45 protein-coding genes (2 of these 45 running past the window's edge) are annotated in these 57671 nt (G+C 41.8%); 18 read left to right on the forward strand and 27 right to left on the reverse strand.

Annotation, left to right across the window (positions count from 1 at the left end):
• The 3 genes from D0S24_RS08715 to D0S24_RS08725 all read left to right on the forward strand — a co-directional run.
• A protein-coding gene (locus D0S24_RS08715; RefSeq protein ID WP_117019865.1) for a ThuA domain-containing protein crosses the window boundary here: on the forward strand, window positions 1–848 show its 3' portion. 1 nt of this gene lie to the left of the window's left edge; only the last 848 of its 849 coding nucleotides appear in the window; only part of the start codon is in view: it crosses the left edge, with 2 bases visible at window positions 1–2; its stop codon occupies window positions 846–848.
• Between the two features lie 46 nt (window positions 849–894).
• Complete coding sequence (locus D0S24_RS08720; RefSeq protein WP_117019499.1) at window positions 895–1350, forward strand: SRPBCC family protein; 456 nt, start codon at window positions 895–897, stop codon at window positions 1348–1350.
• Between the two features lie 93 nt (window positions 1351–1443).
• Window positions 1444–2067, forward strand: a complete 624-nt coding sequence (locus tag D0S24_RS08725; protein WP_117019500.1) for a hypothetical protein — start codon at window positions 1444–1446, stop codon at window positions 2065–2067.
• Between the two features lie 20 nt (window positions 2068–2087).
• Here D0S24_RS08725 and D0S24_RS08730 read toward each other — a convergent pair whose 3' ends face one another.
• From D0S24_RS08730 to D0S24_RS08770, 9 genes are all read right to left on the reverse strand, one after another.
• Window positions 2088–3314 (reverse strand): hypothetical protein, encoded by a 1227-nt coding sequence (locus D0S24_RS08730; protein ID WP_147321444.1) that lies wholly within the window; start codon window positions 3312–3314, stop codon window positions 2088–2090.
• A gap of 224 nt (window positions 3315–3538) precedes the next feature.
• On the reverse strand, window positions 3539–4723 hold the full coding sequence (locus D0S24_RS08735) for a M20 family metallopeptidase (RefSeq protein ID WP_117019502.1): 1185 nt from the start codon (window positions 4721–4723) through the stop codon (window positions 3539–3541).
• Between the two features lie 95 nt (window positions 4724–4818).
• Window positions 4819–5817: an FAD:protein FMN transferase gene (locus D0S24_RS08740; RefSeq protein ID WP_117019503.1), complete on the reverse strand. Its 999-nt coding sequence runs from the start codon at window positions 5815–5817 to the stop codon at window positions 4819–4821.
• A 35-nt stretch (window positions 5818–5852) separates the two neighbouring features.
• On the reverse strand, window positions 5853–7289 hold the full coding sequence (locus D0S24_RS08745; protein ID WP_117019504.1) for a c-type cytochrome domain-containing protein: 1437 nt from the start codon (window positions 7287–7289) through the stop codon (window positions 5853–5855).
• 3 nt (window positions 7290–7292) lie between these two features.
• The gene (locus D0S24_RS08750) at window positions 7293–8753 is read right to left on the reverse strand and encodes a DUF1501 domain-containing protein (protein WP_117019505.1); all 1461 of its coding nucleotides are present in this window, start codon (window positions 8751–8753) and stop codon (window positions 7293–7295) included.
• Between the two features lie 5 nt (window positions 8754–8758).
• Window positions 8759–11101: a PSD1 and planctomycete cytochrome C domain-containing protein gene (locus tag D0S24_RS08755; protein WP_117019506.1), complete on the reverse strand. Its 2343-nt coding sequence runs from the start codon at window positions 11099–11101 to the stop codon at window positions 8759–8761.
• 527 nt (window positions 11102–11628) lie between these two features.
• On the reverse strand, window positions 11629–13023 hold the full coding sequence (locus tag D0S24_RS08760) for a DUF2231 domain-containing protein (RefSeq protein ID WP_117019507.1): 1395 nt from the start codon (window positions 13021–13023) through the stop codon (window positions 11629–11631).
• 44 nt (window positions 13024–13067) lie between these two features.
• The gene (locus D0S24_RS08765) at window positions 13068–14579 is read right to left on the reverse strand and encodes a DUF1501 domain-containing protein (RefSeq protein ID WP_117019508.1); all 1512 of its coding nucleotides are present in this window, start codon (window positions 14577–14579) and stop codon (window positions 13068–13070) included.
• A 35-nt stretch (window positions 14580–14614) separates the two neighbouring features.
• Window positions 14615–17839 carry a DUF1553 domain-containing protein gene (locus tag D0S24_RS08770; protein ID WP_117019509.1) on the reverse strand — a complete coding sequence of 1075 codons (3225 nt, stop codon included), beginning with the start codon at window positions 17837–17839 and terminating at the stop codon, window positions 14615–14617.
• A gap of 215 nt (window positions 17840–18054) precedes the next feature.
• Between D0S24_RS08770 and D0S24_RS08775 the strand changes: the two genes are divergently transcribed.
• Window positions 18055–18924 carry an AraC family transcriptional regulator gene (locus tag D0S24_RS08775; protein ID WP_117019510.1) on the forward strand — a complete coding sequence of 290 codons (870 nt, stop codon included), beginning with the start codon at window positions 18055–18057 and terminating at the stop codon, window positions 18922–18924.
• Between the two features lie 112 nt (window positions 18925–19036).
• Here the strand turns inward: D0S24_RS08775 and D0S24_RS08780 are convergent, their stop codons facing one another.
• Window positions 19037–19585, reverse strand: coding sequence for a YceI family protein (locus tag D0S24_RS08780; protein ID WP_117019511.1), 549 nt, complete (start codon window positions 19583–19585; stop codon window positions 19037–19039).
• A 187-nt stretch (window positions 19586–19772) separates the two neighbouring features.
• A complete protein-coding gene (locus tag D0S24_RS08785) occupies window positions 19773–20804 on the reverse strand; it encodes an SUMF1/EgtB/PvdO family nonheme iron enzyme (RefSeq protein ID WP_117019866.1) in 1032 nt (343 codons plus the stop codon).
• A 161-nt stretch (window positions 20805–20965) separates the two neighbouring features.
• Between D0S24_RS08785 and D0S24_RS08790 the strand changes: the two genes are divergently transcribed.
• Window positions 20966–23680: a pitrilysin family protein gene (locus D0S24_RS08790; protein WP_181938060.1), complete on the forward strand. Its 2715-nt coding sequence runs from the start codon at window positions 20966–20968 to the stop codon at window positions 23678–23680.
• A gap of 409 nt (window positions 23681–24089) precedes the next feature.
• Here D0S24_RS08790 and D0S24_RS08795 read toward each other — a convergent pair whose 3' ends face one another.
• The 3 genes from D0S24_RS08795 to D0S24_RS08805 all read right to left on the reverse strand — a co-directional run bounded on the left by D0S24_RS08795 (window position 24090) and on the right by D0S24_RS08805 (window position 28201).
• Window positions 24090–25001 carry a hypothetical protein gene (locus D0S24_RS08795; protein ID WP_117019513.1) on the reverse strand — a complete coding sequence of 304 codons (912 nt, stop codon included), beginning with the start codon at window positions 24999–25001 and terminating at the stop codon, window positions 24090–24092.
• Between the two features lie 242 nt (window positions 25002–25243).
• Window positions 25244–26122: a hypothetical protein gene (locus tag D0S24_RS08800; protein ID WP_117019514.1), complete on the reverse strand. Its 879-nt coding sequence runs from the start codon at window positions 26120–26122 to the stop codon at window positions 25244–25246.
• A gap of 162 nt (window positions 26123–26284) precedes the next feature.
• On the reverse strand, window positions 26285–28201 hold the full coding sequence (locus tag D0S24_RS08805; RefSeq protein WP_117019515.1) for an ABC-F family ATP-binding cassette domain-containing protein: 1917 nt from the start codon (window positions 28199–28201) through the stop codon (window positions 26285–26287).
• A gap of 65 nt (window positions 28202–28266) precedes the next feature.
• Here D0S24_RS08805 and D0S24_RS08810 point away from each other — a divergent pair, with 65 nt between their 5' ends.
• Window positions 28267–28659 carry a DUF983 domain-containing protein gene (locus D0S24_RS08810; RefSeq protein ID WP_117019516.1) on the forward strand — a complete coding sequence of 131 codons (393 nt, stop codon included), beginning with the start codon at window positions 28267–28269 and terminating at the stop codon, window positions 28657–28659.
• Between the two features lie 99 nt (window positions 28660–28758).
• Here the strand turns inward: D0S24_RS08810 and D0S24_RS08815 are convergent, their stop codons facing one another.
• From D0S24_RS08815 to D0S24_RS08860, 10 genes are all read right to left on the reverse strand, one after another.
• Window positions 28759–29799, reverse strand: a complete 1041-nt coding sequence (locus D0S24_RS08815) for an FAD-binding oxidoreductase (protein WP_117019517.1) — start codon at window positions 29797–29799, stop codon at window positions 28759–28761.
• A 187-nt stretch (window positions 29800–29986) separates the two neighbouring features.
• A complete protein-coding gene (gldN, locus tag D0S24_RS08820; protein ID WP_117019518.1) occupies window positions 29987–30889 on the reverse strand; it encodes a gliding motility protein GldN in 903 nt (300 codons plus the stop codon).
• A 105-nt stretch (window positions 30890–30994) separates the two neighbouring features.
• Window positions 30995–32563 (reverse strand): gliding motility protein GldM, encoded by a 1569-nt coding sequence (gldM, locus tag D0S24_RS08825; protein WP_117019519.1) that lies wholly within the window; start codon window positions 32561–32563, stop codon window positions 30995–30997.
• A gap of 58 nt (window positions 32564–32621) precedes the next feature.
• Window positions 32622–33272 (reverse strand): gliding motility protein GldL, encoded by a 651-nt coding sequence (gene gldL / locus D0S24_RS08830; protein ID WP_117019520.1) that lies wholly within the window; start codon window positions 33270–33272, stop codon window positions 32622–32624.
• A gap of 98 nt (window positions 33273–33370) precedes the next feature.
• Window positions 33371–34729, reverse strand: a complete 1359-nt coding sequence (gene gldK, locus D0S24_RS08835; protein WP_117019521.1) for a gliding motility lipoprotein GldK — start codon at window positions 34727–34729, stop codon at window positions 33371–33373.
• 116 nt (window positions 34730–34845) lie between these two features.
• Complete coding sequence (locus tag D0S24_RS08840) at window positions 34846–36003, reverse strand: formimidoylglutamase (protein WP_117019522.1); 1158 nt, start codon at window positions 36001–36003, stop codon at window positions 34846–34848.
• 1 nt (window position 36004) lies between these two features.
• Window positions 36005–38494 (reverse strand): type I DNA topoisomerase, encoded by a 2490-nt coding sequence (gene topA, locus D0S24_RS08845; RefSeq protein ID WP_117019523.1) that lies wholly within the window; start codon window positions 38492–38494, stop codon window positions 36005–36007.
• A gap of 477 nt (window positions 38495–38971) precedes the next feature.
• The gene (locus D0S24_RS08850) at window positions 38972–39244 is read right to left on the reverse strand and encodes a DUF86 domain-containing protein (RefSeq protein ID WP_117019524.1); all 273 of its coding nucleotides are present in this window, start codon (window positions 39242–39244) and stop codon (window positions 38972–38974) included.
• The gene (locus D0S24_RS08855; RefSeq protein ID WP_117019525.1) at window positions 39234–39539 is read right to left on the reverse strand and encodes a nucleotidyltransferase family protein; all 306 of its coding nucleotides are present in this window, start codon (window positions 39537–39539) and stop codon (window positions 39234–39236) included. Before D0S24_RS08855 ends, D0S24_RS08850 begins: the two co-directional genes overlap by 11 nt.
• Before the next feature lie 650 nt (window positions 39540–40189).
• A complete protein-coding gene (locus D0S24_RS08860; protein WP_117019526.1) occupies window positions 40190–41437 on the reverse strand; it encodes an LVIVD repeat-containing protein in 1248 nt (415 codons plus the stop codon).
• Between the two features lie 155 nt (window positions 41438–41592).
• Here D0S24_RS08860 and miaB point away from each other — a divergent pair, with 155 nt between their 5' ends.
• From miaB to groL, 7 genes are all read left to right on the forward strand, one after another.
• Window positions 41593–43038, forward strand: coding sequence for a tRNA (N6-isopentenyl adenosine(37)-C2)-methylthiotransferase MiaB (miaB, locus tag D0S24_RS08865; RefSeq protein WP_117019527.1), 1446 nt, complete (start codon window positions 41593–41595; stop codon window positions 43036–43038).
• A gap of 3 nt (window positions 43039–43041) precedes the next feature.
• Complete coding sequence (locus D0S24_RS08870; RefSeq protein WP_117019528.1) at window positions 43042–44313, forward strand: sigma-54-dependent Fis family transcriptional regulator; 1272 nt, start codon at window positions 43042–43044, stop codon at window positions 44311–44313.
• A gap of 90 nt (window positions 44314–44403) precedes the next feature.
• Window positions 44404–44922, forward strand: coding sequence for an LptE family protein (locus D0S24_RS08875; protein ID WP_117019529.1), 519 nt, complete (start codon window positions 44404–44406; stop codon window positions 44920–44922).
• Between the two features lie 3 nt (window positions 44923–44925).
• The gene (locus D0S24_RS08880; protein WP_117019530.1) at window positions 44926–45855 is read left to right on the forward strand and encodes a hypothetical protein; all 930 of its coding nucleotides are present in this window, start codon (window positions 44926–44928) and stop codon (window positions 45853–45855) included.
• Window positions 45856–45858: 3 nt separating this feature from the next.
• Window positions 45859–46227, forward strand: coding sequence for a preprotein translocase subunit SecG (gene secG, locus D0S24_RS08885; protein ID WP_117019531.1), 369 nt, complete (start codon window positions 45859–45861; stop codon window positions 46225–46227).
• Between the two features lie 142 nt (window positions 46228–46369).
• Window positions 46370–46648 carry a co-chaperone GroES gene (gene groES, locus D0S24_RS08890; protein ID WP_031445433.1) on the forward strand — a complete coding sequence of 93 codons (279 nt, stop codon included), beginning with the start codon at window positions 46370–46372 and terminating at the stop codon, window positions 46646–46648.
• Between the two features lie 103 nt (window positions 46649–46751).
• A complete protein-coding gene (groL, locus tag D0S24_RS08895) occupies window positions 46752–48383 on the forward strand; it encodes a chaperonin GroEL (protein ID WP_117019532.1) in 1632 nt (543 codons plus the stop codon).
• Between the two features lie 83 nt (window positions 48384–48466).
• Here the strand turns inward: groL and D0S24_RS08900 are convergent, their stop codons facing one another.
• The 3 genes from D0S24_RS08900 to D0S24_RS08910 all read right to left on the reverse strand — a co-directional run bounded on the left by D0S24_RS08900 (window position 48467) and on the right by D0S24_RS08910 (window position 51869).
• A complete protein-coding gene (locus D0S24_RS08900; protein WP_181938061.1) occupies window positions 48467–48826 on the reverse strand; it encodes a heavy-metal-associated domain-containing protein in 360 nt (119 codons plus the stop codon).
• Between the two features lie 45 nt (window positions 48827–48871).
• Window positions 48872–51073, reverse strand: a complete 2202-nt coding sequence (locus D0S24_RS08905; protein ID WP_251795768.1) for a TonB-dependent receptor — start codon at window positions 51071–51073, stop codon at window positions 48872–48874.
• A gap of 328 nt (window positions 51074–51401) precedes the next feature.
• On the reverse strand, window positions 51402–51869 hold the full coding sequence (locus D0S24_RS08910) for an HYC_CC_PP family protein (RefSeq protein WP_251795754.1): 468 nt from the start codon (window positions 51867–51869) through the stop codon (window positions 51402–51404).
• A gap of 111 nt (window positions 51870–51980) precedes the next feature.
• Between D0S24_RS08910 and D0S24_RS08915 the strand changes: the two genes are divergently transcribed.
• The 5 genes from D0S24_RS08915 to D0S24_RS08940 all read left to right on the forward strand — a co-directional run.
• A complete protein-coding gene (locus D0S24_RS08915) occupies window positions 51981–52433 on the forward strand; it encodes a GAF domain-containing protein (RefSeq protein WP_117019869.1) in 453 nt (150 codons plus the stop codon).
• A gap of 94 nt (window positions 52434–52527) precedes the next feature.
• Window positions 52528–54060: a bifunctional phosphoribosylaminoimidazolecarboxamide formyltransferase/IMP cyclohydrolase gene (gene purH / locus D0S24_RS08920; RefSeq protein ID WP_117019533.1), complete on the forward strand. Its 1533-nt coding sequence runs from the start codon at window positions 52528–52530 to the stop codon at window positions 54058–54060.
• A gap of 56 nt (window positions 54061–54116) precedes the next feature.
• On the forward strand, window positions 54117–55145 hold the full coding sequence (locus D0S24_RS08925; protein ID WP_069858480.1) for a rod shape-determining protein: 1029 nt from the start codon (window positions 54117–54119) through the stop codon (window positions 55143–55145).
• Window positions 55146–55263: 118 nt separating this feature from the next.
• On the forward strand, window positions 55264–56085 hold the full coding sequence (gene mreC / locus D0S24_RS08930; protein WP_117019534.1) for a rod shape-determining protein MreC: 822 nt from the start codon (window positions 55264–55266) through the stop codon (window positions 56083–56085).
• A 492-nt stretch (window positions 56086–56577) separates the two neighbouring features.
• Window positions 56578–57671, forward strand: the 5' portion of a protein-coding gene (locus tag D0S24_RS08940; protein ID WP_117019536.1) for a penicillin-binding protein 2. 775 nt of this gene lie beyond the right edge of the window; 1094 of the gene's 1869 nt are visible here — the first part of the coding sequence; the start codon lies at window positions 56578–56580; its stop codon lies off the right edge, out of view.

Genomic DNA, 57671 nt, shown 5'->3' on the forward strand with positions numbered 1-57671 from the left:
TGAGAGTCAGGGAAATTTTAATTTGGGGTATCTTTTTTTGTATTAGCTTATCCTGTAGGGCCAACGGGACCTGTACCTTTAAAGTGCTTGCGTTCTACACCGCCAAAAATGACGCTGCCCACATCAGTTTTGTTGGAGAGGCCAATACATGGTTTTCCAAAATGGGGCGCAAATTTAATTTTTGTTACGAAGCCACCGATAATTGGAGCCTTTTAAACCAGGAATACCTTTCAGCCTATCAGGTCGTAATATTTCTAGATACCCGCCCGGAAAATCCCTTGCAAAGGTCGGCCTTTGAAAAGTATATGAAGAATGGTGGCGGTTGGTTGGGATTCCATTTTTCAGCTTTTGCGTTGTCCCCTTCCTCCTATCCGAACAACTGGGATTGGTACCAAAATTCGTTTTTGGCCTGTGGGGTATATTCTGGCAATACCTGGAGACCTACGGCCGCAACTCTTAAAGTGGAAAACAGGGACCATCCCATTACCCGAAAATTTCCTAAAAAAATAAAATCGACCCCAAATGAATGGTACAAATGGGAAAAAGACCTTCGGACCAATCCGGACATTGAAATACTTTTATCGGTCCATCCTAAAAGTTTTCCTTTGGGAACAGGACCGAAACCCCATGAAATATGGCATTGCGGATACTATCCCGTAGTATGGACCAATAAAAAGTATAGAATGGTGTACTTTAACATGGGACACAACGATATTGATTACGAAAACGGAACCCACAAAGAGCTTTCCTTTACCTTTGGCAAAGAGGATCAGAACAGACTAATAGTGAATGCCCTATTGTGGGCGGGAAAAAATGAAGGCAAGAGACAACCACATCAACTAAAATGATTGTTTTTTCCAACAGGTGAAAAAGTATATTTGTAAAAAAACCATTATGGGATTTTATCAATTTAAAAAAACACAGGAAATCAATGCCGGTCTGGACGAGGTTTGGGAGTTTATTTCCGACCCTTCCAATCTAAAAAGAATAACCCCGGATTATATGGGCTTTGATATCACTTCAAAAGATATACCTTCCAAGATGTATGCCGGAATGATTATCAGCTATAAAGTTTCGCCCTTGTTCGGAATTAAGACAACATGGGTTACCGAAATTACGCACCTAAAGGAAAATTGCTACTTTGTTGACGAACAAAGAATTGGACCCTATAAGATCTGGCATCACCAACATATGGTCCAGGCTATCGAAAAGGGGACCTTAATGACAGATATAGTAAGCTACCAACCGCCTTTGGGCCTTTTGGGAAATGGGGCCAATTCCCTATTTATCAAAGGAAAGCTCAATGAAATATTCCATTATAGGACCAAGGCTTTGAACGAAATATTTTAAAGGGTGTATATCAATTCTATGGTGAATAAATCGTAGTTAAGATGGGTTCAAATTTTGATTTTCATAAGTATCACTTTTTTAAGAAGTAAATAAATGAATGGAAAGTCTACAATAACAATCCAAGATGGCAAAGTAGGAATGATCGGTTACGGTATGTTATCCTCTTTGGAGAGTATTGAGGAAATTTTGGGGAGAAAATACCAGGATACTATTTATTGCATACATCTTAAAGGCCTGCAGCGCGCTTGGAATTTTGTTGCCCCCAATAACGACCCGAATTTTCCTGCAGAATATATAAAATATGAATCCCTTTGTCTTAAAAATAACGGCGCCATACCTTACGAAAATTCTATTTTTCTGAATATTATTGAAAATAAGGATATACGATTAAACTGTATATTGTATTTTGTAACCCATGAGGAATTGGTATTGTTCGATGAATTTGAATTTGGGTATAAAAGAATGGATGTAACCGATCGCGTGGAAGAATACCATTTTGAAAACGGTAAAGTCTATGCTTACAAGGCACTTCCGGCATATGAATATGACGTCATTTATGACGAGGACAAGAGCATTATAGAAAAAAGTTATTTAGATTTAGTTTTGGCATTCTATGATAACATGGGAAATGAACACAGACTGGAATTTGAACAATCCACAATCCCCCATGATCCCAGGTTGGTAGCACCTGTAATACATAATAAGGCAGGGGAGTAATCCAATACGGTTTGGCTACATCAATCTTTCCTCAAATCTCCCGTATTTCTTTTTAAAAAATCAACAAACAAAAAGTGTCCTGACATAATCAAAAGAAGCATAAATAAATACTCATTAAAAAAATTATCCTTGGAAGGAAAGCTAGGGACATACAACTTAAAGGCCAATAGATAATTTACCACGCATAGTATCATAAAGGACAAGCTATATCGCCAGTTCCTAAGGCAACCCAAATAAAGACCGGGCTTCATTAAAAGTGCCAATTCCTTTCCCAACAATTGCCCGGCCAAAGGCCATAAAAAAATGAGTGGCAAGGCAAATAATCTGGTTTCCCTGGCCAAGGTAGCTACCATTACAATGGGTGTATTAATAGCCACTGCCAGTAGAAACGCCCGGACGTATTTTTTTTCCAATGCAGAAAATATCCAGGACTTTTTGCCCATATAAAGAAAATATAGGCTAGGACCCAAGACCAGGAAAAATGACACTACGGATTCTACGGCACTGGCATAAGTGCCAAAATTCTGAAAATAACAGCTCAGCCTATTCGTGGCCACCTCCGACGTTTCGTTCCAAATACCGCTGGCCCAAATAAATATCCCCAAATAAATAACGTACAAGGGAAGTGGCAGAAAGAGTAGGAATAATTTTTTCTTGACCAATGATGTTGTCTTATTGATGGTTTTGAAACTGAGGCCCGAAAAAATAATGACCAACCCGGGCAGTAGAAAAACAGTGCTTTCCCTAGCTATAGTGGCCATTAAAAATAAGGGGACATAGTTCCTCCACTTTTCTTGGATCAAAGCAAGAATACCGAGCATAATCAAACAATATTGTAAAGGCTCATCATAACTAAATACAGGGGGGAAAAAAGCGAATAGAATGGAAAATGTCAGAAAATAAGCCACTTGGTTAAATAGGGCCTGACCCCTTGTTGCCCGAAGCCTTAATGAAATTTTATAGATCAATAATCCACTTATAAACAGCAACAACAGATTTACCAGTACAAAGGACTCCCCTAGCGTAATTCCAAAAATGCCTGAGGACCCCTCAATTAACAAAGATGTTAATGGGCGTCTCGCAAAGGGTGCAAATTCCTGATGGTATCTAATTTGGGAGGCCAAAAAAACATGGGACAGTTTAGTGTTGTTTTCATTCAACATACTATCCGATATAGGCAGCATATGAATGCCGTATATCAACATAACAAACAGAAAACTAACAATATACTGTAAATAGCCTTTCATAACATCCTTACCAATGATAGGCCTAAAAGTAAACAAAACATTAGTTGGTTGTTATGTAGCAAAATATTTATTCCCTTCAGAAAAAGCAGTAGTTTCCTAGGGCGGTTAAATTTTACTTTGTATACCCTATTTTAGTAGCCCCAAGTCTTGTTCTTTTTATCATAGAACAGTGCTAAGGGTAGGAAAATTGGTGTACAAGGATTCTACCTAAAGCAGTATATCGTCTAAGCCAGAGACTCGAAAGCCAACCATGCCATTAATCCCCCTCCTATTTCCAAAGCCGATTCGTCTATGTTAAAAGTGGGGGTATGTAAGCCCGATGTAATTCCCTTTTCCATATTGCCAACACCCAACAAATAAAAACAAGCCGGGTTTTGTTGTGAATAATAGGCAAAATCCTCCGCGGCCATCCAAAGATCCAAGTCAACCACATTATCAGATCCAAGATATGCTATTGCCCCTTTTTTCATTGCATTCGTCAATTCAGGGTTATTCTTTAAATGCGGATATCCTCTTGGTATATTTATTGTGCATTCCGCACCCATACCTTCTACAATGGATGTTACCATCTTGCTAAGCTTTTCTATAGCCTCTGTCCTCCATGCCTCATTATAGGTCCTAAAAGTACCCTCAATAACCACCCTGTCCGGGATAACATTATTAGCCCCATCCCCTATAATGCGTCCAAAGGACAATACACTTGGTGTCTTGGGCGATGCCATTCTACTCACCACTTGCTGGGCCGCCACAATTACATGCGATGCAATAAGAATAGGGTCTATACATTCTTCCGGCACTGCGGCATGCCCCCCTTTTCCTATGATGGAGATATAAATCTCATCCATACTGGCCATAAACAGACCAGATCTAAAACCCACCTTGCCTACAGCAAGTTTTGGCATTACATGTTGTCCCAAATGAGGTATTGACCCCAAATCCTTATATGAATTCTCTTTCATTACCAAAGTGGCCCCACCCGGCATAATTTCCTCCCCAGGTTGAAACAACAACTTTACCGTTCCCGAAAACTCTTTCCTGAGCTCCCATAGAATTTTGGCGGTCAACAAGAGAGAGGTCATATGAACATCATGGCCACAGGCGTGCATGACCCCTTTATTTTGGGAGGCATATTCCACCACATTTTCCTCTTGAATGGGAAGGGCATCCATATCCGCCCTTAAAAGGATGGTCTTGCCAGAGTCTTCTCCTTTTATAGTAGCTATTAAACCCGTTTTGGCAACAACTTCTATTTCCGTAATCCCAATATCCATAAGTTGTTGTCTTACATAGGCACAGGTATGGTGTTCTTTAAAGGAAAGCTCTGGGTGTTGGTGCAAATGTCTTCTAACCCTAATAAATTGAGGAGAATGTGCTTGTGCCAATTGTTTTATCTTGTTCTTGGTATTCATATAGTTTCTGTTAAACCACAATATTACAAATTATATCCTTGTACCCTTTCAGGGACAAAAGACGGAAGGGTTCCATTTTCAGGGGAAGGCGCTTTTTAATCTGCCATAATAAAGTTTAAAAAACCTGGACTGTTCCATTGCTGGTATGCCCCTGGAGTGTCCTCTACCATAAATACATCCAAGTCTGTAGTTTCCCGGACCACTTTCCCACCTTCCCCAATTCCCAAAACACTTAGGGCCGAGGCATAGGCATCTGCCATGGTCCCATTGGGAGCTATAACCGTAACTTGGATGTTATTGCTCAAGGCCATGCCATTTTTTGGGTCGATTATATGTGAATATCGCTTCCCATCTATAATGGAATACTGATATAAATCCCCCGATGTGGCTACGGCCTGATTTTTAAGCCTTACTTTTTGAAATACCTCTTCCCCATTTTCATTGAAATAACTAAACCCTAAAATCCAAAACTCCTTATTGGGCGGAGCCCCGCTAACAGTAACGTCCCCACCCATATCTACCAATGCCGACTTTATACCGTTTCTTTTCAATACCTCTATGGCTTCATCCGCAGCAAACCCCTTTCCTATACCCCCAACATCCAATTGCATTCCCTCTTGCCTTAACCTTACCGTATTTACATTTGGGAATTCCAAATGGCTATGACCGGTCCTCTGCTGTGCGGATCTTATTTCGGCCATTGAAGGAACTTGCCTATTTTTCCTGGATTTTTTCCATAGTTCAATGAGCGGCCCCAGGGTAATATCAAAAGCACCGGAGGTCCTTTTGGCATAGTCTCCTGAAATATTCATGAGGCGAAATAAATCCGCACTCACGACCACATTCCTATTTGGCTTTTTACTGAGCTGATTAATTTCGCTTTGCGGAAGATAATTACTTAATATACTGTTCAGCACATCTATCCTCTTGAATACCAATTGCGCTATGGAATCTGCCCTAGCCTTATCATTTTCATAAAAGACAAGACCTATTTGGGTGCCCATTTGTTGATGGGAGTATTCATATCTGGTTTGGGCGAAGGATGTAGCACAAAATGCATAAAACAAAACAATAATTGGAATACGGTACATCATACAGATTCTGTGCAATTTTTAATCTAATGACGAATTTACTGTATACTGTCCACAATAGTGTCCTTCTCTATAAAATCTGTTTTAAGTTCCGGATCAATACCATGGTCTATATACAGATTAGGAACAGCTTCCATTAGCTGGGAAAGTCCGGAATCGGACAGTTGTGTCTCCCAAACATAAAGACTGTTCAGATTCTTTAGATCCTTCAAAACGGCCACACTTTCATCGCCAATACCGGTTTCATAGGCCTTGAGGACCCTAAGATGTACAAGTCCCGATAATTTAGCAAATTCGGCATCCTTAATGGGGGTGCGGTCCACTTCCAACCATTCCAAATTTTTGCACATTGCCACAAATTCCATTTCCTTTTCTCCGATGGGGATTCCGCTCAAATCCAACTCCACAATATTATTGGCAATCCGTTTTAAATCCGTAATATTCTTCGGATCATATTCCGGCGGCAGGTAAACGGATATGCCCAGCGCCTGAGAATTGCTGGCAACCCTTTTTATGGTAACATAATCCGAAGCTAAATTTTGCAAAGTGCTGTCCGCTACTTTGGGAAGTTTTGACCATGAATTCTTTGTTCCGGAATCCATCATTTTTTTGACCATCCCTGCCAAGGGTTCGTTACTGTCCAAATGGCTTAACTTTAAGGTGTCCGAGGCACCCATGGCAATCCAGCGTTCCAGTATCTGTATTTCATTTTCTGACAAAGGTTTCTTGCCATCCGGAGGCATATGTTCCTCGTCTTCCACAGGCAAATGCAGGCGTCTTATCAGTTCACTTTTCCCCGGATCGCCCAAAACCAAGGCCGGTCCACTTTCACCTCCTTGGACAAGTTCGCTTATATCGGTCATCAACAGCTCCCCTTTTTTCTTGTTCGGATTATGGCAGCCTATGCAATTATTGTCCAATATGCGGTATACTATATGTTCATAAATCAGGGGGTCTTCGGGAATCTTTTCCAATTTCTTACTTTTTGGCAAAGCCAAAAAATCCTCCCCATGGGTAATCATCCCGCCATAATGACCAGTGAACCCTACCAAAATAATCAATACCACCTGGATTCCTTTCACCAGATAGGTCTGTTGCAAATGATTGGTGCTCACCCAATACCAGAGAACTGCCAAAATAGCCACGCCGGCCCCCATCCATTGGTGCCATAAAAGAAGACTGCCTTTTGGTACGGCCTCGTTTCCCAAAAAGAAACCTGTTATGGCAGTAACCAAGGCAGAGATGGTAGCAACGGTAAGCAAGAGCTTGGGCACCATTCTATTGAAAAGTCCAAGCGCGGCAGACATCAACAAAAGCACTATGGGAAAGTGCAAAATTAACGGATGCCAACGCCCCAACCAGGCCACTAGACCGGGAAGATCAATAAAGGATTCGAATATTAAACAAAAAATAAGAAATACAGTAAGACCGAAAATAACATAATCGACCCAGGGAGAACTATTTTTTTGAGCCATATACTATGTTAAGATATCGTTTACAACATTGCCCGCCACATCCGTGAGTCTAAAGCGACGGCCCTGATATTTATAAATTAGTTGTTCGTGGTCCAATCCCAGGTTATTCATAATGGTAGCGTGGAAATCATTGATATGAACCGGGTTTTTTACAATATTATAGCCAAACTCATCCGTTTCTCCATAGGTAATGCCCGGCTTTATGCCGCCACCGGCCATCCATATACTAAAAGCCCTCGGGTGATGGTCCCTACCGTAATTTTTTAGATCAAAGTTTCCTTGGCAATAATTGGTCCTTCCAAACTCCCCGCCCCATATAACCAAGGTATCCTCCAACATACCACGTTGTTTCAGATCCAGGATCAGGGCTGCAGAGGCCTGATCCACGTCCTTGGCCTGGCCTGCCATTTCATTGGGCAGATTGCCGTGCTGATCCCACCCCTGATGGTACAACTGAATAAAACGGACCCCATTCTCTGCAAGTCTACGGGCCTGCAGACAATTGGCGGCATAGGTGCCGGGAACCTGGGAATCTTCCCCATATAATTTTATTATGGATTCCGGCTCTTTTTTAATATCCATTACATCGGGTACGGACATCTGCATCCTATAGGCCATTTCATACTGTGCGATCCTTGATTCTATCTCATCGTCCCCGGTCTCAACATGATGTATTTTGTTCAAGGAGGATACATGGTCCAATAAATGCCTTTTATCGGAACGGGAAATTCCATCCGGGTCGTTCAAATATAAAACGGGATCTTTTCCGGACCGCAATAGTACCCCTTGGTGCTTGGAATCCAAGAATCCGCTGGACCAAAGCTTGGAATACAGCCCTTGGCTATTGCCCTTTCCCCTGGAGGTAAGCACCACAAAGGAGGGTAAGTTCTGATTCTCACTTCCCAGACCATAACTCATCCAGGATCCCATACTTGGGCGACCGGATTGCTGGCTCCCTGTTTGAAAAAAGGTAATTGCCGGATCGTGGTTTATGGCCTCGGTGTGCATACTTCTAACGATACAGATCTCATCGGAAATTTTGGCTATATGCGGAAAAAACTCGCTTACCCATGCTCCACTTTTACCATGTTGGGAAAATTTGGCCGCAGAAGGCATCAAGGGAAATTTATCCTGCCCAGCGGTCATTCCCGTAAGCCGTTGCCCGTTCCGTATCGATTCCGGCAGATCTTCGCCCATCCGCTTGGTAAGGGTAGGTTTATAATCAAAGGATTCCAACTGTGACGGGGCCCCGGATTGAAACAAATAGATTACCCGTTTCGCTTTAGGGGCAAAATGGGGAATTCCCAATGGTTGGCCCGCCAAGGGTTTGGGACCACCTTTAAAAAGGTCCGGGATCAACAAAGATCCCAAAGCCAATGAACCGATCCCCACACTTAATTGTGAAAAAAAGTGTCTTCGATTTACCTTGAGGGGGTTTTCAGAATTTGTTTTATCTTCTTCCATAATCGTTATTCTTTGGTAATTGTTTCATCAAGATTGTAGATTACCTGTGCCGTAAGCATCAGTGCGGCCGTTTTTGCCGGATCCGTATCCAACCTTTTATATTCTCCCTGGGCCACCAATTTTTGGGCATTCTCCTTTTCTTTCAAGAACTTTTCCAGCGCATCGGAATAATATTCATCCAGGACCTTTTTTTCCTCCTCCTTGGGATTCCTTACCAAGATACGCCGAAATACTGTGGTGACCCACATTTCCGCATCCTTGGTATCCGTAATGGTATTTTCAGCCAACACCCGGGCCGCCTCCAACATTTGAACATCGTTCTGTAGTGCCAAGGCCTGTAAAGGGGTATTGGTCTTTTGCCGCCTTACTTCACAGATATCCCTATTGGGCGCATCAAAAATGGACATGCTGGGCGGTGGCAGGGTCCTTTTCCATAGGGTATAAAGGGAACGCCTGTACAATTTATCCCCTTCATCGGCCACATAGGTGGTAAGTACCCCCCTATTGCCCCCAGCGTTGGTCTCCTCCCATAGCCCGGGGGGTTGATAGGGCTTTACGCTGGGGCCCCCAATCTCCCTGTTCAATAGGCCGCTGGTGGCCAGAACGTAGTCCCTTATGATTTCCCCGCTCATCCTGAACCTTGGGGCCCTGGATAGCCACTTGTTGTCGGGGTCCGCCTTTTTGGACTCTTCCGTAGCTATGGAGCTTTGCTGATAGGTAGCGGATAACATAATTTTTTTCAGCAGATATTTTATGTCCCAACCGTGTTCCATAAAATCTTTGGACAGCCAATCCAACAATTGGGGATGGCTGGGCAAGCTGCCCTGAACCCCGAAATCTTCAGAGGTTTCCACAAGTCCGTTCCCGAACACCATTGCCCAGACCCTGTTCACGAAGACCCTGGAGGTCAACGGATTGTTTTCATCGGTCACCCATTGGGCCAGTCCCAATCTGTTCTTTGGGAGCTTATCCGAGAAAGGAAGTATAATTTCTGGGGCATTAGGGGTTACCTCCTCCCCAGGGCTGGCATACTCCCCTCGGTTGAAAATGTAGGTTGTCCTTGGCATGGAATCGTTCATGACCATTACCTTAACATCTTCCCCTTCGGACTTGTTGATAAAGGACAAAACCCCATTGGACTCCTCATCGGTAATGGTCATAAAGGGGGCGTCCGCAAAATATTTCTGATTGGCAGCCTGTACGGCATCCATACGCAGCCCCATTTCGTTCACGTTGTTGAAAAAGGAATAGATCTCATAATAATCCCTTTGGGACAGCTGGTCGTATTTGTGGTCATGGCATTTGGCGCATTCCAGGGTAAGGCCCAATATACCCTTACCCAAAGTATTGGTACGGTCCACCACATAATAGGACTGGTATTCCTCCTGGATAACGCCGCCCTCCTGGGTTATGGGATGGTTTCTGTTGAACCCAGTGGCCAGTACCTGTTCCTTGGTGGCATTGGGCATCAGATCGCCCGCCAATTGCACGCTCAGAAACTCATCATAGGGCATATTATTATTGAAGGCATGGATCACCCAGTCGCGCCAGGGCCACATGCTCCTATAACTATCGTCCTGATAGCCATGGGAGTCCGCGTATCTGGCCACGTCCAGCCAGACCTGCGTCATACGCTCCCCATATGCGGGAGAGGCCAAAAACTCATCTATGGCCCGCTCCAATACATCCCCTGAAGAACCGGAAAGATAACTTTCCACCTGGCCCGCATTGGGAGGAAGGCCCGTTAGGTCCAGACTCATTCTCCTGATCAGGGTATGCTCTTCTGCCCTTGAGGAAGGCACTAGCCCGTTCTCCTCCAACTTTTCCAAAATAAAGGCATCGATCTCATTTTGTGCCCAATCGGTACGTTCGGTTTTTGGAATATCCGCTTTCTTTGGGGGAATAAAAGCCCAATGCTTTTCAAACTTGGCCCCCTGCTCGATCCATTTTTTCAGCAATTTCTTTTCGTAGGAATTAAGTGCCAATTGCGAATCTGGTGGGGGCATCAGCTGTTTCGAATCATCGGTTACCACATGTTGGTACATTAGGCTGTTACCGGGTTTGCCCGCCACAATGGGGTATTTCCCGGGATTCTCCGGCAGTTCGGAAAATGCGTTGGATTCCAGATCCAATCGCAGGCCGGCCTTACGTTTATTGGCATCCGGCCCATGACAGGTATAACAATTATCCGAGAGTATTGGCTTTATATGAAAATTATAATCTACTACCTCAGGCAATTTCTGGTCGGCATAACTGTCCTTGGAGGATTTGAAAAATCCCGACTTAATTGCGAACAGTAGGACCACCAGACCCAATAAAATTAATATTATACTAAGCTTTTGTCTCATTTGGGAACTTTATTTTCATTTGTTTAAATTGAAAATGGAAGGATTACACATCCCATTATTTCTAGCTAAGATGACATCTCTCCTTAATTTACATATACTACATTATTTATACTAAAATAACAACATATTTTCATTAAATCCGTAAAATATCCAGAATTAACTTTACTATTTTCCATAATATTCAAGAATGTTCCAATTAATATTCCTGATTTAACATTATTTTCTATTTCCTATTGTTTAGAGAAGGGTCATCCGGCCCAATAATATACCCACTTTTTAGACCCTTAGGGAATTTTAACGATATAAGGGCCAATCCATCATTAAAATTTCTTTACCGGTACAGCATATAAATTAATCTATACACTAAAACTATATTAAGGTAAAGCAATTGTTCGCAATCAAACCTCTTATTTTTATGCCTCTAGCCTATGGCTTATGGCAAAAACATTTTTAGAAGCTAAAGCGGAGTTTTAAGTCCAACCGAGACCAATAATCCATTGGCCAATTTTAACCCCATTATACCGCAATTACATTCCCAGTATTACTTCAGGACGATTTTCTATGTCCCTAAAACTTGCAACTTCATCTACTGTAATGGTCGTACCCCAAACATATACCCGTTTCAAACCCTTCATTTTTAGAAAGTTTTCAAAACTGGACGCCGTAATTTTAGTTTGATATAAATTGAGTCCGGTTATACTCTGGATTCCCGTTAACTCGGCAATACCTACATCAGTAATCGGATTTTTTTCAATTTCCAATTTTTGAAGGTTTACAAACTGGCCGATGGTTTTTAAATGCTCGTCCTGCACCATATTATCCCTTAACGACAACCACAATATATTCAACTTTAATGGAAGTAACTTCTCCAACTTTCCTTCAAGTTCACCGCTATCCTTGGAAGTAATCGACTCCGGAGGCAACACTACTTCGTACAATCCAGATCCGAATATCAATTCCCGGATCTTGAAACCTGCATCCTCAATATCCCTCAAAATTTCTGCACTAACCGGTTTCACCTTAGGCAGGGGAATTCCACTTTTACCGGTAACATCTTCCAGACCCAACATATTGGAGGCAATACTGGTTATATCCTCCGGGGTTTCCAAATCGGCCAGTTTCACCTTGAAATCTGCGTTGGCCTTTTCTATCCAAAACGACAAAATCTGTTTCTCCCCATCGGTAAGGGGAGTCTTGCCTTCGGGCGGCATAAAATCCTCATGGTGGGGATCCAACATGACCCGTCTGACCATCTCGGACTTGGCGACATTTCCCGCAATAAAGGCCTCCCCGTTTTTACCTCCTTTTTTAAAGGCAACGGAATCTTGAAAGGAGAGTCCGCCCTTTTTCTTACTGGAGTTATGGCAACTAGTGCACTTGGCCTCCAAGATAGGGTTAACCAAATAAGCGTAGACCTCGGCTTCCTCCAGTTTGACAATAGGGGGCAGCACTACCTTTTCCGATCTTCCAAATGGGGCATATTTGAACAAATAGTCGCTTCCATGGGTTAAATTACCCCCATAATGGCCTGTAATACCTACCAACAGGACCACCAAGGACAAGCCGGCCATATTGGATTTTAAACCCTTCAATTTTGGTATATTCAACTTGCCCGAATGTATTGCCGAGGCAATAAATGCCACTATGGTGGTTGCTGCTCCAAACCAAAAATGTGTATCCAGCATGGTCTGTTCATAGTCGCCTCCCAAAGAAAGCATATATCCCAGGACACTGGCCACCAATGCACTTATTGCCCCACCGAACAAGGCCAAACCTATGACCATGGTCAAGGCGGGATTCCTATGCCAGCGCCCATAGATTTCCAAAAGAAAGGCAAAAATCAAAAAACCAATGGGCAAGTGCACGACCAGTGGGTGAAATCGACCCAGAAACAAAATAAAATCGGGTACGTTACTTTCCATTACCAAGCTTTTGAACTACTTTCAACATCTTTATTCTTTTTACTTTATACCAGGATATCCTTCACCACATCGCCATGTACATCGGTAAGGCGAAACCTACGGCCTTGATGTTTAAAGGTCAATCTTTCATGGTCAATTCCAAAAAGGTGCAACAGAGTCGCTTGAAAATCGTGGGTATGTACCGGATCCTTGATAATGTTATACCCAAAATCATCGGTTTCCCCATAGGTAAATCCCGGTTTCATCCCTGCCCCTGCCATGAACATGGTAAAGGCCTTAGGGTGGTGGTCACGTCCGTAGTTCGTTTCCGTGAGCTGGCCTTGGGAATAGACCGTACGTCCAAACTCTCCGCCCCATACCACCAATGTATCTTCCAGCATGCCCCTTTGTTTTAAGTCCTTTATCAATGCCGCAGTACCCTGATCCGTATTCTTGCTTTGATATTTTACCCCACCGGGACAATTGCCATGTTGATCCCATCCTTGGTGATATAATTGAACAAATTTCACATCCTTTTCCAATAATTTACGGGCCATCAAACAATTTGCGGCATAAGTACCGGCATTTCGACTATCGGGTCCGTACATATCAAAAATATAGTCCGGCTCGTCCGACGTATCCGTAACCTCAGGTACGGAGGTCTGCATTCTATAGGCCATTTCGTATTGGGCTATCCTCGCATTAATCTCGGGATCCCCAAAAGCGTCATAAGCCATTCCATTCAATTTTTTCAAATAATCCAACATTTGTCTGCGGTCCTTTCCATCATAGTTCTCAGGATCTCCAAGATACAGCACGGGATCCTTTCCCGAACGGAACTGTACGCCCTGATGTTCGGTCGGCAAAAAGCCATTGCCCCACAAACGGGAGTACAAAGGCTGCCCTGAACCATTTTTGGAGACCAATGAAATAAATGTTGGTAAATTATCATTGTCCGATCCCAACCCATAGCTGATCCAAGAACCAATAGAGGGTCTCCCCGGCTGTTGGCTCCCGGTCTGAAAAAAGGTTATGGCCGGATCATGGTTAATGGCATCGGTATGCATGCCCTTAATAAAGCACAGATCATCCACTACCTCTGACAAATAGGGCATAGCCTCACTCACCCAGGCCCTGGATTCCCCATACTGTTTAAAGTTTAAAGTGGATGCAGCAATGGGAAAAGCGGTTTGATCGGCGCTCATCCCCGTTAGGCGCTGCCCGGCCCTAATGGAGTCGGGCAAATCCTGTCCAAACATATCCTTTAGTTTGGGTTTATAATCGAACAGGTCCAATTGTGAAGGGCCACCACTTTGAAAAAGGTATACAATCCTCTTTGCCTTGGGCAAATGATGGGGCAATCCCAAATTATTCTTAGTAAGGGAATGTAAAGAATTCCCGGAATCGGCCACGGAATTAACGGCACTCCAGAGTTTTTCCGACTGCAACAAGGAACCAAGGGCCATAGCCCCCAAACCTAGAGAGGTCTTCTTAAAGAACTCCCTTCTATCCCATTGCTTTTCGATGCCCTGAAGATCCCGATTGTTGGATCTTAATATATCGTGATGATCGCACATATCCCTCCTATTTAATTCTGCCTTTTCTTGATTTATTATCTTTTGGTGATACAGGCATCCGCATTCATAATGGTATTGGCCACCACCGCATTGGCGGCTACCAAAGCCTTGTCATCCCTGCTATCCAATGCAAACTCACCTGTATTGAGCCAACCTTTTGTTTTTTCGGGCTTGGCCGTAAATTTTTTATATTCCTTCTCCTGGAGTTCAACCAACAATTGTAGCTCGCCCTGCTTAATTTTCCTTCCGGTAAGCTGTCTGAAAACATTGGAAATACCCAATTTCAAATCTCCCGAATCGACCATATATTTGCCCAAAACCCTGGATGCCTCAATATAAGTAGGATCATTGAGCAACACCAAAGCCTGCAGCGGGGTATTGGTTTCCTGCCGTTGTATGGTACATACGTCCCTGGCGGGGGCATCAAAAGTGGCCAGGGTAGGATGTGGCACGGAACGTTTCCAGATAGTATACATACTTCTTCTATACAGTTTATCGCCGGTATCCTGAGTATAGGTGGCATTGTTTACCCTCCATAAGCCTTCCGGTTGGTACGGACTAACGCTTTCCCCTCCTATGGTTTTTTTCAACAATCCCGAACCGGCCAGGGCATTATCTCGCAACATCTCTCCGGAAAGTCTTTTCGAGGGGCCTCTTGCCAAAAGTCTGTTGTCGATATCCCTTTCCATCAATGCTTCACTTACCATTGAAGACTGTTGATAGGTATGGGACATCACTATCAATTTCTGAAATGCTTTGACATCCCATCCCGAGTCCCTAAATTTCAGGGCCAACCAATCCAATAATTTGGGGTGACTTGGCATTTCGCCCTGATTTCCAAAATCTTCCGAAGTCTTTACCAGACCATATCCAAAGTAGTGCTGCCAAAACCTGTTCACCGCTACTCTTGCCGTAAGGGGATGATCTTCATGAAACAACCATTTGGCAAATCCCAGCCTGTTTTTTGGATAATCTTCCGGCATGGGCAAAATGGCTTCGGGGGTATTGGGAAACACTTCCTCGCCCCTCGCATTATATACGCCCCGATCCAAAATGTAGGACGGCACCGGTTCCGGGGTCTCCTCCATAACCATTACCTCCTTTACCTTTTCAACACTATCCACATAAACCTTGCGCAATTGGGCCAATTTACGTTGCTGTAATCTGGTGGTTTGGGAAACCGATTTCAGATAGTGTTCCCGCAATATTTTTTTATCCTGGGACCCCAGGCCGGCGACCTCTTTTTTTATCAATTCGTTTAGCTGAAGATCGTTGGCAAGTTGCATTACTTCAAGGCCGGACAATTCCCTTTCATACACCCTTATCTCATCTACCACTGCCCCTTTTATTCCTTTGCCCCTTAACCTTGCCCCCAATTGAAGCCCCGGTTCGTTATTGTTTCTAAAAAGAATGTCCTTGTACAGGTTGTCGGTTTTTACGATTGTCTCCATCTCCCTGCCATTAACGAACAACCTGAACCCTTCCGCCTTACTGCTACCATCATAAGTAATGGCAAAATGTACCCATTGGTCCCGTGGAAATGTATTTTTGGCTATTTCTACAATGGCATTGTTGGGTGCCGTATGGGCCATCATCAGCTCCAACTTGTTGTCCACGATCTTAAGGTGGTACCCACGCCAATTGTACAGAATGGCCCCGTCGCCCTTATGGAAAATATTCCCATTCTCTATATTTAAGGGTATATTGGCCCATAAACCTATACTGAAGGCGTCATTTCTTCCAAAAACACCGGCCTTTCTCAAATCCAGCCAGGTATCCCCGTCCAACAATACCCCTTTGCCCTGTTTTCCTTCGGAAAGGTTTATTTTTTGTCCTTCCGTACCTTCCCGCTTCATGGTGCCCCTGTGCTTTGGATCGATGACATTTTGCAAACTTTGATCATTTAGATCGAAATAGGCCGTTAATCCTTTGGAAGGAACCTGCACTCCAATAGATGTATATTGCCCATCCGACAACCATTTATCAAAATTGTCGGCCACTTCCTCTTGTTCCAGTTTTTTGATCTCCCCTTCTACGTCATTAATCAAATCCTCCATATAGGTCAACACCTTTTCCTCCTCTTCCGTGGTCATCATTAAGGTGGGAACCGGAGTGGCATCGTTCCAGGAAATCTGTCCCGATTCGTTCACATTGTTAAAAAAACTGGTGAGCTCATAAAAGTTCTTATGGGATATGGGGTCATATTTATGGTCGTGACATCTGGCACAGGCCACCGTTAAACCCATAAACGCCTGCCCGGCCGTACTGGCCCGATCTACGGCATATTCTACCAAAAACTCCTCATTTACTATACCCCCCTCCATATTTTGTGGATGGACACGGTTGAAGGCGGTGGCCAAAATAGTTTCCCGAGTAGGGTTTTCCAAAAGATCTCCTGCCATTTGCCAGGTAACAAACTGATCATAGGTTATATTTTCATTAAAGGCATCTATTACCCAATCCCGCCAAGGGGACATATCGCGATATCTATCTACACTATATCCGTGCGTGTCCGCAAAACGGGCCAAATCCATCCAGTCCAAGGCCATTTGCTCCCCATAATGAGGTGAGGACAATAATTTGTCCACTACTTTTTCATAAGCTTCGGGCGAAGGGTCCTCTATAAAAGAATCCATATCCTCCAAGGTTGGTGGCAATCCGGTCAGATCCAGGTATAATCTTCTCAACAATAATTCCTTGTCCGCTTTTGGGGAGAACTGCAATTTATCCTGTTCCAAACGCGACAACACGAAATTATCGATGGGGTTCTGTACAAGGCCTGCTTTGTCCTGGACTTTTGGGACCTCGTAGGCCATAGGCTTAATAAAAGCCCAATGATCTTTATATTCGGCACCTTGCTCTATCCATTTTATCAACACCGCCTTCTCATGATCGGACAGGGAAAGATGGGAATCGGGTTCCGGCATTACAAAGTTGGGATCGTTTGAAATTATTCTATGGAACACCTCACTTTTACGCAAGTTTCCGGGCTTTAAAGCAAACTTTCCCGGCGATTCCTTAAGCTCTTTAAAAGCTTCTTCCGGGGTATGCAATTGGAGGTCGGCCTTTATTTTTGCCTTATCGGGACCATGACATATAAAGCATTTATCCGAGAGGATGGGCTTTACATGCAGATTGAAATCTACTTTCTCGGGTAATTTATCGTATTCAAGGGATACCAGCTCGGGTATTTCCGGACCTCCACAAGAAAATAATGATAAAATCCAGCAATAAACTAAAAGATTCTTAATAATTGCCATTCCCAAACTATCTATTTACTACGTTTCCAAAGATAAAATTTAAGGATTCATAATATTCATCCAAATCAGTTTAAGTATTGCACATTTCCGACATTAACACGCTTATAATTTCTGTCCTTAAATAAATTATTTACTAATTTAGCAATGAATCATTTATTTTTTTAAATGAAAATTTATTGAATACCCCTGTACCAAATCCGACAAATCTTTGAGCCATGTCCAAAATTCTTCAATCCCTAAAATTGGCCTTATTAAATGTAGGCTATGCAAAACTTGGCCCGCTATGGGATTATGACGATGTTATCAGCCCCTTTGTCAGACTCTATTATATCACCAAAGGAAACGCCATGATCTATCACAGCAATGAAGCCATCGAATTGAAACCAGGTCATATATATCTAATTCCCAGTTATACTTTTGGCAGATATAAATGCGATGTATACCATGAGCAATACTACATCTGTTGTTTGGAAGAACTGAAAAATGGCTATTCCATTTTCAATTATGGCAATTTTATTTACGAGTTGGAAGCAAACCCTATGGATCTATACTATTTTAAACGCTTGTTGGAAATAAACCCAAATAGACAATTGGAAAACTATAACCCAAAAGTTTACGATAACAGACCCACCCTTATGGATTTTGAAAGGAAGAACGAAGAATCAAGTCCAACCGCTTATATGGAAACCCATGCCATTCTAGGGATACTGCTGTCCAGATTTATACAGAATACCAAATCCAAGTCCTTAAATAGCAACGAAAAGAAGGAATTTGGTATGGTTCTCAACTATATCCATGAAAATCTCCACGAGAATTTAAGCATAAAGCGGTTGGCCGATTTCTGCCATTTAAATACCGATTATTTTTCGAGGGTCTTCAATGAAAATTTTGGCATGCGCCCCAATAAATACATTCAATCCAAACGTATTGAAAGAGCCCAATTGCTATTGCTCTCCACCAATAATTCCCTGAAGCAAATTGCGGAAAAAGTGGGGCTGGAAAATGTTTCCTATTTTACAAGAATATTTAAAAGCCATACCGGGAAAACTCCCGGGGCTTTCAGGGAGGGACAATCAAAAAAATAACGGCAATGCAAGTTATCCAACTTTACAGCAGAATTGCCATTTATATTGAATCCCAATAATAAGAAATTTATACCGCCTAAAACAGGTATTACAAAGCAATCAAACAAAAGGCCTAACCCTTGGTAAACACCAAATCGAAAGTGATGGTAACATTGTCCCCCACTATTATTTGCCCGAACATTGCGGTTGGGGGCTCCATATTATAATCCTGCAACCTTATTTCCTTACTTCCCTTAAAAATGTAATTCCCACCAACTTCCTGGAATACCGAATTGATATCCACCGCTTTTTCAACGCCTGCAATGGTAAGCATCCCATGAATCCGTACCGTATTTTCCGAATCGGAGGTTTTCTCGATTTCCTTAAACTTAAAAATCACCTCGGGATGTTCTTCCATCTTTAAGGCCTCGTGCATTTTTTTATCCATGGCCGCCCCACGTTCGCTTTTAATTTGGGCCACTTCTACCTGAAATAACAAATTATCCACTACTCCTGCCTTCATGTTCATGGATCCCTTGATTGCATTGGCCGTTACTGTCCAATCGTGAATGGTAGACGAACCATTTATGTTGAGGGCACTCTCTTGGGATAGGGTATATGATTCTTGGGCATGACCGGCAAAAACCAGAAATGATAATAGTACGAACAGTATATTTTTCATAGGTAGATATTTATTTTTTTTTAGCGGTCATACCTGCCCGACTACATCGTTCAGGTGGGTGTAATTCGCATATCTTCATTTGGGTTTGCCCGCCAGAATGGATCTTTCAGGCTGGCGACCAAATTTTGGTCATGCTCATTTCATGAGTTATATTTAATTTGTTTTCAAAAGTTTTCCAGCATTATTCCTACTCGTCCAACACAGTTTGCCAAAACTGCTTTTGTTCCTCTTTTGAAGGCTGAACTTTTGGACTCACCAATCTAAACCCAATAAAGTTGGAGTCCGTGTTCCACCAAAAGCTTTTTGGAATTTGGGGATCCCTCTTTTGCAATTTTAAACTGGATGCTATCCTAGCGGAAGACCTGAGGGTCTTGGCATCATCGTCCCAAGACCCCCCTTTGATTACCCTGGGATGGATTACCGTAGGCTTTACCCAAGGGTTTTTGGAGTCGGTAATGGCCAAGGCATTTTCCTTGTACTCGTCCAAGGTCCATTCGGATACATTTCCGTGCATATCGTACAATCCCCAAGGGTTGGGCAGTTTGCTCCCTACCTTGGCATAATGATTATCGGAATTTTTATAGTACACGGCATATTCATCAATTTTGGAGACATCGTCCCCAAAGGAATAGGCCGTATTGGTCCCTGCCTTGGCCGCATACTCCCATTCCGCTTCCGTGGGCAACCTATAAAACCTGCCCGTAACGGTACTTAGCCACTTACAGAACACCAAGGCGGAATAGGCGGACATGCTTATGGCCGGATACCCAACCTTTCCCATACCGTAAGAGGGATCCTCATAAGGAGGACTGGGCCTTGTAATGGCATCTATACCACTTAACTTATCCGCGTCCAAATTCTGGAACAAATCCTTGTTCTGCTTAAAGAACAGCTCAAAAACCTCCCAACCCAATTCGTATTTTCCCATATAAAAGGCATCCACTTCAACAGCCTTCATTGGACCCTCATCGGCCTTTCTGTTCACCTGATCCTCTGGGCTGCCCATCATAAACTTTCCCTCAGGTATAAATACCATATCAAAAGTAATATCCGTAGCGGGAATTTTCTCCGTGAAGGTCTCGGAAGCGGACACTTCCTTTTCCGGATCAGCTGTAGCGGACTGTCCAGATTTACAGGATTGAAAGGAAATCAACAAGAAAGAAAAGAAAAGAAAATTAAAGAGAGGCTGTTTAAATAATACAGTGGCAATTCTATGCATTTGAAAAATCATTTTTAGGGTTGACGGGCTAAAAATATTACAATTTTTCCAAAGTGCCATCCCTATGGCACAATATCCCTCCAGAATTCAAAATTTCTATGGTTATAACCCATAAAACACCCTTTAAATTTTGTATTATTGAATATCTAAAATTAACTCCCATGAGAATAAAAATCATATCGTTTATACTGATCTCCCTTATTTGCACCAGCCTTTCCTTTGGACAATTACAAAAAATAGCCACTGTAGAGGGAATAACAGAGTACCAAATGGATAATGGCCTAAAAGTACTTTTATTTCCCGATAATTCATCGCAGACCATCACGGTCAACATTACCTATCTGGTAGGTTCCAGACATGAAGGTTATGGGGAAAAAGGCATGGCCCACCTTTTGGAACATATGGTATTCAAAGGCACTCCCAACCATCCGGATATCCCCAAAGAGTTGAGCTCCCATGGGGCGCGGCCCAATGGGACTACTTGGTACGACAGGACCAATTACTTTGAAACCTTTAATTCCAATGAGGAAAACCTGGATTGGGCCTTGGATCTGGAGGCAGATCGAATGGTGAATTCCTATATCGCCAAAAAAGACTTGGAATCCGAGTTCAGTGTAGTACGCAATGAATTTGAAAGTGGTGAAAACGACCCGTCCAGGGTGCTTATGCAAAACGTGATCAATGCCGGTTATATTTGGCACAATTATGGTAACAGCACCATTGGAAACAGATCCGACATAGAGCGTGTTCCCATTGAAAACCTAAAGGCATTTTATAAAAAATTCTACCGTCCGGACAATGCGGTCTTAATGGTCACCGGTAAATTTGATGAGGCCAAAACACTGGAGCTGATCCAAAAAAAGTTTGGTAAAATTGAAAAGCCTACTACCCCTATTAGGGACTCCTATACCCAAGAACCGGCACAGGACGGTGAAAAAACAGTCGAACTCAATCGTGTTGGCGACCTACAGATAGTTTCGGCCATGTACCATACCCCCGCTGGCTCGCATGAGGATTATGCCGCCATATCCATTGTTGAGGACATCCTTACGAACGAGCCTGCCGGCAGGCTCTACAAAGCCCTAATAGAGACAAAAAAAGCTTCTTCCATTTGGTCCTTCTCCCCTTTTACCAAAGAACCGGGTTTTTTATATATCAACGTAGACGTTCCTTCGGATAAGAATGCGGACGAAGTGGAAAAAGTTCTAAAGGAAACTTTGGATGCTGTAAAAACTGCCCCCATTACCCAAGAAGAATTGGATCGTGCCAAGGCCAATCTCTTAAAACGAACCGATCAGATTTTTAGAAACTCTTCTTATCTGGGAACTTATATGAGCGAATTTATAGGTGGAGGCGATTGGCGATTGGCGTTTATACAACGGGATAGAATTGAGGGTGCCGGTCTTGAAGCTGTAAATGAAGTGGCGAAAAAATACCTCATCACCACCAATAGAACCATAGGCCGATTTAACCCTGCCAAAAAGCCGGAACGAATAGAAATTGAACACACCCAAAATCTTGATGCCCTTGTATCCAACTATAAAGGCAGGGAGGACATGGGCACAGGAGAGGCCTTTGATGTTTCCTATGATGCCATTCAATCCAGATTGGAGCAAGGCCAACTTTCCAATGGAATTGCCTACGGTATTATTAAAAAAAGTAATCGCGGCAAAACCGTCAGACTTAGCTTTAGCATTAGAAACGGGAATGTGGAATCCCTAAAGAATAAAGGCGTTGCCCCATCCTTTACCGCCAGTATGCTGAACAAGGGCACCCTTTCCAAGTCCAGACAACAGATCGAGGACGAATTGAGCAAATTAAAATCTTCGGTATCCTTTAGGGCCAGTAACGGTAATGTTTATGCCAATGTAGTTTCTACCGAAGAAAACCTAATGGCCACATTGGCCCTAATGTCGGAAATGCTTAAAACACCTTCATTCGAGGCCTCGGAATTGGAAAAATTAAAAACCGAGTCCCTGGCATATTTGGAAAGCAACAAGACAGAACCACAATTTTTGGCCTCCAAAAGATTATCCGTTATAAACAACATCTTTCCCAAAGGACATCCCTTATACGCAATGACGGTGGAAGAAGAGGAAGCGGCCATAAGGGCCATCAACATAGAGGATATCAAAAGTTTCCACAAGGAATTTTACGGCTTGGGCAAATCCATCCTGGTAGGTATTGGTGATCTGCAACCGGAACAACTAAAAACCTATATGGAAAAAGAATACACCAACTTCAATAGCATAAACTCCTACTCGAGGCTTAAGGATCCATTTACCGATTCCCCTGAAGTAAATGAAGACATTCTTACCCCGGATAAGAAGAATGCCATGACCCTTGGAAACCTTAATGTTAATATTAGTCAAGACCACGAAGATTATGCCGCCCTGAATATGGCAGTCACCATCCTGGGAGGCGGTTTTCTAAATTCGCGGATTGCGGACAGGTTGCGCCAAAAGGACGGTGTTAGTTATGGCGCTGGTGCCGGTTTTCAGGCCGATCCCAATGCGGACGACCAAAACTCGTCCATATACCTATATGCCATTTATGCCCCAGAGAACTATGACAAGGTACAACTAGGGTTTAAGGAGGAATTGGACCGCTATATTAAAGATGGTATTACGGAGGAAGAATTAAAGAACGCCGTAAACGGCTGGGTGCAGGAGGAGAGTGTTTCCCGGGCCAAAGATGCCGAACTGGCAGGCCTATTGAACAATAATATTTATTACGATCGCAGCATGGAATTCCATAAAAAATTGGAAGATAAAGTAAAAAATCTAACCATAAGCGATATCAACAATGCCATTGGCAAATACATTAAACCCTACAAGAATTGGACGGTAATCAACGCCGGGGATTATAAAAAATAAACTACGAACCACATACATGCCGGTAGGCAGGGAAATGATTTGGCATTAGCGGTTTACGGTCGGCAAAAAAATAGATTTCACTGCTTACTGCCTACTTTGTATATCCAACATTTACAGTAACCAATCCCGAAAACCTATCTGAAACGGGCCTGCCCGACTAAGTTCAGGCGGGGTTTTACCTTTAAATGTATTGTTAATGCATCATATGGGTCGAATAGTTTTTTATTAGGACGAGGCAAAAAATAGTGGTATTGCCATGGCTACCGCAGCGTTATTTTTAACGATGGTCAGGTGTGAAAAAGAACAAGGTTCGGGGTAACTAAAATTGGGTAAATAAGACTCCAGACAATAAAAAAAGGAATACAAATTGTATTCCTTCTAACCAAACCAACTTATTTTTAAGCAATTACTATTCCTCCATTTCATCTTCAAACTTCGTATCTGCCATTCTTGTTTTAATAGCATCAATATTCTTATACTTATTCTCTTTTCCTGCTTCTCCCTTGGCCTTATCATAATCAAAGACAAGAAACTGACCTGAATCCATACCTTCTATATGATCAAAAGAGAAAATATTGTTGTTCTGAATCTGAAGTACTTTAAGACTTGCCAATTGTCCAAACTCCTTAGGAATTTCCCCGCCAAGTTCATTGTTCGCCAATACCAGCTCCTTTAAATTGCCCAATTTTCCCAATTCTCCAGGAATGGAGCCGTACAATTTATTTTCAAAAAGCCCTAGACTCTCTAATTTTGAAAGCTCTCCCAAGGTACTAGGTATGCGCCCCGTAAGATTATTACTGGATAAATTAAGTTCCTTTAAGGTTTGAATGTTTCCAAGACTTTCGGGTATTTTTCCACTTAGGAAGTTGTTAAAGGCAGAAAGCTTTACCAATGATTTCATATTGCCCATTTCCGCAGGTATCCCACCTTCCAACCTATTCATCTCCAGTTTCAACACTTCCAATTTATTTAATTGGGCTATCCCCTTCGGAATTTCCCCGCTTATGATATTAAAGGCAAGGTTTAAACTTACCAGATATTTAAGCTCCCCTATACTTTCAGGAAGACTGCCTACAAGGTTGTTCCTAAAAAGGTTGATTTCCACCACATGGCCGTTTTGGACCGTAACACCATACCAGGTGTCTACCGGGGTGTCAATATCCCATACTGTATTCCATTTTTGACCTTGGGTACTAGTGTAAAGTTCCAGTAGTACGGCCTTTTCGCTTTTTGGAACCACAGCATTCACTACTGTGGTAAACACAAAACAAAATATAATCACCCCCAAAACACAAGCTCTTTGTAATTTTTGCTGTATCATATTCACCTGTTGATATTTATTGTTTTATTCGTCAGACCTGCCCGAACTCTTCATTTGGGTGGGTTGTAACATACTTTTAATTTAGTACATGACAAAATTCAATTTGGCAAGATTTTCCTCAATATTTGACCCCGACCCTAAAGGGTGGAATTGAGGAAAATCAGGCTCCCTTTAGGGTTTGGGGTAAAACGGATTTTCCGAGAACCCTAGTTAAAACAATTTTTGTCAAGTACTTAGTTCTTTTAATTAAAACTATCCTCAAATCGGGTATCGACCGTTCTAACGTTTTTATTGCCATTTATTTTATTAACATCAAAACTTCTATAATTACCTTCATCATAATCAAAAAGGACAAACTTATTTTTCCCGGCTTCGTTACCAAAATCATTCTTGCCAAATCTATTATTTTGAAGTTGTACCAATTTTAGATTAGGAAGGCTCAAGATGTCCCCAGGAAATTCTCCCCTAAATCGGTTTTCCGCCAAAACAAGCATTTTAAGGTTGGTCAGGTTTTCGAGACTATCCGGCACTAAACCGCTAAAGTTATTATCCCCTAACTCCAAACGTTCCAAATATTTTAAATTTCCAAAGCTCAAAGGGATGGAGCCACTTAATCCGTTATGTGAAAGTAATATTACATTTAACCTTTTAATATCACCTAGGCTAAGAGGCAACTCTCCAGAAAGGTCGTTATAGAAAAGATCCAATACCAAAAGCCTATCCAAATTCCCAATATTATTGGGGATCGTCCCGGTTATCCTATTTTTACCTAACCGCAGTACGGCCAATTTTTTTAATTCGGTAATACTTTCCGGAATATTACCTCCAATATTGTTTAAGGCCAGGTTCAATACTTTTAAATTCTTTAGGTCGCCTATGGAATAGGGTATGTTACCCCTAAGGTTGTTGCCCATTAAATTAATGGAAACTACCTTATCGTTCTCAAGGATAACCCCTTCCCAAGTGGAAACCGGGGCGTTTAAATCCCATTTTTTGATCCAGTTATCACCCCCAGTACTTTTATAGAGCTCTATGAGCACATTTTTCTCCAGTTCGGTAACCTGCCCGAACAATAATTGCGCGATTAGAAGCCCCAATAGCATAAGTATGCTTTTCATCATTTTTCAACTTTTATCCCGAGGGAATAAGAATTACCCTACAAAATAAGATTATTGTTCGATAAGCAGCAAAAATATTCGATGAAAAAAGTCCGAAAGCCCCATATTTGTTGTGAAAACGAAAGAAATTGTGGTCAAGGAAAACCTATGGGACGGATTTTTTCCCTACAAAGAGAACTCTTCAAGTTCCATAGTAATGTTTTCCCAAGTTTTCATTAGGCTTTCAAGGTTTTTCTTTTTCTTTTGGTAAGAGTCGAAAAAATTGGTCTTGGCAATGGTGGCATCATAATTCATAAGTAAATCGTGATCAATTACGGCCAACTCCTTCTCTAACCGGGCAATGTCACTTTCCGTTGAACTAAGCCTATTTTTTAAGGATTTTATCCTTTTCTGATCTTCAAAATCTATATGCCTCTCCTGGGGCCTTTCTTTTTTTTGGACCACGGTCTGCTTCTTTTCTATTGCCCTAAAATCTTCCACTTTCCTCTGTTCCAAATAAAAGTCGATATCCCCAAGATATTCTTTGATGCTGCCATCCTTAAATTCATATACCTTGTTGGTAAGGCCCTGCAAAAAATCCCGATCATGACTCACCAATATTAAGGTTCCATCAAAATTCTGAAGGGCTTGCTTTAGCACATTCTTGGATTTAATGTCCAAATGGTTTGTTGGCTCATCCATGACCAACACATTAAAAGGCTGCAGTAGCATTTTGGCGAGGGCCAATCTGTTCCGCTCACCTCCTGACAGTACTCTTACATATTTCTCCACCTCATCTCCCCTAAACAAAAAAGACCCCAATATATCCCTAACCTTACTTCTGTTCTTTTCATTGGCCGCATCTATCATGGTATCCAAAATGGTCTTTTCCCCATCCAAATACTCTGCCTGATTTTGTGCGAAGTACCCGATTTGAACATTATGCCCTAATTTTAGACGCCCCTTATGATCCAAATCCCCCACTAGTATCTTTGCCAGTGTGGATTTCCCTTGACCATTTTGCCCAACAAAGGCGGTTTTGGAATCCCGTTCTATTAAAAGGTCTATTTTCTTTAGCACATGGTTGTCCCCATAACTCTTGGATAAACCCTCTATTTCCGTAACCACCTTACCAGGTGTAACAGAAATTTGAAATCTCAGGTTCATTACGCTGTTGTCATCCTCATCTACTTCTATCCGCTCCATTTTATCGAGCTTCTTGATCAACGACTGGGCCATGGAGGCCTTGGTGGATTTGGCCCTGAACTTTTCGATCAATCTTTCTGCCTGCTGTATTTCCTTCTCTTGATTTTTCTGGGCGTTCAGCTGCTGTTGCTTAATTTCGTTGCGAAGTACCAAGTATTTGGAATAGGGCTTATTGTAATCATAGATCCTTCCCAAAGAAATTTCAATGGTCCTATTGGTCACATTATCCAAAAACATTTTATCGTGGGAGACTATCATTACACCTCCGGCATAATTCTTCAGGAAATTCTCCAACCAAATAATGGATTCTATATCCAAGTGGTTTGTTGGCTCATCCAATAAAAGCACGTCATTGCTCTGTAATAAAAGTTTTGCCAATTCTATCCGCATCCTCCAACCGCCGGAAAAGGTTTCGGTCTTACGATCAAAATCCTCCCGTTTAAAACCTAGGCCCAACAATACTTTTTCCGTTTCTCCCTGATAATTGTACCCTCCCAATATTTCATAATGATGGGTTACATCGTTCAAGTCTATAATTAACTGATTGTAGCCCTCACTTTCATAATCGGTACGTTCGGCCAGCTGATGGTTGATTTCGTCCAATCTCAACTCCAAGGCCTTTATTTCTTCAAAGGCCTGATGGGCCTCCTCCTGAACAGTCCTCCCCAAATCAAAATCGATATCCTGCCGTAAGAATCCCATTTTTATGTCCTTATCGGACGCAATGGTCCCAGAATCTATGGGCATATCCTTCGATAAAATTTTCAAAAGGGTAGATTTACCCGCTCCGTTTTTTCCAATGAGACCCACTCGATCCCCGGAATTTAAACGGAAAGATATTTCTTCAAATAGATATTCCCCTCCAAAGGATACGGAGAGATTGTGGATATTAAGCATATTTGGTGACTAAGGTTACATTGATTAAGGCTACAAAAACGTAATTTCGTAGAAACTTTTTGCAAATGTTAAAAAAAGGAAACAAACTCTACAGCATTTTAACAGGAACTTGTCCAAAATGTCATGAAGAGAGTATGTATCGGGACAAAAACCCATATCATTTGGGCAATATCTTTAAAATGAACGACCGTTGCACCCATTGTGGTACCAAATATAAAATAGAACCCTCTTTTTTCTACGGGGCAATGTACGTTAGTTATGGTGTTGGCGTAGCCTTTGCCGTGGCCGCTTTCGTAATTACCTTTTTATTTTTCAAAGCTTCCCTGATCAGCTCCTTTATCGGCATCATTGTTACTTTGATTGCATTTATGCCCTTTATCATTAGGATTTCACGAAACATATGGATCAATTTCTTCATCAAATACGACCCAAAGGCCAACACTAAGGCCGGTTCCTAAAAATGTTTCCTGGTAAACTACCTCGGGGCAAGCCCACGAGGCATTGAAAGTAAATTCAAGTTTGATTTCGACGCAAGCGTCGGAGTATTTAAATCTCGATTATCGAGTAAAACGGGATAGATCCATTTCCGGATCCAGGGCCCTTTTATCTTCTATTAAAGCATAAAGTTGCATGGATGCCATGGGTGCAATCATGACCCCCCTGGAACCCAAACCGTTGAGCAGATACATATTTTTGTATTCGGGATGCCTGCCTACCAATGGCTTTCTATCGCTTACCGTAGGCCTAATCCCTGCCACATGGTCTACCACCTCATAGGGGCATTTTAGAAAGGTATTCAACTTTTGTAAAAGCTCCAGTTTGCATTCTTCCGTGGGAGCATTGGTTTTATCTTTCCACTTATAGGTTGCGCCCACCCTATACATATCTTGGCCCAAAGGAATAATAAAAACAGACGATTTTATAACGCTCCCCTCTTTTAAGGCAGCTGCCTTAATGGTCAACAATTCGCCTTTGGTACCGTTGAGCGGCAAATAATTGAAATACGGATTGCCCTTTATCCCAAAACCGGTTGCAAAAACAATGTTCTTGGCCTTTAGACCGCCATATTCCACAAATCTGTCCTCTAGCTTTAGGGCTTCAAAATTAAAGGTTTCCCTAAGGAATATATCCCTATCCCTCAGATACTTACTGTAGGACAATAGTAAAACGGCCGTATCTATCCTTCCTGTATGCATTACCTCCCCATATCCAAAGGGTGCATCAATATTGGGGTTATGGTTGGAACGTATTTTTGGAGCCACAAAATGTCCCAAATTCGGTTTGTCCAAAGCCTCAAACCAAAGGTTCTGTTCATTTATGCTGGCAAAACGCCTTAGAATGGGAATCTTATAATCCAATTGGATATTTAACTTCCTTTCCAATTCGGAATAGAAGGGAAGGGCCAGGTCCAACTGTTCTTTGGCTTTCCAGGCCAATGTAAAACGCTTAAGGGTAACCGGGTTATAGAGTCCGCCCGCTACTACGGAAGAGGTCTGGGAATCATCACTGATTACCTTAAAGGATTTTTGGTTTCTTTCCAATACCTCGCAAAAGGAAATACCGGCCAAGCCCAGGCCCACAATTAGATAATCTACCATTTTGCAAAAGTAGGGAAGGAAATCGAAATCTTCATCGAATTAAATTTTAATCATCCTACTAACTGGAAAAGCAGCTTTATTTACCATGCAATGGTATAAACTAAAATCCAAATCCGTTAAAAAACCAAGCGCTGCATCCTAGGATGCAGCGCTTGGTTTTATATATGAATTGGTATATTATTTTAGGCTAGTAGGCCCACATATCTTGTTCCCTATCCCGGATAACCTCCTTAATTCGTTTAGATTCCAATAATTGGAACAAGGCATTATCCGCTATATAGTCCTCAATCTCGCGGTCCCCGTGCACATTATCCTCTTTATAGATCGTTGCGTTGAACCTTCTTGCGTTCAACAGCATATCAAAAGAAATGGGCTGCGCGGAATTCCTTTGGTTGAACACTTTGGCCTCATGCAATATTTGTCTTGCACTTGGGTACCATACCCAGAACAATGGTACTTTTGCCTCGGCCAGATCCATAGACTCATCATCTATAAAGTTAACGTCCGGCGCTACAGGAGCAATACCCAACAATCGATATTTTAATTCCCCCAATCTTTTATCGAAATACCACATTCCTTTAATTAGGTACTCTTCCAAATCGGCTGCGGTAAGGTTCCTACGATTAATATATTCAGGAGAAATGGGCTCTCCCGCATTATATTGCTCGTATCCGTAATCCGTGGTATCCACTTTCTGCAAAGTAGCGGCCAAATCGCTGAACTTTCTTTTTTCGGTAAAATAAGAATCTACATAAACATCTTCCAATTTTCCGTTTTTAATGTTTTTGATCAGCACATCGTACAAGGACCTTCTATCAGGACCTATATCTATAGTATCCAAAGGATAATACAGCGGAAAGTTTACACGCTCGTCCAGATCGATTACCTCCCAAACGGTTTTGGACCAGAGTATATCCCTGTCGTCCACATAAGCGTAAGGTAAAGGAGCATCATTGTCTTTCTCAATCTGTGCCTCGGTCTTCTTCCCTATCTCTTCCGGTAATTTGGCATTTAAAATATTTGCCTGGGCTAAAATAGACAATGGTAACAGGACCACTACTCCAATTAATAATACATTTTTCCAATTCATCGGTTTAAATTTTTTTATTTTAATCTTCGGTCCTACTTTAGTTAGACCGGTGAACAAGCCATGACAAACATTCCGATCTGCCATGGCCGTTCCACAATATCCTTACTAATTTGTTATCTCCACTACAACAGGAGATACCTTTTTAAGCTTGTAGCTTTTGTTGTTGGTGATATAGGCTTCAATATCAAATATCTGAACGGCATCGCCACGGCTCGCCCTTTTAAGGGCAGACTTGGCCCTAGCGTCCAACTTGTTGCCATTTACATCTACGGTCGGCTGTCCCGGAACTTTAAATTTGAATCCACTAACTGCAAGGTTAAGATCAAAATCAAAGTCTTCCAATAGCGCTCCAATTGTAGATATCTCTAGATTTTCTTTACCCATCTTGGCACTTCCGGACTCCCCTCTTACGGATCCTGAAGGTCTTGGAATATCCTTGATCCTAAACTCTGATGAAGTCCTGATCATTTGTCCATCGGGTAATTTACCTGAAGCCGTTATGGAAACGGTTCTTCCGGTACCAGGATTCATAGCATATTTACTTCCGCTCTGCTTACTAAGTCCGGGTGCGGATGCAGTAACATTGTTATCGGGAATACCGGGAATGGATATGGTTATAGGGTTGGAAACACCGCGATAGACCACATTCATCTTATCTGCTGAAATAACAGCGGCATTGGGTTTGGTAATAGTGGCAAAAGTAGAGGATACCGGCACTTCTGTACGCTCACCATCCTGAAGGAACACCAAATTTCCTGCTATCTTGTGATCCCCGGCACTTCCTGCGCTTACCGTTAACCTTACCTTACCGTCCTCGATTACATAATCGGTACCTTCACTTAACTTTCTCCCGTCCAAGGTCAAGTTAACCTCGTTTGGTTTTGTAGTGGCATCCTTACGTCCCAATACAATATTTCCAGCAAATTTTTCTCCTGCATAAAAAGCAGATTTTTCCTGCTCCAGCAAAGTGGTATAATTGGTCATGGAAACCTCACTGCTCAACTGTCCCTGAAGCATGGCTTTTAATGCATCTTCCTCGGTAGCCTTGATATCGGCCTGAAGTGCGGTGATCTTGGTCAAGGAGGCAACCAAAGGATAGCCCTCAAAATTATAGTTCAGCCAATCTTGTTTGGTCCCGTCCCTTTTTTCCACTTTACCATTCTCATCACCGGTTTCGAACCTTGTTTTTACGGACGACTTTACCGACTCCAATTCTTCTGGCATTACCGCAGTAATCTGGCTGCGATAGTTCTCCAAACGATCTAAAAATTCCTTACCGTCCGCGCCAAGTTGACCTCCCTGGAAAAAACGCTGGTCCAAATAATCGGTCTTGTCCATAACTTGATAATCTTTTGGATCTTCAACATCGGCCATCATCTCTTTTTTCAAGTTTTCCAAGTATAGGTAATACTCCGCGGACAATTCCTTTATTTTTTTGGCGTCCTCCAAAAGAGGGCCAAATTTTTCAGCATTTTCAGATGCTTTAGTTTCAAGTCCACTTAGGAAAGCTGTATTGTTTTCCGTGGTTTTTACGTTAGAAGCCTCTAACTTTTCGTTCATAAGACCGAAAGCCGATAGCACTTCTTTTCCCATATTTAAGGCCAACATCGCAATGAAGATCAAATACATTAGGTTGATCATCTTCTGACGTGGTGTTGCTTTTCCTCCTGCCATTTTTCTAATTAGTTTTAATTATTAATTGATTTGGGTTTGGTTATTGAATTTTAACTAATTAGTTTCTATTCATTGCAGATAACATACCACCATAAACTCCGTTCAAAGAAGAAAGATTGGTAGCCAAAGATTCCATTTGATCCTTAAGGGCACTTGAATTCTGCACCACTTCCTCGTTGATGGATGCTTGTCTGCTTGCGCTTTCCAATTGAACTTTGTACAGACTGTTCAAAGATTCCATTTGAGCGGCAGCTTGAACCATCTCATCGGAATACTTTTTAGTGGATTCCATAGCATCGACCGTAGGGGCAATGCCTTTGGCTGCACCTTCAAAGTTTCTAATACTGGATCCCAGACTTTCCATAAGGTTGGCATCTACACCGGCTTCTTTTAAAAGATCATCCAATTTTTTGGATAAAGAAGCTTCTGCCTCTTTTATTTCAGCTTTGGAATTTAATTTCCCAGAGGCAGCACCTCCACTTAATTCGGGGTATACCAATGACCAATCGTATTCGTCATCTACCGGTTCAAATGCACTGATGGCAAAAATTAGCGCTTCGGTAATTAGTCCGATTGCCAATAACAATCCCCCAGTTAGTGGGCCAAATTGCCAGTGAAGGATCTTGAACAATGCTCCTATGATTACTACAGATGCACCAAGACCGTAGGCCATGTTAAATAATTTCTTAGTTGATTTTGACTGTGCCATAATTTTAAATTTAATTAAGTAATGTTAATAATAAGTATTTGGTTTAACGTTTATTCAATTTAAAGTTCTTCTTTATTCTTTTCTCTTTATTCTGTATTCTAATTAATTGGTGAGTCTTCCTCTCCCATGTAATCCTGGACGGTTCTAAAACCAATATAACTACGTGCCGAATCCTGATATTCATAATCCCTGGTACTAACCTGTAGGAAATAGGCAACATCCTTCCAAGATCCACCTCTAATAACTTTCCTTGCGTTTTGGCTGGATTGCGCATTTGGGTTCATTGTGGACACATATTCATAGGAATTGGGGTCATAGCTGCTATTGGTCCATTCGGATACGTTACCAGCCATGTTATAAAGATTATAATCATTGGGTTCGTAGGCCTTTGCCTCTACCGTGTACAAAGCTTGGTCCGCCGCATAATCCCCACGCTGTGGTTTAAAGTTGGCCATAAAACATCCGGTATCACTAATTACATAAGGTCCACCCCATGGGTAGGTTCCCCCTTCTATACCGCCTCTTGCCGCATATTCCCACTCCGCTTCGGTTGGTAATCTAAAGCGGTTTACAAATTGCTTGCCCCTACTTTTTTGATCATCGTTCTTGAATTTGGTCCTCCAGTTACAAAAGGCCTGTGCCTGTTGCCAAGAAACACCCACAACAGGATAATCGCTATAGGCATCATGCCAGAAGTAATCATTGTGCATGGGCTCATTATAGGAGTAAGCGAAATCCTTTATCCATACCGTAGTATCCGGATATATCTCCAATTCTTCCTGTTTTATAAATTCCTTTCTATTTCCCTTTTTGGCCCGGGCCGCAGCCTCAATATCCATCCAGGTGTATTTGTATTTCAATTTGGTAACATCTATGTGGCGTTGGCCATTATAGGATTCCTCTTGTGAAATATATAATGAATCCATTACCTCGGCATAATACTCGTCAGGATACTTGGAGGTGTCCCAGGTCAAATCCTGTTTTCTGTCCAAAGCCCTACCTTCATAGCCTGTTTCCCCCATACCGGCGTAATTGTTCAGCATGTACTTATCGTAGGCGGACAATCTTGTGGTATCCGCATCCATAAAAGCGTAGTCCCCTATACCTCCATCTTCCGGTCCCAACCCCAATTCATCTGCCAGAATGGCCATTTTGGTTCTTGCTATGGAATCTTTCACCCATTCTACAAATTGGCGATATTCACTATTCGTAATTTCCGTATCATCCATATAGAAAGATCTAACGGTTACAGTCTTTGTCGGGGCATTTAGTAACTTGGCCTGATCTTCCTCACTCTTACCCATAATGAATGCTCCTCTCGGAATCAATTCCATACCATAAGGTTTTTCTGGATACCACTTTTTTCCTTGAGCTCCGACCAGCTCTCCTTTTGTTTTGGACCCACAACTTGAGAGTAAAAAAACAAATGCTATAGATGACAACAATAGCTTCTTCATACGTTAGGTTAAATTTCGATTATGATTATAAATGCAAACACAAGTATTATTCTCTAAAACTTATTTTTAAATAATTTATTGTATAAAAATTGTATTTATACCCTAAATTTGTTAATTCAATTAAACCCTTTTTTGTAGGCTTTATACCACCGCTCAGGAATATTTTGATTACATGCATCCAGATAATCCATTTCAGTGCATGGTAATAACGCGGGTGAATTTGTTTTAGTATGTGAAGTTAAAATTGAAGGTACCTCTACCCACCATCTTTCGCTGAGATGGCTTTTATAAAAGACAAGGGACTCATCCTCCGTAGGTACGGTATACTTGGTGAAGTCGTTACTATTGCTATTGGGGGCCTCCTGAATCCTAAAGTTTAGCCCCTCTATAAAATACCAAATTATTTGTGCAACAAGTTGAAAGGATTGATTGCTGTTCTCGCATTCGTAAATCCCAAAAACGGATACATTGTCACTAATTCCGGCATATCTGGAAATGGCACAAATTTCCCGACCGTTAAAACCGTTGGGGGAAAAATTTCTGGAATACCCCATATCTGCCGCACGTATGGCACGTGCATCCAAACTTACCACATGGGCATTTCTGAGCACGGGCTCTGCCAGGGTGATATCTGAAATTAATTCGCCCAACCTATAGGAATCGAAGAAAAGACGCTCCATAAGGTCCAATTCCTCCTGGGAATTAAAATAGCTCTGATAGCCGATATTGGAGAAATTAAAAAGGTTGTTGGGCTTATCGGTAATTATTTTACTCATATAGGAATGGGAAGAAATAAGTTCCTCGTCCATTCCAAAATCGAACCTACTGTCTATGGACACTAGGTTGACCATATTTTTAAGACCGTCAAAGGCCCTATAGGTAGGATAGGTAAGGTCTTGGGTTGCCCCAATGACAATAGGGATGATATTTTCCTCCAAGAGGCCTGCAACTATTTCCTTTACCACAAAATAAGTGTCCTCTACGGTCTCGCCTTCCTCAATATCACCCAAATCAATGATTGAGGAGTTCCAATTTCCCATCATTAAATTGTACAGCTGCAGTCTGATTTCGGAAATATCCAGGCGCTCCGGTTTTTTCTCAAAGGCATTTCTGGATTCGTGGACCCCCAATATGGCTACACTTACATTTGCCAACACCGGAAGGCCATGCCGTGCAGTATGCATATAAATGTGTTTCCCTAATGCTTGGGCCGGAAGTAATTCGCAGTGGGCCAATACCCTATCACTTACGGGTACTAAAAAATCGAATGCCATATTATTTTTTAGCCTTAGGTTTTGTTTTTGTCTTTTTCTTAGGTGTCTTTTTTTCTATTAATTCTTGTGCATCCTTTAGGGAAATCTTGGTAGCATCCACATCTTTGGAAACCTCAACCTTAACCTTTCCCTTAATAATGGTATGCCTTCCCCATCTCGCTTTTTCTATTCGAATACCTGCTTCCGGCCATTCTTGGACCAATCTCTCGATCTCCTTTTGTTTTTTGGCTTCTATAATATCTGCTATATCCTGCTTTGAAAGGCTATCAAGATCATATTTCTTACTAACATTAATGAACATTCCGTCCCATTTTATAAACGGCCCAAATCTGCCTACCCCTTTGGTTACCTCCTTATTTTCATAAACCGCAATTGGGGCATCGGCCTTTTCTTTTTCCTTGATAAGTTCTACGGCCCGATCCATATCTATCTCCATGGCATTTTCATCCTTGCCCAAGGACACAAACTTTTTACCAAACCTTATATAAGGACCAAAACGGCCCACATTGGCCTCTACATCTTCCCCTTCATAAACACCAAGCTTTCTTGGCAATTTAAACAGGTCCATAGCTTCTTCGTAGCTGATGGTATTTAAGGACTGGTCCGGCAACAGACTGGCAAACAATGGTTTCTCCTCATCGTCCACGGTACCCACCTGTACCATGGGACCAAAGCGGCCCAATCTGACCGAAACCTGTCTTCCTGTCTTGGGGTCGGTACCCAAAACGCGTTCGCCACTGGCCCTATCCGCATTTTCTTCCACATCCAGGACCTTGGGGTGAAAGTCCCCATAAAAATCCTTCAATACCTTTTGCCAATCCTCATCGCCCGAAGCAATTCCATCAAAATCCTCTTCCACTTTGGCAGTGAAATGATAATCCAAAATGGTTTCGAAATGACCTACCAGAAAGTCGGTCACTATTATTCCAATATCCGTAGGGACCAGTTTCCCTTTATCGGAGCCTACATTTTCCTTTAAATCCTTGGTCGTAAGCTTATCCGATTTGAGCAGTAGCTGTACATAATTTCTTTCGGTGCCTTCTATAGTTCCCTTATCTACATAGCCCCTATTCTGAATAGTGGAAATAGTGGGCGCATAAGTAGAGGGCCTTCCTATTCCTAGTTCCTCCAGTTTTTTAACCAAAGAGGCCTCCGTAAACCTATAGGGTGCCCTGGAAAAACGCTCTGTTGCCGTAATATAATTATTGAGAAGTTTTTCACCTTCCTTCATTGCAGGAAGCATTCCCTCCTGCTCTTCATTTATATCCTCCTCGTCCCTACTTTCCAAATATACCTTTAGGAATCCGTCAAATTTTATTACCTCCCCGTTGGCGGTAAATTCTTCCTTATGGGTATTGGCCTTTATTTTAACATTGGTACGCTCCAATTCGGCATCACTCATTTGTGAGGCCAGGGTACGCTTCCAAATAAGTTCGTACAATTTGGATTGATCCCTTTCCAAAGATGGGGACTGATTGGTCATCTCCGTAGGACGGATGGCTTCATGGGCCTCCTGGGCTCCTTTGGATTTTCCCGTAAAATTCCTAACCTTGCTGTATTCCTTACCGTAATTGCTTATAATGGCATCCTGGGCAGCATCAATGGCATCCTGGGAAAGGTTAACACTATCCGTTCTCATATAGGTTATCAGCCCCGCCTCATACAAGCGCTGTGCCACCTGCATAGTCCTTGAAACCGAAAAATACAATTTTCTGGAGGCCTCCTGCTGCAGTGTTGAAGTTGTAAATGGTGCTGCAGGTGATTTTTTGGCCGGTTTCTTGTCCAGATTGGCAACCGAAAAATTTGCCCCTATATTTTCCTTTAAGAAAGCTTCCGCCTCCTTCTGGCTAGCATAGGTCTTATTTAACTTGGCCGTAAAAATACTACCATCATTGGTTTTAAACTCGGCCGATACCCTAAAGGCAGCTTCCGGATTAAAAGCTTCAATTTCCCGCTCCCTCTCTACAATTAATCTCACCGCAACGGATTGTACCCTGCCCGCGGATAATCCCGGTTTAATCTTTTTCCACAAGACCGGGGAGAGTTCATATCCCACCAATCTGTCCAAAACCCGCCTTGCCTGTTGGGCGTTCACCAAATCGTAATTAATTTCCCTAGGATTCTCAATGGCCTTCTGAATGGCAGATTTGGTAATGGAATTGAAAACGATCCGTTTTGTTTTATTCTTGTCCAATTTCAACTCCTCTGCCAAGTGCCAGGAAATTGCCTCCCCTTCACGGTCTTCATCACTGGCCAACCATATAGTATCCGCTTTGTCCGCCAAATCCTTAAGCTTTTTAACAAGGGCCTTTTTGTCCTTGTCGACAATATATTTAGGGGCAAAATTATTGTCCACGTCCACTCCCAATTCTTTGGAAGGCAAATCGGCAATATGTCCAAAACTGGACTCCACCTTATATTCTTTTCCTAAAAATTTTTCTATTGTCTTTGCTTTAGCCGGGGACTCTACTATAACTAAATTCTTTGCCATTAACTCGTTTTTGGTGACACAAAAGTAATTGAATTTTTTAATTTGATGCCATACCCTGCTTAGTATGACCAAAAATTAGCAATGACGGGAAGTTTATTACAGGGTCAAGGTTCAAGGTTTAAGGTTCAGAAAAAACTAGTTGGCAGTCGCAGTCGGCAGTGGGCAGGTTTGAAGTTTCAGGTTCAAAGTTTAAAGTTTGGTTTGTGACAGTGATCCTCTGTGGTTAGCAGCACCTAATTAAAAGGTTCAAGGTTCAAAAAAAGTAGGCAGTCGCAGTGGGCAGTGGGCAGGTTTAAAGTTCAAGGTTACTGATCTAATATCTAAAGCATAGCATCTAGCATGTGGCTACCCCGACCAGAGGAGGTGAAGACGGAAGGGATTGCAACCCATTTTGCTTACAGCAGGTTATAAGCCTTACTTTTCAAGTAAATTTGAAACTTGCTTTTTTAGCAAAGGCAAATCTTTATTAATTATTCCCTAAATAATGACATTATCGACATTGTTATATGCGTGAATCACCCAATTTCTGAGGTCAACAATTCTTCTCGAATCCGAAATATCTATGTTTGGGTTTATTTTTATTATCCTATTTGTTGCTTCACCAATTATTTCCAATTCACGTTCAACTGCCCGGCGAAGCAATTTATTTGATTCATAGAATTTGAAATTCCTTTCTTCTCCCAAGTATTCGAAAATAGAATCTATTGAGTTCGAAATATCAAGCAAATACATTTCAACACTATGCTGCATAAAGTAATTGCTTTGTTTTTTCTACACTTCGAATAAAGTATGGATTTGATAATGATCTCTCAGTTAACAAATCAACTTTTCGGTTAAACAACTGCTCAAGTTTTTCGTGCAATTCAAAGTAGTTATCCGTATATTTTTCAAAAGGGATTTCCTTAAATGAAATTAGTATGTCTATATCACTTGATTCATTGAAATCACTGGACGTTGCCGAGCCGAATACATACATCGTTTTAATGTCATATCTCTCACAAAGCCTTTGCAATTCATGCTTATTATTTTCAATCAAGTTCAACATTTTTCTATTCTTTATTCAAATATACGAATATAACAACTTGTACCTATTACTTGTTTTAGGTATACTGTTCTTCAGCACATTTTACTAGACTATAAATCCTAATAATCATTAAATATTTTCGTGGGCGCGCAGCGTAAGGAAATAAGAAGTGGCTGTTGGCAGTCGGCAAGTTTAAAGTTTAAGGTTCAAAGTTTTAAACTTGTACCCTCAGCAGGTTGTCCTCCCCCCAGCCCCCTCCCAAGGAGGGGGAGTTAAAGGGGGTCTAAAAATCAATAAGTAAATTGTAATAACGTAAGTTAAAGCTCCTTCCCTTGGTTAAGGGAAGGTGGCTTCCCCGACCAGAGGAGGAGAAGACGGAAGGGATTGCAACCCATGGCCGGTCGTTTTAGCGCAAGGGTTTATAAAGTGCCAAGTTGGAAGACTTGTAAAGCTGTTGCTTGAGATTCTTTTTATGTTTTGTTTTGTAGGTACGGGCGTGACGCCCGCACCAGCGTAAGGAAAAAATAAGAAGTGGCAGTTGGCAGTGACAGTCGGCAGCTGGCAGCCTTAAAATTCAAAGTTCCAGGTTTAAACCCAAAATCCAGCATCTAGCATCTCAATTCTAGTATCTAGTCTAGCATCTAAAGTCTAGCACCCCCATTCTACAGCAATCAATTAAGCTCAAAGGTGCTGATCAGTTCAATTTTATTATCCAGGTATTCATATTGGTACAGGACTTCTTTCCCAATCATCAATAAATTATCCTCCATGGGGATCACATCAAAGGTGTCTATGTCCTTAAAATGGTTAAGCTGCACCAAATCCTGAACATTGGTCTTATCATAGACCTTAAGTCCCGAGGCACCATCGCACACAAATAGTTTTTCACCCTTTACTCCCAGGCCATAGGGTCCGTCCATGGGATAGGTCTTAACCAATTCGGGATTGGCAATATCCGATATGTCCACAATAAAAAGCCCACTCTCGGTAGCACCACACATATTACCGCCCCTTAGGGTTACATAGGCATAATCCCCATCTACTACAACAGGGTCGCAGGCCGTACCGTGTTCAAATTCAGAAATAAAGCTCGGGGTGGCAGGAGAGGAGATATCATAAATATACATCCCCCTCATACTCCCTAAAAACAACTGATCCCCCCTGTTAAAAATAGTTTCTATATCAAAACCGGCATAGACGTCCTCCATATCCTTGGGATTTTCCAAATCTTCAATGTTGAATACATTTATATTATGACTGTCCACGGCATATAAATAATCATTCACGATCTTAAAACGCGCCAAGGAACCGCCCTGCCCCGTTGTGACCGAATTTTGGGCGGCATTGGACAGCATAACATCAAACTCACGTGAAAAATCTACCTGCACTTCCTCTATCAACCTTCTCTCCCTTACGGTTTCCCATCCTATTACCATATCATTTTCATAATCTATATCTTGCCACTCATAAATATCTACTTCAAAAGGAAAAATCACGTTGTTCCTCAGCACATTTTCCAAACGGTTTACCATTTCAATACCATTGATGTCGGATATATCCAATACGATCAAATCCGTAATACTGTCCGCAAATAGGTAATTGCCCTTTACGGAAACATCCACATTGCCCGGTATTTCTATAAAGGCTATTTTTTTGGGTGCCTTAGGGTCGGAATTATCAATGACATGGACCCCTTTATATTTCTCATTGACAAATACATACTCTCCGTAGACATAAATTTTGCCGGATTCATGCATAGGAACTGGAGCAATTATATCTATAGCACTTTTAAAATCGGCCATACTGATTGTTAAAGGCTTGGCCACCAGGTACTCTGCATATTTACCATCATCCTCCTCATTACAGGAAACAAACCCAAGGACAACCAACAGAAACCATAATAGAATTATCCTTCCCATACTAATATTTTTAACGGATTCAACATTAATTAGATGCCATTAGCCCAAATAGTTGCGTTGATTTTTGACAAATATTTAACTGTCAATATGTCATATTTAATCATATAATACTATCTTTGCACACTCTTAAAGATGAGGCTGAATGCACAACAAATATGGAGAAGATTATTGATGAATCCTTACAGGGAACCGCCCTAACACTTGCGAAAAAAGAAAATAACAACAGAAAACTGTACATAGAGAGCTATGGCTGTGCCATGAATTTTTCGGACAGTGAAATTGTTGCCTCCATACTGTACAATGAAGGCTTCAGTACTACCCATAAGTTGGAAGATGCCGACTTGGTATTGGTCAATACCTGTTCTATTCGGGAAAAGGCAGAGCTTACCATCCGGAAAAGATTGGAAAAATTCAATGCCGTAAAACGGCATAGGCCGCATATGAAGGTCGGGGTTCTTGGATGTATGGCCGAAAGGTTAAAGACCAAATTGCTGGAGGAAGAGAAAATTGTGGATATGGTAGTTGGCCCGGATGCCTATAAGGACCTGCCCAACCTTATCCAAGAGGTGGACGATGGCAGAAATGCCGTAAACGTAATCCTATCCAAAGAGGAAACCTATGGGGATATATCCCCCGTGCGCCTAAATACCAACGGTGTAACCGCCTTTGTCTCCATTACCCGTGGATGTGACAATATGTGTACATTTTGTGTAGTACCCTTTACACGGGGGCGGGAACGCAGTCGGAATCCGCAATCCATATTGGGGGAAGTAAGCGATCTAGCCGATAGGGGATACAAGGAAATTACCCTTCTGGGACAAAATGTGGACAGTTATCTTTGGTATGGCGGCGGATTAAAAAAAGGATTCGAAAAAGCATCTGAAATGCAACAAGCTACAGCGGTCAATTTTTCCAACCTATTGGAAATGGTGGCGTTGGCACAACCCAAAGTACGTATCAGATTTTCTACTTCCAATCCGCAGGACATGACCTTGGATGTGGTTCGGGTAGTAGCAAAATATCCCAATATCTGTAATTATATCCATTTACCCGTACAAAGTGGCAGCAATAGGATCTTAAAGGAAATGAACAGATTGCACACTAGGGAGGAGTACCTTGAGCTGGTGAGGCGTATAAAGGAAATAATACCGGATTGCTCCGTATCACAGGACATGATTACAGGATTTCCCTCCGAAACGGAAGAAGACCATCAGGACACCCTTTCCCTAATGAAGGAGATTAAATACGATTATGGTTATATGTACGCCTATTCCGAAAGGCCAGGGACGGCCGCAGCAAGGAATATGGAAGATGATGTACCACAAGAAGTTAAAAACAGAAGACTTACCGAAATTATTGCCCTCCAAAGGGAACATAGTTATTTTAGGAGCAAACAGCAGCTTGGAAAAACAACTGAAGTCCTGATAGAGGGATCCTCCAAAAAATCGGATTTGGATTGGATGGGAAGGAACTCCCAAAGTTTTGTTGTGGTATTTCCCAAGGAAAACTACAAAATAGGGGATTTTGTGAATGTAGAAATTACCGATTGTACCTCCGGCACCTTAATAGGAAGGCCTCTGGGACTTTCCAATAACAATTAAACCATGGAATCGATCCAATCTATAAAACAGCGTTTTGAAATTATTGGCAATGATGTAAAGCTCAATCGTGCCATTGAAAAGGCCATTCAGGTGGCACCTACGGACATCTCTGTATTGGTTACGGGAGAAAGCGGCGTGGGCAAGGAAGCCATTCCAAAAATTATACACTCCCTTTCCCATAGAAAACATGCCAAATATATTGCGGTAAACTGTGGGGCCATTCCGGAAGGCACCATAGACAGTGAACTTTTTGGACATGAAAAGGGGGCTTTTACAGGAGCAACAGCTACCAGAAGTGGCTATTTTGAGGTAGCCGATGGCGGCACCATCTTTTTGGACGAGGTTGGGGAACTGCCCCTTACCACCCAGGTGCGACTTCTGAGGGTTCTGGAAAATGGGGAATTTTTAAAAGTTGGATCTTCCCAGGTCCAGAAAACAGATGTCAGAATAGTGGCCGCTACCAATGTTCATATGTTCGAGGCCATTAAAAAGGAAAAATTCAGGGAAGACCTCTATTATCGCTTAAGTACGGTAGAAATAAACATCCCCCCATTACGGGAGCGCAAAGAGGATATCCATTTATTGTTCCGCAAATTTGCATCGGATTTCGGGCAGAAGTATAAAATGCCCACCATTCGTTTGGATGACGATGCCGTGCAACTACTTTTGAAATACAGATGGCCCGGCAACATTCGCCAGTTAAGGAACATAGCGGAACAGGTTTCCGTGTTGGAGGAAAGCAGGCTAATTACCTTGGCCACCCTGAACAGTTACCTGCCCAATTCCAGCAATAGCAACCTGCCCGCCATAGTGGGAAAGGATAAAAAGGAAGGCGACTTTAGTACGGAAAGGGAAATATTGTACAAGGTTCTTTTTGATATGAAAGGCGATCTGAACGATCTTAAGAAGTTAACATTGGAACTGCTCAAGCACAACGACAGTGAAAAAGTTCAGGAAGAAAACGAAAATCTTATCAGAAAAATATACGGGGATGACGAGGAGGAATATGCGGAACAGGAGGAAGGTCCAAGTGAAATTTTACAACTTCCAGAACCCTATATAGAGAAACCATTGGTCAAATCTCCCCAACAAGAGGACAAGTATCATTTTGCAGAGGAAATACAAGAGGAAGAAACCCTATCTTTACAGGACAAGGAAATAGAGCTCATTAAAAAATCCTTGGAACGGAACAAAGGAAAGAGAAAAGCGGCTTCTGCGGAATTGGGCATCTCGGAACGCACCCTGTACAGAAAAATAAAACAGTACGACCTATAACAGTAGGCAATAGGCAATAGGCAATAGGCAATAGGCAATAGGCAATAGGCAAAAAAAATAAAAAAAGAGAATCCTGAAAAAAACTAATGAATGTTTAAAATAAAAAGTCTTATAATTCTATTGGTGTTCACAGTATGCATTGCTGGTTGTGGCATATATAACTTTACCGGGGGAGACGTGGGAACGGCGACTACCTTTCAGGTGAATTATTTCCAGAACTACGCTTCCCAAAATCCGGGATCCACCTTTGAACCGGGAATGGATAGGGATTTTACCCTGGCCCTGCAGGATCTGATATTGAACCAGACCAGTTTGGACCTAGTTAAATCCAACGGGGACCTGCTCTATGAAGGCGAGATCGTGGAATATAGAATATCCCCTATGTCTGCCACCTCCCAACAAAACGCGGCGCAAAACCGGCTGAGTATAGGCGTAAACGTAAGGTTCTTTAACAACACCAAAGAGGATGTAGACTTTGAACAACGGTTTTCCTTCTTCTACGATTATCCGGCCAATTCGCAATTGGCCAGTGTAAAGGATGAGGCCCACCAGATAATATTTGAACGTATTACCCAGGACATTTTTAATAAATCATTGGCAGATTGGTAATTTATGAACGTACAGGACTTTACATATTTATTACAAAACCCGGATGAAGTGGTTTCCCCTGTGCAGACCAAACAACTGGAAGATGTATTGGCGGAGTATCCGTACTTCCAGGCAGCAAGGGCCATGCATCTAAAAGGCCTAAAGAACCTCAACAGTTTTAAGTACAACAACGCCCTTAAGTTAACTGCCGCCTATACGACAGATAGGGATATTCTTTTCGATTTTATTACCTCCATAGATTTTTTGCAGAATACCATCGCCGATTCTATTTTGGGAAAATCCACTACTTTGAACGATACTCCCACCATTTCCGAAGAGATCGTATCCGAATTTAAAAAAGAAAGTGCCCTAATAGAAGAATCGGAGGACGAACCCTTACCAAGAACGGTAAAGGACGCCAATGATATTTTGGACCCCTCACTTTTTTCCTCCAAAGACCCGAAAATGGACAAGTCCATCTCGGATAATAAAAAAAAAGCTGAAGAGCTACTGGAAATAGGAAAACCTTTAAATTTCACCAAAAGAGAAAAATACTCCTTTGCGGAATGGCTTCAATTAACCACGCACAAGCCTCAAAAGCTAAAATCCGAACCCAACACCATAAAGGAAGCAACAGCCAAAACCGAGTTAAAACCAACTCCAAAGGCCGATAAATTAAAAAAGAAAAAATTTGATCTGATCGACAAATTTATTGAAACAAACCCCAAAATCGTACCCAATGAAAACACGGTCAAGGTCACCATTAAAGACTCCCTGAGTTTCGATAAAAATGAATTGATGACAGCCACCTTGGCCAAGGTCTATTTAGAACAAAAAAAGTACAAAAAGGCCATACAGGCCTACAAAATTTTAAGTTTGAAATATCCAGAAAAAAGTAGTTTCTTTGCAGACCGAATTAAAGCGGTAGAAAAAATACAACAAGAAAATAATTAAATAATGAATACAACATTTACAATATTCTTGGTCCTTATCATCCTAGTTTGCATCCTATTGATGCTCGTAATTATGGTGCAAAACCCTAAAGGCGGAGGATTGTCCTCATCCTTTGGCGGAGGTGGCAGCCAAGTTGTAGGAGGGGTAAAGAAAACTGGGGACTTTTTGGATAAGAGTACTTGGACATTGGCAACCATTTTGGTGGTCCTAATTTTGCTATCCAATGTAGCATTGAAAGGAAGTTTCAGTGATTCAGATTCAAAATTGCTTAATGGCGACCCTATAGAAACAACTGCCCCGGATGCTTTGCCGGACACCTCTGTCCCCGCGCCTGCCACTAATGGCACAAGCACCCCTGACAGCCTTCAATAACAACAGAAAACAAATTTAAAATATAAAAAATGCCAGCTTAAGTGACAAGCTGGCATTTTTGTTTAACAATGTGTCAGTTTTAAGGTAATGGCATAATTTCTGCCTATTAAAATCAAACTTAAAAACATAAAATCTAAATAATATGGCTAAAGTTAGCATTAAACCATTAGCAGATAGAGTTCTAGTAGAACCTATGGCTGCCGAAACAAAGACTGCATCCGGTCTTTACATCCCTGATACCGCAAAGGAAAAACCACAAAAAGGCAAAGTAGTTGCCGTTGGTCCTGGTACCAAAGATGAAAAAGTGACCGTTAAAGTTGGAGATACGGTGCTATACGGCAAGTATGCCGGTACTGAATTAAAGCTTGAAGGTACCGAATATCTTATGATGCGCGAAAGCGACATTTTAGCAATTATATAATATTGCTCCCATTCTCTAATTGTAGGGAAAATTTCAAACAACAAAAAAATAGTATAACAAGTCTCATTCCATTTTATTTTGGAATGATAAATGAAATTAAATTATGGCAAAAGACATAAAATTTGATATCGATGCAAGGGACGGCCTAAAAAGAGGTGTCGATGCATTGGCTAACGCAGTAAAAGTAACCTTAGGACCTAAAGGTAGAAATGTAATCATCAGTAAATCGTTTGGTGCACCAACCATTACCAAGGATGGTGTTACGGTAGCCAAAGAAATTGAATTAGCGGATCCGCTTGAGAACATGGGTGCCCAAATGGTAAAGGAAGTTGCTTCCAAAACCAATGATTTGGCTGGTGACGGTACCACTACTGCGACCGTTCTTGCACAAGCTATCGTAAAGGAAGGCCTGAAGAACGTAGCTGCAGGTGCCAATCCAATGGACCTAAAAAGAGGTATTGACAAAGCTGTGGAAGCTATTGTTCAAGATTTGGCAAAGCAGACCAAAAAAGTGGGCGACTCTTCAGAAAAAATCAAACAGGTAGCCGCCATTTCTTCCAATAACGATGAAACTATTGGCGACCTTATTGCCCAAGCGTTCGGAAAAGTAGGTAAAGAAGGTGTTATCACCGTAGAGGAAGCAAAGGGAACGGATACCTATGTTGACGTGGTAGAAGGTATGCAATTTGACAGAGGATACCTTTCTCCGTACTTTGTTACCGATTCTGAAAAAATGACGGCCAATCTGGAGAATCCTTACATTTTAATATATGACAAGAAGATTTCTTCCATGAAGGATCTGTTACCGGTATTGGAGCCTGTTGCCCAATCAGGAAAACCGCTTTTGATCATTGCCGAAGATGTTGACGGAGAGGCTTTGGCCACATTGGTAGTGAACAAATTAAGGGGGTCATTAAAGATTGCAGCCGTTAAGGCGCCAGGATTTGGCGATAGAAGAAAGGCCATGTTGGAAGATATAGCGATCCTAACAGGTGGAACAGTAATAGCTGAGGAAAGAGGCTTTACAATGGAAAACGCCACCTTGGATATGCTTGGTACCTGTGAAAAAATCACCATTGACAAGGACAATACAACCATTGTAAACGGTTCAGGTGACCCAAAAACCATTAAAACAAGGGTAAACCAGATCAAATCCCAAATAGAGTCCACTACTTCCGATTACGACAAGGAAAAATTACAGGAACGTTTGGCCAAATTGGCCGGTGGTGTTGCCGTTCTTTATGTTGGTGCCGCTTCCGAAGTGGAAATGAAGGAGAAAAAAGACAGGGTAGATGATGCACTTCACGCTACAAGGGCTGCCGTTGAAGAAGGAATCGTTGCCGGTGGAGGTGTTGCTTTGGTAAGGGCCAAAGCTGTTCTTTCAAAAATAAAGACCGAAAATGCCGATGAGGAAACCGGGGTTCAAATCGTAGCAAGAGCTATAGAATCGCCTTTGAGAACCATCGTTGAAAATGCCGGTGGGGAAGGATCTGTAGTGGTTGCCAAAGTTTTGGAAGGTAAAGGCGATTTTGGTTATGATGCCAAATCTGAAACTTACGTAGATATGATCAAAGCGGGTATTATAGACCCTAAGAAGGTAACTAGAATTGCATTGGAAAATGCGGCCTCTGTTGCCGGAATGATCCTAACCACAGAATGCGCCTTGACCGATATTAAGGAAGATGCACCTGCCGGCCCAGCAGGAATGGGTGGCGGTATGCCGGGAATGATGTAAGTGGCGAGCCGCCACAGGCAATTTATAATTACAAAAACCGTCCCTGGAATCCCAAGGACGGTTTTTTTTATTACCGGTTCTCCTTATTCATGATGCTGCCCATCATCGGTATTATCCTCACGATACCGGCAACAGGGGTGCACACTTTCATAAGCTTCCTCCGTAGCCTTTAATTCCTTGGTATCATGACCCACTCCCACTATGGCAGTTTTTATTTCCATCGAATTTGTTTTTCGCTCATCAATGACCAACGATAATTGATGGGTCGGGATGTCCCATAAAGCAAATTTAACCCCTTTTACCGCTAAGGCTGCTTCCTCTATCCTCTCCTTGCACATGGTACATTTTCCATTTACCTCAAAGTTCATTTTCTTATTTTTCTCCTGCCCATGGCCAACTGCCGTTAAAAGGGCAAGCACCGATCCTAAAACTAAATTTCTCATATCTCTATTTTATTTTAAAAGTTGAATAATTGATTTTAAATAAAACTATAATTTATACCTAAATCCGGTATAAAACATTCTGCCCATTATGGGCGCGTACACCATGGTGGTATCAAAATTGGCACCAAAAGGGTCTTGGGCACCCACCACAGGGTTGTCCTGCATAAAATTAGTCAAATTTTCCCCTCCCACATAAATTTCAAAATTATGGCTGAACACTTTGGTGAGCTGGGCGTTCATTAAACTGTAAGATGGTGAGTACCCCACGGAACTATTGGCGGCTCCTGGCAAACGCTGCCTTCCCAAAGTATGCACCGTATAATCCATGCGCCATTGAGACCCATTTTCTTTGGGGACCGTCATATATCCAAGATTGGCAAAAAATCGATGCTGGGCCTGTAAGGGTTTTTGCAGTGTCCCAGTTCGGTAATCGGTTTCTACATTATAATTTTTGTAGGCCGTCCTCAGCTCTAAATTTTTTAATACATTATAATTTACTTCAAATTGAAAGCTTTTGGCCATACTCTTTCCCTCCAGGTTATAAAACGAAACCTCTAAAGGATTCTCCCAATCTACGACCACCTGATTTTTAAAATTGGTAACGTAATAATCCAATGTTATGTTACCCGTTCTATTGAACAAATTAAATCCCTGTATATAACTTGCACCATAATTCCAGGCATCTTCGGGATCCAACCCATAAATACTGCCCTTATCCCCAAGAACACTTATCTGCCTTGACGAGGCAAATAATTGTTGATTTTCGGCAAAGATATTGGCTACCCGCCTTCCGCGGCCCAAAGACCCCCTAAAGCTCCCTCTTTCCCATGGCATATACCGCAGGTGCAACCTGGGAGTAACAAAAGTCCCTAAATGGTTGTGATTGTCCACTCTTATGCCCGCGGTTAAACTCCACTCTTTTAGATTATCATAACTGTACTCGAAAAAAGCTCCAATGGATCTGTCTACCCTGGAAAAACCTTGGGTATTCACCATTTCCCCATAGCCATCATACGCAAAGGTCAGACCTGTTTTAAATTTGCTCTTGGTGTCCCCGATTATGGAATTGAACAACAGGTTGGAATAGATACTTTCATGATCAATATTATATTCGTTAAAACCAAAATAGGAATCCTGTTTGTGGATATTATAGGCCGTTTGAAACCCAAAACTCTGAAATGGTAGCCCGGGAAATACATAGCCCAATTTCCATGAAGTATCAAACCTTCTGGTCTTTATTTCCCCTCCCCATGAATTGGTAGTGAATTTATCCGTAACAGGATCAAAATTTGTCTGCCCAAGCTGTTTGTCATCGTTCAAAAAACGAAGATTGATAAAACTTATCCAACCGGTATTTGGGTTTTGGTATTGCCACCTGTTCAATACATTTATTTGATTGCCCAAGGGAACGTCCAAAAACCCATCCCCATTTCCATCTTCCTTGGTATCCCTTCGGTTGCCATGGAGATAGAGCCCTGTACTCCATTTATCGGTCAACTTTTTGTTCAAATGGGTATTTAATTCCAGCCTGCCATTTAAATTGGCGTACCCGTTGACAAATACGGCCTTATCGGTTAAAGGTTTTACCAATTCCGTATTTATTTGTCCCGAAATACTTTCGTAACCATTAACAACACTGCCCGCACCCTTTGTAATCTGGATACTCTCCACCCAGGTCCCCGGCGTAAAGGTAAGTCCGTAGGCCTGTGAGGCACCCCGTACCATAGGGATATTCTCTTGGGTTATCAATAAATAAGGACTGGTTAGCCCCAACATCTGTATTTGCTTTGTGCCGGTCAGGGCATCGGAAAAGTTAACATCTATGGCAGGATTGGTTTCAAAGCTCTCAGAAAGATTGCAACAGGCAGCCTTTAACAACTCTGCACTATTTATGGTGACCACATTCTGTGGGCTGAAATAGGATTTCTGTACCGCATCCCGTTTCTTAAGGACCACCACCTCGTTCAAAGCATTGGATGGCCTTAGCCAATGGTGGACCATTCTAGGGGAATCAATGGACAAGGTGTCCGACTCAAACCCTACATAGCTAATAACCAGTTGGTTAAATTCCTTTTTAAACGGAATCACAAAGCTTCCGTCTGTCTTGGTAATGGTCCCCATCTGGGAATTTAACCAATAAACATTGGCTCCCGCCAATCCTAGGTGCTCATTTTCAGGGTTTTTCTCCATGACCATTCCCTCAATATGGTCCTGGGAAATAGCCAATAAAGGAATCCATAAAAACATACTTACAAAAAAATGCTTCACTTGATATATTTTATTATGAACCCATTTAAACTTTTCTGATCGAAGCGAACCCTCCCGATCCGGAACGGGCAGAAATCAACTAGCTATGTCCAATTGAACCTCTTTTTGAGTTGCATAGCAGGGCTACGGAACTAAAACCTGCCTGCCTGCCGGCAGGAAAGATGAAAAATGGGCGAAAAAGAGCAATTTTTTTTAGCCAATTGAGAAAAGTTTAAATGTTTTCTATTAGTAGATAATCGAAATCAACAAACCATCGGATTCTCCAATTTCAAAAATGGAAAACCGAAGTCATTACCAATAAAAAAAATCAAATGAGGAAAACCTGGTCCAAGATTTGGATATCTTTAACCAATATGGGTGGTGGATAATCGGCATGGGGAACAAAGTGCTGCTCCCTTGGCTGAAATAAATTTATATAATAACAAGTAAAGGCCGCCAAAAAATACTGCTGGCCAAAACTAAGGTCATATTGGGAAATGCTTAATTCGTCCTGACCCTGAACCGAAACAATCTCGTCAGTGCAGCAACTATTGGAATCCTTATCGAGGTCCGTACCATTATTTAACAAAGGCATTTCCATGCCGCATGTTTCCGCTTCATGAAAGAAAGCAATATCCACCAACGCACCGAGGCAAAAATGCTTCTCCACCGTCCAAGAAACGGTAGAGGCCAGCATAAAAATTGCCATCAATAGAGCCACTATTTTATGGATCATTACTTTCATAAAGTCAAAAATAATCAAAAGTTGGCACTCTTTATTTTCCTTCCCAAACATTAACTAAATTTTAGGTCTAAAATTGCCCAACCCAATAATTAGGATGTGAAGTTTAAAATGGGTAGTGCCACAGGATTTATAAATAGCCCTATTTTTGTAAAAAATCATCATATGCTAAGCAGATTAAGACCAAAGGTTTCGGCAATTATAAACGATCCCCAAATAAATAGCCCCGAAAAAATGCAGGCCATTTGCGAATTGCTTAAAGAAAATGTTCCGTACTATGATTGGGTAGGGTTCTACTTTAGAAACGGGGATAAGGAAGAGCTGAAATTGGGTCCCTACGCCGGGACCCCTACGGACCATACCATAATTCCTTTTGGCAAAGGAATATGTGGGCAGGTAGCGGTATCCGATCAAAACTTTGTAGTTCCCGATGTAAAGGCTCAGGACAATTACATAGCTTGTAGTATGACCGTTAAGGCTGAAATAGTAATTCCCTTATTCTTAAACGGCGTAAATATTGGCCAAATCGACATCGATTCCAATACTCCGGATCCATTTTCCGAAGAGGACGAGCGTTTTTTGGAATACGTAAACCGGGAGGTCTCCAAAATTCTTTAAAACTTTAGGGCGATTGTTAATAATCCTGCTGATTTTTAAGTACAAAAAAATTACTTTTGTGTCCTTTATAATCCATAACAACAATCACATCAAAATGAGTACCACTAAAAAAGCTTCCTCAGCCTTGATATCCGTTTTTCACAAAGATGGGCTAGAGCCATTGGTAAAAAAGTTTAATGAATTGGGAATTACCATCTATTCTACAGGAGGTACGGAAACATTCATAAAGGAGTTGGGAATAGACGTAGTGCCCGTAGAGGACGTTACCAGCTATCCGTCCATATTGGGTGGTAGGGTAAAAACCTTGCATCCCAAGGTGTTTGGTGGTATATTGAACCGTCAGGACAATGAAAGTGACCAGGCACAATTGAAGGAGTTTGAAATTCCACAATTGGATATCGTCATTGTAGATCTTTATCCTTTTGAAAAAACGGTTGCCAGCGGAGCTTCCGAACAGGATATTATTGAAAAAATAGACATAGGAGGCATATCGTTGATACGTGCGGCAGCCAAGAATTATAAGGATACGCTCTGCGTCTCCTCCATGAACGATTATGATGAAGTCTTGGAAATGATTGCCAAAGGAAATGGCAGCACTACTTTAGAAGACCGCAGACGTTTTGCAACAAAATCCTTCAATGTGTCATCACATTACGATTCGGCCATTTTTAATTACTTCAACAAGAACCACGAAGAGGCTGCGTTCAAATTAAGTGCAACCAACGGGCAGGTCCTTCGCTATGGTGAAAACCCCCATCAAAAAGGTTTTTTCTTTGGCGATTTTGATGCCATGTTCAACAAACTCCACGGTAAGGAACTTTCCTATAACAATTTGTTGGATGTGGATGCAGCTGTAAACCTTATCCAAGAATTTAAGAACGATGCCCCCACCTTCGCCATATTGAAACATAATAATGCCTGTGGCCTTGCCACCAGGCCAACCATTCATCAAGCCTATCTTGATGCATTGGCAGGCGATCCAGTTTCGGCCTTTGGCGGAATATTGATCAGCAACGTTGAAATAGACAAACCCACTGCCGAGGAAATCCATGATCTTTTTTGCGAAGTGGTCATTGCACCTAGCTATACCCCCGTGGCCCTGGACATCCTAAAAGGCAAGAAAAATAGAATAATTCTGGTCCAGAATGAAGTAGACCTCCCCAAAATGACGGTCAAAACATGTTTAAATGGTGTTTTAATTCAGGAAAAAGATGAAAAGACCGATAAAATTTCCGACCTTACCAATGCTACCAATAAAAAACCTACGGATAGGGAACTGGAAGATCTGATCTTTGCTTCAAAATTATGTAAACACACCAAAAGCAACACCATTGTTCTTGCCAAAAACAAACAATTGTGTGCCAGTGGTACCGGCCAAACTTCTCGTGTAGATGCCCTAAACCAAGCTATCCACAAGGCCCGATCCTTTAATTTTGATCTAAAGGGAGCTGTATTGGCCAGTGATGCCTTCTTTCCTTTTCCGGATTGTGTAGAAATTGCGCATAAAAGTGGGGTAACAAGCGTTATACAACCTGGAGGCTCCATAAAGGACCAACTCAGTATCGATTATTGTAATCAAAATGGAATTGCAATGGTAATGACCGGTACACGTCATTTTAAACATTAATTTTATTACTTTTAACTATCAAAACAGACATTTAAACCGAAACATAACTACATATAATGGGATTCTTTGATTTCTTAACCGAGGAGATTGCAATAGACTTAGGTACTGCCAACACCCTCATCATTCACAACGACAAAGTGGTGGTAGACAGTCCATCTATTGTAGCCAGGGACAGAATAAGTGGAAAGATCATTGCCGTTGGCAAGGAAGCCAATATGATGCAGGGAAAGACCCATGAAAATATTAAGACCATACGTCCCTTAAAGGATGGGGTCATTGCTGATTTTGACGCCTCGGAAAAGATGATCAACATGTTCATCAAAAACATACCGGCGCTAAAGAAAAAGTGGTTTCCACCGGCCTTGAGAATGGTTATCTGTATCCCTTCCGGAATTACCGAGGTGGAAATGCGTGCCGTTAAGGAGTCAGCGGAACGTGTTAACGGAAAAGAAGTCTACCTTATCCATGAGCCAATGGCCGCCGCTATCGGGATTGGTCTGGATATTATGCAACCCAAAGGGAACATGATCGTTGATATAGGTGGCGGTACCACCGAAATTGCCGTAATTGCCCTAGGCGGAATTGTTTGCGACAAATCGGTCAAAATTGCAGGAGACGTTTTTACAAACGACATTATCTATTATATGCGTACCCAACACAACCTTTATGTTGGGGAAAGTACGGCAGAGAATATAAAGATAACCATTGGATCCGCCACGGAAGATCTGCAGACCCCTCCGGATGAAATGTCCGTTCAAGGCAGGGACCTCCTGACAGGGAAGCCCAAACAAGTATCCATTTCCTACCGTGAAATAGCCAAGGCCTTGGATAAATCCATTTTAAGGGTAGAAGATGCCGTTATGGAAACGCTGTCCCAGACCCCCCCCGAACTGGCCGCGGATATCTATAATACCGGAATTTATTTGGCCGGTGGTGGATCTATGCTAAGAGGACTGGACAGGCGATTGTCACAAAAAACGGATCTACCGGTGTATATAGCGGAAGATCCGCTAAGGGCAGTGGTAAGGGGCACGGGTATTGCTTTAAAAAACTTGGAGCGTTACAAGAGTATTTTAATTAAATAGTTTATACAATACCTTGTAATCGGTTCTACCCATATAATCAAGGTTACAGATAGCAAACAGGCCTTAATTCCTTACAGGACAGTTGCCAAAATAAGGTTTTACAAAACAATTTAAGTGAATGCGGCAGATTATCAACTTTATACTAAGATATAAAAATTTCTTGCTCTATCTTTTTCTGTTGATCATATCCTTGGCACTTACCATACAATCCCATTCATATCACCGTTCCAAATACTTTAATTCCTCCAATTGGCTAACTGGGAATATCTATGAGACTACGAGCAATATAACCACCTATTTTAGTCTTGGGGAGGAAAATAAAAAACTAGTAGAGGAAAACAAACGATTGAGAAACCTTCTTTTTAACCAAAAAAAGGAAGATTCCATAGCGTTGGACACAACCAATATTACTTATAGGGTCATTGCTTCACAAGTAATCAAGAACAGTTATAGCCTGCCCCGTAACTATATTACGATCAAAAAAGGAAGTGCTCATGGCATAAAGCCCGACATGGGCGTTATTTCTGCCAATGGAATCCTTGGAATAGTGGAAAATACATCCAAAAATTTTGCAACGGTACAGAGCCTTCTGAACACTAAATCCAGGATCAACGCAAAAATCAAGAACACCAACCATTACGGTTCCTTGGTATGGGACACGAAGAACTACAACATAGTGCAACTTGCGGACATTGAAAGATTGGTACCTATAAAAATTGGGGATACCATAGTTACAGGTGCAAGTTCCAGTATCTTTCCTGAAAACATTCCCATAGGAGTCATCAAAAATTTTGATCTTAACAATTCGCAAAGCTCATATAGTATAGACATTAGGCTCTTTAACGATATGGCCGCTATTAAAAGTATTTATGTAATAGAAAACACGAAACGGAAGGAAATAATAGAATTAGAAGCCAAGACCAGTAATGATCCGCAATAGCTACTTTATAAACATTATTAGATTTGTACTATTAATTTTAGTACAGGTATTGGTTTTTAATAAGCTCAATTTTTTTGGGTATATTAATCCAATGGTGTATATCCTATTCCTTTTTTGGTATCCCATTAAGGAGAAAAGACAATTATTTCTACTGTTAAGTTTTCTACTTGGCTTTTTAATAGATTTATTTTCGGATACCTTTGCCATTCACGCGGCAGCCACTGTTACCATAGCTTATTTAAGACCCACCATAATGCGCTTTTGTTTTGGGGTAAATTATGATTTTCAAAATTTTAAACAAACCAATACCACCAGGGTACAACAAATTACATTTTTAACGTTATTAATTATAATACATCATTTAGTTTTCTATACCCTTGAAATTTTCAGTTTTGAAAATACACTGTTAATTTTACAAAAAGTACTAACTGTCAGTTTGGCCACCTTAATTTTGTGCTTACTATTAAGTTCACTTTTTAGTGTTAAAAAAGAATGAGAAAAATCCTATTATCCTCCATAATATTATTGGTCGGAATAACCTTTATCGGTAGATTGTCCTATCTACAGATATTTAGTTTTTCCCCTAATCAAATACTGGAAGATCCGGCTATAAAAGCAGTTTACGATTATCCGGAAAGGGGTTATATATATGATAGAAACGGAAAACTTCTGGTAGCAAACCAACCGGCCTATGACGTTATGGTCATTCCAAGGGAGGTAAAACCATTGGACACCCTTGAATTTTGCAACTTATTGGGAATCGATAAAGAGAGGTTTATTTCCCAGTTAAGCAAAGCAAGGGTCTATTCCCCAAGACTTCCCTCTGTTTTGGTGCCCCAACTATCCAAAGAAGACTATGGAAGGCTTCAAGAAAAAATGAGGAGATTTGAAGGGTTCTATATTCAAAAAAGATCATTGCGCTATTATGACACCTCTAGTGGTGCCAACGTCTTGGGATACATCAGCGAGGTAAACGAATGGGATCTGGAACGAAACCCCTCCTACGCCGCAGGGGAATTAAAGGGAACAACCGGTATAGAAAAGGAATACGAGACCATCCTAAGAGGGCGAAAAGGCGTAAAATACATTCAGAAAGACCGGTTTAACAGGGATATTGGCCCCTATAAGAGCGGCACATTGGATACACTTCCCGAACAGGGAAAACAAATAACCGTTACCTTGGATAAAATGCTTCAGGAATACGGTGAAAAATTGATGACAGGTAAACATGGGGGCATAGTTGCCCTGGAACCGGCATCGGGCGAAATATTGGCGTTAATTTCCGGTCCAACCTACGACCCCGCCTTATTGGTGGGTAGGGAAAGGTCCAAGAACTACAGCAAATTACATTATGACACCATTTCAAAACCCACCTATGATCGTTCCATCTTGGCCTCCCAATCCCCGGGATCGCCCTTTAAGACCTTAAACGCCCTTGTTGCCCTTCAAGAAGGTGCCATTACGCCCGAAACTACCTTTCATTGTTACAACGGCTTCTACGTGGGAAGAAGGAAAAGAGGCTGTCATTGCGGAGGAGGGACAAGAAATTTAAATTCTGGCATATACCTGTCCTGTAATGCCTATTT

Source organism: Arenibacter sp. P308M17 (assembly GCF_003426735.1).
Taxonomy (GTDB): domain Bacteria; phylum Bacteroidota; class Bacteroidia; order Flavobacteriales; family Flavobacteriaceae; genus Arenibacter.

Coding starts and splice junctions, on each gene's coding strand:
- D0S24_RS08775 (WP_117019510.1), top strand. CDS start 18,055: ATGTCCAAAATTCTTCAATCCCTAAAATTGGCCTTATTAAATGTAGGC.
- gldM (WP_117019519.1), bottom strand. CDS start 32,563: ATGGCAGGAGGAAAAGCAACACCACGTCAGAAGATGATCAACCTAATG.
- D0S24_RS08755 (WP_117019506.1), bottom strand. CDS start 11,101: ATGAGACAAAAGCTTAGTATAATATTAATTTTATTGGGTCTGGTGGTC.
- D0S24_RS08850 (WP_117019524.1), bottom strand. CDS start 39,244: ATGCAGCATAGTGTTGAAATGTATTTGCTTGATATTTCGAACTCAATA.
- D0S24_RS08860 (WP_117019526.1), bottom strand. CDS start 41,437: ATGGGAAGGATAATTCTATTATGGTTTCTGTTGGTTGTCCTTGGGTTT.
- D0S24_RS08855 (WP_117019525.1), bottom strand. CDS start 39,539: ATGTTGAACTTGATTGAAAATAATAAGCATGAATTGCAAAGGCTTTGT.
- D0S24_RS08905 (WP_251795768.1), bottom strand. CDS start 51,073: ATGTTTTTATGGATTCCTTTATTGGCTATTTCCCAGGACCATATTGAG.
- miaB (WP_117019527.1), top strand. CDS start 41,593: ATGGAGAAGATTATTGATGAATCCTTACAGGGAACCGCCCTAACACTT.
- D0S24_RS08840 (WP_117019522.1), bottom strand. CDS start 36,003: ATGGCATTCGATTTTTTAGTACCCGTAAGTGATAGGGTATTGGCCCAC.
- gldL (WP_117019520.1), bottom strand. CDS start 33,272: ATGGCACAGTCAAAATCAACTAAGAAATTATTTAACATGGCCTACGGT.
- D0S24_RS08785 (WP_117019866.1), bottom strand. CDS start 20,804: ATGCATAGAATTGCCACTGTATTATTTAAACAGCCTCTCTTTAATTTT.
- D0S24_RS08735 (WP_117019502.1), bottom strand. CDS start 4,723: ATGAATACCAAGAACAAGATAAAACAATTGGCACAAGCACATTCTCCT.
- D0S24_RS08795 (WP_117019513.1), bottom strand. CDS start 25,001: ATGATACAGCAAAAATTACAAAGAGCTTGTGTTTTGGGGGTGATTATA.
- D0S24_RS08800 (WP_117019514.1), bottom strand. CDS start 26,122: ATGATGAAAAGCATACTTATGCTATTGGGGCTTCTAATCGCGCAATTA.
- D0S24_RS08900 (WP_181938061.1), bottom strand. CDS start 48,826: ATGAGAAATTTAGTTTTAGGATCGGTGCTTGCCCTTTTAACGGCAGTT.
- D0S24_RS08780 (WP_117019511.1), bottom strand. CDS start 19,585: ATGAAAAATATACTGTTCGTACTATTATCATTTCTGGTTTTTGCCGGT.
- D0S24_RS08910 (WP_251795754.1), bottom strand. CDS start 51,869: ATGTTTGGGAAGGAAAATAAAGAGTGCCAACTTTTGATTATTTTTGAC.
- secG (WP_117019531.1), top strand. CDS start 45,859: ATGAATACAACATTTACAATATTCTTGGTCCTTATCATCCTAGTTTGC.
- D0S24_RS08750 (WP_117019505.1), bottom strand. CDS start 8,753: ATGGAAGAAGATAAAACAAATTCTGAAAACCCCCTCAAGGTAAATCGA.
- D0S24_RS08805 (WP_117019515.1), bottom strand. CDS start 28,201: ATGCTTAATATCCACAATCTCTCCGTATCCTTTGGAGGGGAATATCTA.
- D0S24_RS08880 (WP_117019530.1), top strand. CDS start 44,926: ATGAACGTACAGGACTTTACATATTTATTACAAAACCCGGATGAAGTG.
- D0S24_RS08810 (WP_117019516.1), top strand. CDS start 28,267: ATGTTAAAAAAAGGAAACAAACTCTACAGCATTTTAACAGGAACTTGT.
- mreC (WP_117019534.1), top strand. CDS start 55,264: ATGCGGCAGATTATCAACTTTATACTAAGATATAAAAATTTCTTGCTC.
- D0S24_RS08875 (WP_117019529.1), top strand. CDS start 44,404: ATGTTTAAAATAAAAAGTCTTATAATTCTATTGGTGTTCACAGTATGC.
- purH (WP_117019533.1), top strand. CDS start 52,528: ATGAGTACCACTAAAAAAGCTTCCTCAGCCTTGATATCCGTTTTTCAC.
- groES (WP_031445433.1), top strand. CDS start 46,370: ATGGCTAAAGTTAGCATTAAACCATTAGCAGATAGAGTTCTAGTAGAA.
- D0S24_RS08790 (WP_181938060.1), top strand. CDS start 20,966: ATGAGAATAAAAATCATATCGTTTATACTGATCTCCCTTATTTGCACC.
- topA (WP_117019523.1), bottom strand. CDS start 38,494: ATGGCAAAGAATTTAGTTATAGTAGAGTCCCCGGCTAAAGCAAAGACA.
- gldK (WP_117019521.1), bottom strand. CDS start 34,729: ATGAAGAAGCTATTGTTGTCATCTATAGCATTTGTTTTTTTACTCTCA.
- D0S24_RS08730 (WP_147321444.1), bottom strand. CDS start 3,314: ATGAAAGGCTATTTACAGTATATTGTTAGTTTTCTGTTTGTTATGTTG.
- gldN (WP_117019518.1), bottom strand. CDS start 30,889: ATGAATTGGAAAAATGTATTATTAATTGGAGTAGTGGTCCTGTTACCA.
- D0S24_RS08770 (WP_117019509.1), bottom strand. CDS start 17,839: ATGGCAATTATTAAGAATCTTTTAGTTTATTGCTGGATTTTATCATTA.
- D0S24_RS08815 (WP_117019517.1), bottom strand. CDS start 29,799: ATGGTAGATTATCTAATTGTGGGCCTGGGCTTGGCCGGTATTTCCTTT.
- groL (WP_117019532.1), top strand. CDS start 46,752: ATGGCAAAAGACATAAAATTTGATATCGATGCAAGGGACGGCCTAAAA.
- D0S24_RS08740 (WP_117019503.1), bottom strand. CDS start 5,817: ATGATGTACCGTATTCCAATTATTGTTTTGTTTTATGCATTTTGTGCT.
- D0S24_RS08760 (WP_117019507.1), bottom strand. CDS start 13,023: ATGGAAAGTAACGTACCCGATTTTATTTTGTTTCTGGGTCGATTTCAC.
- D0S24_RS08915 (WP_117019869.1), top strand. CDS start 51,981: ATGCTAAGCAGATTAAGACCAAAGGTTTCGGCAATTATAAACGATCCC.
- D0S24_RS08870 (WP_117019528.1), top strand. CDS start 43,042: ATGGAATCGATCCAATCTATAAAACAGCGTTTTGAAATTATTGGCAAT.
- D0S24_RS08745 (WP_117019504.1), bottom strand. CDS start 7,289: ATGGCTCAAAAAAATAGTTCTCCCTGGGTCGATTATGTTATTTTCGGT.
- D0S24_RS08925 (WP_069858480.1), top strand. CDS start 54,117: ATGGGATTCTTTGATTTCTTAACCGAGGAGATTGCAATAGACTTAGGT.
- D0S24_RS08725 (WP_117019500.1), top strand. CDS start 1,444: ATGAATGGAAAGTCTACAATAACAATCCAAGATGGCAAAGTAGGAATG.
- D0S24_RS08720 (WP_117019499.1), top strand. CDS start 895: ATGGGATTTTATCAATTTAAAAAAACACAGGAAATCAATGCCGGTCTG.
- D0S24_RS08765 (WP_117019508.1), bottom strand. CDS start 14,579: ATGTGCGATCATCACGATATATTAAGATCCAACAATCGGGATCTTCAG.